Source organism: Streptosporangium sp. NPDC051022 (assembly GCF_040683035.1).
GTDB lineage: Bacteria > Actinomycetota > Actinomycetes > Streptosporangiales > Streptosporangiaceae > Streptosporangium.
Genome location: NZ_JBFBCF010000005.1, coordinates 323,933 through 381,603 on the forward strand (window position 1 = coordinate 323,933; position 57,671 = coordinate 381,603).

A 57,671-nucleotide genomic window follows, 5' to 3' on the forward strand; every position below is an offset into this window, starting at 1 on the left:
CTCGAAGCCGACCGCGAGGCCCAGCACGGACGCGTGCGCCGGTCAGGGCACCGGGCAGAATTCCGGACAGAACGGCAGCCGGGGGAACTCGCAGACCACGCAGGGCACCCAGAGCGCGCAGGGCACGCAGAGCGCGAGGACCGCGCAGCAGGGCACGAGCCGGACGGCGGGACAGCAGGGCGGCGCGGGGAGCGGCCAGGGAGCGCTCACCGTGGAGCAGGCCGAGGCCCAGGTGAAGCGGGCGCGGGCGGACCTCACCGACGCCAGACAGGAGCTGGCCGGAGTACGGATCGTCGCTCCCACGAGCGGGACCGTGATGTCCGTGGCGGGAGCCGTCGGCGACACCGTGGGCACCGGCGCGTTCCTCACCCTCGGAGATCTCGACGAGCTCCAGGTCGAGGCGCTGTTCACCGAGTCGGACATCGGCAGCCTGAAGCTCGGCCAGCGAGCCACGATCACCCTGGCCACCCGGGAGGGGAAGAAGTACACCGGCACGGTGACCCACATCGCGCCGACCGCCACCACCACCGGCCAGCTGGTGAGGTACGGGGTCACGATCGCGTTCGACAAGGCGCCGGACGACCTCATGGTCGGCCAGACCGCCACGGTCACGGTGACCGTGGACGAGTCCCAGGAGGCGCTCTACCTGCCCGTGCAGGCCATACGGTCCAAGGACGGCACCTCGCGGGTCACCCTGCGCGGCGGCGGCGAGCGCGTCGTGACGACGGGAGTCCGCGGCGACCGGTACGTCGAGGTCACCTCGGGGCTCACCGAGAACGACCGGGTGGTGCTCCCCGGCGGCACCGCGACCGGGGGGTTCCCGGACGGCAGCTGGCCCGGAGGCGCCTCAAGCGCCCCCTGACCGACCCGCCGCGGGACGGCGTCACCGGGGTGCCCGCCGCGCATCCGCGCCGGTCATGTCCACACCACGATTCGCCGTACCGGCGCCGGAGGGGGCGGCCGGGGACACGTGGGCGGTGGTCAGAGGCCGGCGGACTCGGGGGTCAGAGGCCGGCGGACTCAGGGGCCAGGGGGCGGCGGACTCGGGGGCCAGAGGTCGGCGGACTCAGGGGCCAGGGGGAGGGTGACGCGGAACGTCGAGCCCTTGCCCAGGTCGGAGTCCACGGCGACGGCGCCGCCGTGGGCCTCGACCATGGCGGCGACGATGGCCAGGCCGAGGCCGCTGCCGCCGTCCTCGGGGGTGCGGCGGCCCCGTGAGGAGTCGACGCGGTAGAACCGCTCGAAGACGCGCTCGCACTGCTCGGCGCTGAGGCCGGGGCCCTCGTCCGCCACCTCGACGACGGCCATGCCGTCCTGGCCCGCGAGCGTCACCCGCACGGGCGTGCCGTCGGGGGTGTGGGTGAGCGCGTTGGTCATCAGGTTGCCGACGACCTGGCGGAGCCGTACCTCGTCGCCGTAGACAATAAGGGCGGCGCCGTCGACCGAGAGCGTCACCTCCCGGGCGGGGGCGAGGATGCGGGCGTCGTGGACGGCGTCGGCGGCGATGGCGAGCAGGTCGACCGGGCGCATGGCCATCGGCCGCTGCTGGTCCATCCGGGCGAGCATCAGCAGGTCGTCGACCAGCAGGCCCATCCGGACGGCCTCGGACTCGACCCGGCGCATCAGCGGCGCGGGATCGACGTCGGGCGCCTGGCGGTAGAACTCGGCGAAGCCCCGGATCGAGGTCAGCGGCGTCCGGAGCTCGTGGGAGGCGTCGGCGACGAACCGGCGCATGCGCTCCTCGGAACGGCGGGCCGAGGCCTCGGAGTCCGACCTGGCCTGGAAGGCGGCCTCGATCTGGGCGAGCATGCCGTTCAGCGACTGGCCGAGACGGCCCACCTCGGTGCCCGGATCGGCGTCGGGGACGCGACGGCCCAGGTCTCCGGCGGCGATGGCCTGGGCGGTGCGCTCGATCTCCTCCAGCGGGCGCATGCTCTGCCTGATGATCACCACTCCGACCCCGGCGAGCACCAGCATGAGCCCGCCGCCGCCGAGCAGCTCGACCAGCGCGAGCTGACCGATGATCTGCCTGACCTCCGCCATGTCCACGGCCAGCACGAGGCTTCCGCCGTCTTCCAGGAGGATCTGGTGAACCCGCCACTCCCCGCTCTCGAACGGCTCGGACTCCTGGCGCGGGGGCGCGGGGAGATCGCGCGGCCCTGCCTTGTTCTCGACGTCGGTGCCGGTGAGCAGGAGGGTGATCCCGCCCTGCGGATCGCGGACCTCGACCCTGGTGTCGGCGGGCACCGGCCTGCCGACCAGCGCGACGGTGCCCCGGTGCAGGCGGCGCATCACGCCGTCGGCGGTCAGGTCGCTCTGGCTGTCGAGCCGGTCGATCAGATAGCTGCGCATGATCGAGACGCTGCCGACGCCGATGAGGGCCAGTGCGATGGTCAGCAGGATCAGAACGACCGCGATCAGCTTGACCCTGAGCGGAGTGCCTCCGGGCATCACTGGCCGGGAGGGAGCCGCAGCACGTAGCCGACTCCTCGAAGGGTGTGGATCAGCCGGGGATCGGAGTTGTCGATCTTCCGGCGGAGCACCGAGACGTAGGACTCCACGATCCCGACGTCACCGCGGAAGTCGTAGTCCCACACGTGGTCGAGGATCTGGGCCTTGGACAGCACCCGCCCGGCGTTCGCCATGAAGTAGCGCAGGAGTTTGAACTCCGTCGGCGACAGCGGTACGGGCTTGCCCCCGCGCCACACCTCGTGGCTCTCCTCGTCGAGCTCGATGTCGGCGAAGGTGAGCCGGGGCGGCCTGGCGAACAGGTCCCCCGCCCCGGTACGGCGCAGCACCGCCCGGATCCGCGCGACGACCTCCTCAAGGCTGAACGGCTTGGTCACGTAGTCGTCCCCGCCGACCGTCAGCCCCCGGATCTTGTCCTCGACGGCGTCACGCGCGGTGAGGAAGACGACGGGCGTGTCGGTGCCGCCGCCTCTCAGCCGCCGCACGACGTCGAAGCCGTCCATGTCGGGGAGCATCACGTCGAGCACGATCAGATCGGGGCGGTAGCGCTGAACCGCGGCGACGGCGTCCGTCCCGTTGCCCGCCGTGTTCACCCCGAACCCGGCGAACCGCAGGCTGGCCGCCAGCAGTTCGAGGATGTTGGGCTCGTCCTCAACGATCAGGAGGCGGGCTTCGGGAGAGTCTGTCACAGATTTATCTTCACTTGCCCACATGAAAAAGCAGTTAACTGGTCAACACTGAGGTTAATCCCACAATGTGTCTGGCTATCGCCAGGCTCGACGTCGCCGCCGGTGAGGGGGCGTTCCTGACCAGGACCACCCTGCCCTGCACGTCGATCGCGAAGTCGTCCAGCAGGCTCCCGTCGCCCGCGACCGCCTGGGCGCGCACTCCGCCCGTCGTCCTGACCAGGTCGGCTCTGGTGAGCTCGGGCACGTAGCGGCGCGCGGCCGCCAGGAACGCCCCCTTGGACATCGAGCCGAGCACCTCCCGCACCCCGGTCCGCCAGTGCTGGGCGGCCATCCGCCGGGTGCCCTTCCAGGTCAGGATCCTCCGCAGGTCGGCGAGGCTGACGTCGCCCCAGGAGTAGCCCTCGAACGCCAGGGCCATGACCGCGTTCGGGCCGACCAGCACCTCGCCGTCGATCCTGCGGGTCAGGTGCACGCCGAGGAAGGGGTAGCGGGGATCGGGCACCGGGTAGATCAGCCCGCGGACCAGGTCCTTCGACGCTCCGGCCAGCGCGTAGTACTCACCGCGGAAGGGGACGATCCGCACGTCTCCGGCGGCTCCCACCATCCGGGCCACAGTGTCCGTGCCGAGCCCGGCGCAGACGATCAGCCGGTCGAAGGTGAGCCTGCTCTGCCCCGCCAGCACCTCCACCCCGCTCGCGGTCTCCCGCAGCGCGCGGACCTGGTGCGACAGCAGTACCGAGCCGCCCATCTCCGTCACGTCCTGGGCCAGGCGGCGGGCGACGGCGGGGAAGTCGGCGATGGCGGTGTGCGGGGAGTGCACCGCGGCCACCCCGACGGTGTGCGGCTCGATCTCGCGCAGCCCCAGCGCGTCCAGCTCGACGATGCCGGGAACCCCGTTGGCGCGGGCCCGTTCGGCGATCCTGCGCAGCCCGGGGCGCTCGGCCGCGTTCGAGGCGACGACGAGCTTGCCGACCTCGTCGTAGGGGATGGCGTGCTCGGCGCAGTACTGCCTGATCAGGGCCGCGCCCTCCCGGCAGAGCGTGGCCTTGAGCGACCCCGGCTGGTAGTAGATCCCCGCGTGGACGACACCGCTGTTGTGCCCGGTCTGGTGGGCGCCTACGTGGTCTTCCTTGTCGAGGACGGTCACCGTGGCCCCGGAGGTACGCGCCACCTCCCTTGCGACGGCCAGGCCCAGGATCCCCGCACCGACGACGCCGACGTTCACTTCGCTACCTCCCCGATCGCCGCCACATCGATCGCACACGCATGCTCGCAAGCTAGCGGTACCCCTCCTCAGAGGAGAAGAGGCTTGTACCACCCTGTTGGGGATCGTAACCGTATGCCCGCGCCTCCCGGCCACAATGGCGTGATCCGGCCACCCCCACGGGCACAGAGGCGCCACGGAGGCGCCACAGAGGCGCCACGGAGGCGCTAACGCATCCGTCCAACGGCCGCCCGTAGACGGCGAACGTCACGCAGCCGCGCCTCGTAGGTCGCGCCGACCACGACGAGCAGCAGGCCACCGAACGCCATCGGTACCCAGCGCGGGACCTCCATCACGACCCTCGTGATCCACGGCGCCAGCTCGTGCAGGGCGACGGCGGCCAGGACGAGGCCGCCGAGCAGTGCCGGGGCCTGGAGCCGGAAACGCGCCCCGGCCAGCAGTACGGCCAGGCACACGCCGCCGAGCAGCAGCGGCCGGAGCCAGCCCTCGCCGGTGAGCATCGCGATCATGCTGGGCAGCAGGCTGGAGGCGAGCCCGGAGCCGTAGGCGGCCCAGGAGGACATCGCCGCGCGGCGCGCCCGCCACCAGCCGAACGCCAGCAGGACCAGCGAGAACGGCACCGTGTACGCCTCGACCACGGTGATGTCCGAGGCGAGCAGCCTCAGCCACGAGGCCATCAGCAGCAGGCCGGTCGCGACATATCCCGCCCGTCGGCGGTCGGGGCGCAGGGCGGTACCGGCCATCAGCACACCGGCCACCGCGCAGCCCACGGCGGCCATCGACAGGCTGCCGGCGGTGAGCGCCAGGCCCACGGCGGCGAGGACGTACCCTGCCGTCTCCACACCGATCGCGAACGACGAGCGCCTGAATCCGCCCGCCACGGCAGCCGCCGCACAGGCGACGGCGAGCACGCCGAAGGCCGCGTACCGTACCGGCCACTCCAGGGCCAGTCCCACGGCCAGCGCCTCCCCGCCTGCGAGCAACGCCGCCAGCCCGGCGCCACCGACCCGCACCGCCCGCTCCCGCCCGCGGAACGCGGTCGCCGCCGCGATCACCGCCACCGCGGGCAGCGCGGCCAGCGTCGCGGGCTCGGCGGCGAGCGCCCAGGAGAGCGCCAGCGAGGCCGTCGCCAGCCCGGCCGCCGCACCGAACCTCCAGTTCGTACGGCTCCGCGCGGCCGTCCACGCCGCCGGGCCGACACCCGCGACGAACAGGCCCACCTCAAGCCCGTACGGCAGGCGGACCGAGACCGGCAGGGCTGCCAGCGCCACCGGCCACGCCACCAGCCCGGCCCTGAGCGCCCCCTTGCGCCCGGCGACCTGCCGGCAGCCCGTCACCGCCGCGAGCGCGAGCAGGACCACGACCACGACGAGGATCGGGAAACGCTCCGTGGAAGCACCCTGTGCCGTCCAGGGGTGGACGAGCGGGCGGTAGAAACCGAGGATCCGGGCGAGGGGCACGGCCATCGGCGGCAGCGCGAACGCGGCGAGCACCGCGCCCGCCACCAGCCCGGCGGTCCACCGGGGGTCGGCGGCCCCACCGGCTCCCCCCGTACGCCCCGGTTCCGAGCCGTCCTCTACGGCGTCTCCCCCGCTGCTTCCCTCGGAATCGCCCCCGGCATCGCCCGTGGCACCGTCCACGGCATCCACCGCGGCGGTTCCAGCAGCGACGTCCTCCTTGGAGGCATCGCCCACGGGGGTGTCTCCCGCGACCTCCCCCTCGGCGGTGACGCGACGGCGGTACCCGAGTGCGAGGAGCGTGGCCGACAGCGCGCCGAGCGCCGACGCCAGCGACAGCCCGTCGCCCACCGGCTGCCACCGCGTCCCCACGGTCACCGCCCAGACCAGGCCGGCTCCCGACGACACCGCCATGACCAGAGCCGCGGCGCCCGCCCTCGGCACCCGGGCGGCGAACGTCGCCACTCCCCACACGGCGAGCAACACGCCGAGCGCGACGTATGTCCCGCTCCGCGTGGCGAGCGCGGTGACCACCGCGACCGCGGACACCGCCACGGCCGCGAACGTCAGGGGCGCCTCCCACCGGGGTGTCCTGGCCGGAACCAGCAAGGCGACGAGCACGAGGGCCAGGACCAGCAGGACCGCGAGCTCCACCTGGTACCCCCAGGCGAAGGCGTCCGGGGCGACGGCCACCGCGGTCGTGCCCACGGCCAGGGCGAGGGGCCCCATCGTCAGGGCACGGGGACCCGTCAGCGGGGTACGGAGGCCCTTGGCCGGCCGCCCTCGCCGGGCTGCCACCGCCGAGGCGAGCGCGAGCAGTCCCAGCACGACCGGGGCCGAGGCGGCCGGGACCGTCCGCCACTCCTCGGCGACGTTGGGAACCCCCGTCCACACACCGTCCAGCCGGGCGAACGGCACCAGCAGCGTGGTGACCACCGACGGCAGGAACGGGACCGCGGTCAGCCCGGCCAGGGACGCGGCGGAGACGGCACCGGCCGAGCGGACCCGCGGGTCGTTCAGGCCCGGCAGGTACAGCGCGACCGCCACGGCCGCCAGCGCGCCCACGGTGTACGGCACCCCCCACCAGCCGGACGACACCAGCGGTGAGAACGGCTTCGCCAGGCCGGTGGCCAGCGCGAACATCGATCCCGCCGTGAGGATCCTGAGCCTGCTCTCCTCGATGCGCGGGGCGACGACCAGTCCGATCGCCGCCAGCGCGACGAGCAGGGCTCCCTTGACCAGGCCGCCCGCCAGGTCCTCGACGTGCGGACCGTCCATCGACCTCCCCAGGGAGTCCAAGAACCCGGTGAGCACGCCCATCATCCACGTCACACCGAAACAGACCCCGGCGATCATCACGTCCCAGGGCACACGCCCCGCGACACGGCCGCCCCCCGGAACCGGAACCCCGGCCCCCTTGGGCGCCTCCCTCGGATCCTCCCCGGCCCCCGGATCTCCGGGAGTACCCGGAGTACCCGGAGTCGCCGCCCCGTCGGTCGCCTCTTCCGAGACCTCCGCCCCGTCGGCCGGATTCCGGATGGCCGTGCCCAGTCCTCCGGCGCGGGTGACGAAGGCCAGGAAGGCGACGTCGGCGGCGGCCGTCACCGTGAAGGCGGCGGTCGTCCAGGAGATCGCCTCGTCCACCGCGAGCAGCGGGAGCGGGAACTGCGCGAGCACGATCGCCACCGGCAGCGGCAGCCTCAGCGGCAGCGTCCGCGAGTATCCCGCCACGAGGAGCGCGGACAGGCCGAACAGCAGAGCGGCGTAGTGGAACCCCTCGACGCCGTCGGCACCGGCCAGGCCGACCCTCCGGGCCGCGTAACCGTCCAGGAAGAGCAGGGCGACGCCGAGCATCGCGATCGTCTCGGCGGTGGCGCCGAGTCCCCGCCTCACCAGGAACTTCGGCGTGGCGAAGGCGAGCGCGGTGACCCCGGCGAGGATCGCCGCCCGCCCGCCGATGCCGATGTGTCCCCAGCTGACCACCGTGAACACCACGGCCGCCACGACCAGCAGCAGACCGCCGAGCGTCAGCAGCAGGTTCTGCACGGCCTTGGGAGAGAAGTCCCTGCGCGGCGGGGACGGCGGGAGCCCCGCGCCCCCCGGTCCCGCACCCCCCGGCCCGGCGCCCCCCGGCCCGGCGATCCCCGGCCTGGCGATCCCCTGTCCGGCCACCGCCGGACCCGCTCCGGCCATCGCGGGCCGTACCCCCGCAACCCGCTGCCCCGCACCGGCCGCCTGACCGGTTCCGCTCTCCCGATCCCCGTGGGCTCCCCCGGCGCCCCAGCCCGCCCGGTCTCCGGGAACGCCCTCGGCGCGGAGCCGTCGGAGCATGTGACCGCGGCGGACCAGCAGATCAGCCTCCCTGATCCGCAGTCCGGCCAGTTCCCCGTCGAGCCGCCACAGCGCGGCCGCCACCGGTCCCCGGAGCGGAAGCTCGCAGCGTGGGCAGCGGTCGGGCATCCCCGCGACGGGCGCGCCGCACTCCGGGCACTCCACCCCCGGCCGGGGATCACGCGGTCCGGGCACCGGACTCTGATCATGCATGAGACGAAGGATGCCGGGTACCGGTTGACGTTCGCTTGCGACGAGATACTCAATCTCAGCTGAGTACCCGTTATCGGGCACACACCACGAACCCCAACGGTCCGCCCAGAACAATGAACCTCACGCGGCGACCACCTGCCTTCCCCCTGCCCCTGCCCCTGCCCCTGCCCGTCCAGGTTGTCCTCACCGGGTCCGCGCCCGCCCAAGCCACCTTCACCGAGCCCACGCCCACGCCCGAGCCCGCCTAACCGTCTCCACCGGGTTCGTACCCGTCCGAGCGCCGGTACGGTGGGCGGTGAAGCGGAGCGGATCGGCGCTGATGAGCAGTGCTCAACCCGGTGAACGTTCTCGGTCACAGCACCGGCGGAAAGCGGCGCCCCACCGGAGTACGGCGAGCCGGGCAGGAACGGACGCCCCGCCGGCCGACGCGGATCGCACGAAACGAACGGCGACCGACCAAGTAGGGCGGAGCCGACCGAACATGGCAATGGCCGACCTGAAGCGGCAGCCGCCCACCAGGTGAAACGACAGACCGAGCAGGACGACGGCCGATCGGACTCGGCGGACGCCGACCGGAAGGCGACGGGCACCCACCGGGGACGAACGACCACCGACCTGGGGCAGCGGCTGCCTACCGGGTGCGGCGGGCGATGAAGGTGATGATGCCCGTGGCGCCGACGGCGGCCGCCAGCCAGAGGGCCACCGCCGAACCGGGCACCCCGCCCCCGGTCCCGGCGTCCTCCCTGGCGTCCGAGACCAGCGTGGTCCCGCCTCCCTGGTCGCCGTCCCGGGCCGCCCCCTTGCCGGTACCGCCCGTCGGCGTGGGAGCGGAGGACGGAGCCGTCTCCCGCAGCACGTCGTCCGGCAGCGGCACCCGGTAGACGGGACTGTTCTTGCCCTCGGTGCCGGTCAGCAGCGCCTTGCCGTCAAGCGTGTAGGCGATGGACTCGGCCTGTTCCAGCTGCGGCATCGACACCCGGGCGATCTGCTCCCCCGGCGCGCGGTAGACCGTGGCGGAGAAGTAGGTGCGGATCACGAAACTCGATCCGTCCGGGGCGTAGGCGGCGTCGGTCGCCATGAGGGGCGCGGGGCCGACCTTGCGGAGCACGTTGGTCCTGTCGGTGCGCAACTGCTTCGGGGCGGCGTACACCGAGCCGGAGAACTCCTTGCTCACGACGTAGAGCCGTCCGGTGCGGGGGTTGACCATGATCCCCTCGGCGTTGCGTCCGCCGTCCTCGTAGCGGAACCGGTAGCGCGTCGCGGGAACGACGGCGTCGCGCAGCGTGGTGGGTTCGGGCACCCGGTAGATCGAGACGTCGGGCCAGGCTCCGTCGAAGTTGTCGCCGATGTCGGCGAACCAGAGCACCCCCTGCCCCGTCTTCGGGTCCTTGGTCGCGGCCATCGCCTCCCAGTCACGGGCCGACGCCCCCCGCAGGGTGAACTTCGCCCGGGTCCGCCCGTCGGCGCCGACCGCGAAGAAGAACGGCCCGTCGGAGCTGTCGTTGTGGGTGTAGTAGATGTCCTTGTGCGTCGGTGAGACGCCCAGACCGCTCGACTCGGTGATCCGGCTGTCCTTGAAGGTGAACAGGGGCTTCTCCCCGTCGTCCTGGTCCCCGTCCGCCCAGGCCCCCTGCCCCGGTGACAGCGCCACCCCGGCCAGCGCGGCCACCACGAGCACGCGAATCACGACATACCCCGGTCTACTCGCCATCCAGCCATCATGCCCTGCGGGGCGGCGTACCTGCGGGAGCCACCACGATCATCGGACGTCGCTCCCGGTGGGAACGAGGGCTCGCCTGGAGTGCACTCCAGGTGCTTAGGGTGGATCACATGGACTACACGCAGCTTGGCCGTACCGGCCTGAAGGTCAGCCGCCTCTGCCTGGGCACCATGAACTTCGGTCCCTCGACCACGGAGGAGGACGCCTTCGCGATCATGGACCACGCCCACGAGCTGGGCGTCAACTTCTTCGACACGGCCAACACCTACGGCTGGAAGCACGGCGAGGGCCTCACCGAGCAGATCATCGGACGGTGGTTCGCCCAGGGGGGCGGGCGCCGTGAGAAGACCGTCATCGCCACCAAGCTCTACGGTTCGATGGGCCACTGGCCCAACGAGAACCTGTTGTCCGCGCTGAACATCCGCCGCGCCGCCGAAGCGTCGCTGAGGCGGCTGCAGACCGACTACATCGACATCTACCAGGCGCACCACATCGACCGGAACACGCCGTTCGAGGAGTTCTGGGAGGCGATGGACGTCCTCAAGCAGCAGGGCAAGATCCTGTATGTCGGGTCGTCCAACTTCGCGGGCTGGCACATCGCCAAGGCCCAGGAGGCCGCCGCCCGCCGCAACACCCTCGGCCTGGTCTCCGAGCAGTCGCACTACAACCTGCTCGTCCGGCTCCCCGAGCTCGAAGTCATCCCGGCGTGCGAGGACTACGGGCTCGGCGTGATCCCGTGGAGCCCGCTGGCGGGCGGCCTGCTCGGCGGCATCCTCCGGAAGATCGACAAGGGGCGCTCCGCGTCGGAGGTGATCACCAACCAGTTGGACAAGCACCGCGACAAGGTCGAGCGGTACGAGGCGTTCTGCGACGAGCTCGGCGAGGACCCGGCCAACGTCGGCCTGGCCTGGCTGCTCCACCAGAGGGCCGTCACCGCGCCTATCATCGGCCCGCGTACGCTCGGCCAGCTCGACGGCGCCACCAAGGCCCTGGAGATCAAGCTGGACGACAAGGCCCTCGCCCGGCTCGACGAGATCTTCCCGGCCTACAAGACCGCCCCGGAGGAATACGCCTGGTAACCCGGCCCACCGCGCACCTGTTTCTCCCCGGCTTGCTCTTCGGCCCTGGACGTCTCTCCGGGCCGGAGAGTCCCGCCGCTCTCCTTGCCGCTCCCGGGTTCTGTGACGCGATCCGCGCCTCTTGCGTGTCCTGGCAACGGTGCGGTCGACGAACAGACGTCGGCACCGATCGCATCGCTGGTCCTTCTCCAGCCGGCGCCGTCTTCGCTCACCGTCAGTGCGACATTCAGTGCGACATTCAGTGCGACGTGGAGAGGTTACGAACTCCAGTCGATGGAAGGTCAAGGGCCCGCGACCGGACTCACGCCGAGTTCTCCGCACGGCTCGGCACGCCGTACGAGACTGACGTTCCCCCCACCCCGCCGTGAGCCGGCCGACGCGGTCGGCTCCGAGGGTTGGCGCGAAGGGGCGGGTATGGCGGCGGGCTCGGGCACCGGGCCTGATCGGCCGGGTGTGAGGCCCTCAGGTGATGAGGGCGCCGATCACCACGAGGAGCACGAGCAGTACGAGAACCGTGGGCAGGAGCCAGCGACGGGGACGATCCACGCCTTGGAGCTTAGCTCCGCCCATCGGGTGCCGGTGCCGCCAGGGCGTACTCCGCGATCGTCTCGTACCGGACCACGGGCCCGAGATGGCTTCTCACCAGGTGCACGGTGTCCGTCTCCCAGGAGGTCCCGGCGAACGCCTCGAAGGCCTCGACCAGGTCGCTCATGTCGGTCTCCGCGCGGGCTCTGGCCAGGGTCAGATGGGGCCGGAACCGCCGCCGGTCGAGCTGCGCGACTCCCGCCCGCCGGGCTCCGGCTCCCAGGGAGTCGGCCAGGCGGGCGAGGGGGAGGCGGGCGCCGTACAGGCCGGTCCAGAAGACCCGGGCCCGGTGGGGCGAGGGGAACGCGCCCGCCCCGGCCAGCGACAGCGTCATCGAGGCGTGGCGGGACGCGGCGCGGGCGAGCCTCGTCTCCAGCTCGGACATGATCTCCTCGGGCACCTCGCCCAGGAACGACAACGTCACATGCCAGTTCGCCCGGTCGACCCAGCGGAGCCCGGGCCACGCCCCCAGGTGGGGGCGCAGCGCGCGGGCCAGTTCGTCACACGCTCGCCACGGCGGCAGCACTCCCACGAACAGCCGCATGCGACCTCCTGCCGATCGCCTTGGTCAGCATTATCGCCGCACCGACGCCGAGCAGGGTGAGCACCCCGCCGACCACCACTCCGGTGCGCGGGCCGCCCATCTCGGAGACCCAGCCGAGCAGCGGCGCGCCGATCGGGGCACCGCCGGTGAACACCAGCACGTAGATGCCCATCACGCGGCCGCGCATCTCCGGGGAGGCGGCGAGCTGCACGCTGGTGTTGGCGGCCGTGTTGACCGAGATCAACGCGACACCGGCGGGAATCAGCAGGAACAGGTAGACCGGGTACCAGGGGGCCAGACCCGTCAGGATCTGGAACAGACCGAACGACACCGCGCCGCCGATCAGCAGCCTACGGCTGGGCCGTACGCGCCGGGCCGCCATGAGCGCGCCGCCCAGCGCGCCCACCGCGAACATGCTGGAGGCCAGGCCGAAGGAGGACGCGCCCGCGCCGAAGGTCCCTCGGGCCATCAGCGCGATGGACATCGAGAAGGACTGGGCGCACAGCGAGACGAAGGCGACCAGCAGTATGGGCATCAGCAGGTCGGGCCGGACCAGCACGTAGCGCAGCCCCTCGCGCAGCTGCCCCTTGGCCCGGGGCACCGGGTCGGGGGTGGTCAGCTCCGAGGCGCGCATCAGCGCCAGGCCGCCGAGCACGGCGAGGAACGACAGCGCGTTGATCACGAAGATCGGGCCGGTACCGCCGAGCGCGTAGATCAGCACACCGGCGAGGGCCGGGCCGACCACGCGGGCCAGGTTGAAGCTGGAGGCGTTCAGCGCGATGGCGTTGGACAGGTCCTGGCGGCCGACCATCTCGACCACGAACGACTGCCTGGTCGGCACCTCGACGCACAGGACGAGACCGAGCGCGAAGGCCATCAGGTAGACATGCCAGACCTGCGCGTGACCGGTGAGGGTCAGCACGCCCAGGGTGAGCGCCAGCAGGCCCATGATCGACTGAGCGACGATGAGCAGCGGCCGCTTCGGGTAACGGTCGGCGAGCATGCCGCCCCAGAGCCCGAACAGCAGCTGCGGCAGGAACTGCAGCGCGGTGGTCACGCCCAGCGCGGCGGCGCTGCCGTGCGTCAGTTCCAGCACCAGCCAGTCCTGCGCGGTGCGCTGCATCCATCCGCCGACGTTGGAGACCACTCCACCCGCGGCGAAGAGCCGGTAGTTGTAGTTGCGCAGGGAGCGGAACATGCCGCCGTGCGTCTCGGGCACCGCCTGCGCGGCACCGGTCTCGACGGCCTGCAGCTCACCGGCGGCGGCGATCTCCGCGGCCCGCCGGCGACGCGCCCTCGCACGCCGTCCCAGCCTCCTGCCGGGTGCGACGGCGAGCCTGCCGGGTACGGCGAGCACCCTGGCCAGGCGCCCCCGGCTCCCGGCCGGACGCCCTTCTTCGGCGTCCACGGTCCCCGCGAGAGCCGCGGATGCCCCAGAACCCACGGATGTCCGGGCGACCTCAAAGTCGCTGACAGGCGCCTCGGCGTCCCTCTGAACCGCCGAGGCGCAGGGTTCCTCAGGGTCGGCTAGTTCCGGCTGAGTTTCTCCAGAATCGGGGCCGCCTGCCTGAGCACCGTTCTCTCCTCGGCGGACAGCTCCTTCAACTGCTGCGTCAGCCACGCCTCCTTGAGACGGCGCTCCTCCTTCAGCAGCGCCGACCCCTGCTCGGTCACCCTCACGGTCACCTGACGCCGGTCGGAGGGGTGCGGTGTACGGGACACCAGCCCCCGCTCTTCCAGCACGGCGATCACGCGGGTCATCGAGGGCGGTTGCACCTTCTCGTGCTCGGCCAATTCGCCGGGGGTTATCCCGGAATGCCGTTCCACCGCGACGAGCGTCGCGACCTGGGTGGGGGTCAGTGAGTGTCCCCCTGCCTGCCTGCGCAGGCGTCTGTTCAGTCGCGCCAGCGAGACGCGCAGTGCCGAAGCCAGACCGGCGTCGCTTCGCAGGTTCGCGACGGGGTCCTTCCGTGACGTGTTCATTAGCATCGCTCATTACCTTTGCTAACTATATACCTGCGCACATGATTCCCTCCACCCGGGGTTTTCTCGGCGTGAGCCGTACAGCGTGTCAGACCCGGCCCCGATCCCCAACCCGGACACGGCAACACCCGCCCCCCGGCCGACCACCTCCCGAGAAGGTGGGACCGCCCGCGACGGCCGTACCGCGAAGAGAAGGTCCCGCCGAAGCCGAGAGCGGCGAGGTCACCGACGAGGACGGAGCGCGAAACCCGCCAAAGGCACGGCTTCATACGGTAAGCCGATCAAATTGATCTACCGGCACACAGTTGATCAGCGGTCGCCGTACTGTGGCGACGGGCGCGCTCGAAGACGCCCAGAGCGGTGGAAGCAGGAAGAGGTGCGCGCAGCGCTTCCGGAACCCGGAAGTGCGGCCTGCGGCACGCGTGTGAGCCCGACGCTTTGGAGACCGAGATGAACGATCTGGCCGGGGACCCGCAGGTGGACGCGCGCGGCGGGACCCGCCGGAGAACGTACGCGATCACTCTTGCCGCACTCCTGGCCGTCTTCCTGGCCGCCACCGGACTCGTGTGGAAACGCGAGCACGACAGTGCTTCGGCCCAGGAGCGCATCGCGCTGGCGCGCGGCCTCGCACTCCACGCCGCGGAACTACGCGGTGTCGACCCTCCCATGGCCTGGGATCTCGGCGTGGCCGCAGTAAAGATCCACTCCGACGAGCAGACCCGGGCAGGGCTGACCGACACGCTGCTCTGGGGACGCGGCGACAGCCTCACGTCAGGTGTGTCCAACCCGGTGGCGCTGAGCGGCGATGGGCGGATCGCCCTGACCGGTGACGGCGACGATGAGGACAAGGAGAGCGTGTGGGACCTCAAGTCCTGGCTCGACCCCAAGATCGTCGAAAAATCCGATCGGCTCGCCGTATTGAAGAGCCGTAAGGGATTCGTGGGCTCGGTGGCGCTGTCCTTCGACGGGCGGACCGCGCTGGCCGCCGGAGGCAACGACGACGCCACGATCGTGTGGGATCTCGCCGACCCGGCCAAGCCCTCCCGGCTGGCCACGTTGGCGGTCGAGAGGACGGGCAAAAGGAACAGTGACGATATCAACCGCGTGGAGGCGGTGACGTTGTCACGCGACGGCCGTACGGCGGTGATCGTCGGCACGAACGGCGACATGACCGTGTGGGACCTGAGCGTCCGCTCTCATCCGGTGCGCCTGTCGATGACAAGAGCACATACCTCCCCCATGCACGACCTCGATCTCAGCGCGGACGGCCGGACCGCCGTCACCCTGGACATCGACGGGGTGGTGACGGTCTGGGATCTCGCCGACCCCTCGCACCCGGTCAGGTCGGTGGATCTGGACCAGCCCGCGAAAGCCGCGAGGGAGACGGCGATGAGCGCGGACGGGCGTGTCGTCCTTGTCGGGAGCGCGCATCAGGTCGAGATCTGGAACCTCGGTGACCGGCGGCATCCGGTTCGCATCGCTGTGTTCGACATACCCCTCGGTGACATGTACGACATGGCCTTGACCCCTGACGGGAAGCGAGCCCTGTTCGCCGGAGCGAGCGGTTCGGGGCTCCTGTGGGACCTCTCCAACCCGTCCAGGCCGACCCGGCTGGCTGCGTTGCACGGATACGGACAGGAGATCGATTCCGTGGCTCTCAGCGCCGACGGTGGCGTCGCCCTGACAGCCGGCTCCAACGGCGCTTCCCTCTGGAACCTCAAGAAACTCGCCGAGATCGTCGCCGACCCGGGGCGGGTGGCCTGTCACGGTGACCAGGGCACGAAGATCAGCGAGGAGGACTGGGCCCGCTACGCGAACGGCGCGGACTGGTCGGATTACCAGCAGGAGAGCTCGGATCACCTTTACATCTGCGACATCAGGCCGGACTCCCCGTGACGACCCGCCCAGGAACGTATGACAGCGGTCACACATCACTTCCGCGCGACCTCGGCCTCAGCCTCGCCGGGGCGGTCAGGCCGGGCGGGGGCTCGTGACGGCGGCGCCGAGCCGGACGACGGTGACGTCCACCTGGCCGTGACCGTCCTCCCAGCCCGCGACCGCCGAGCAGCCGCTGTCGCCGAGGAGGGAGCCGAGGGGAACGTCGGCTCCCAGGTAGGTGAGGCCTTCGGCCTCGGCCGCGTCACAGCAGCCGAGGCTGAGGTGGGCGCGCAGGCGCGGGTCGGCGATCGCGGCGAGCGCGGGCGCCCACTCCTCGTCGGCGTTCCCCTCGAAGGGGATCAGGCTGCCGGGGCCGCGACCGATGCCGGTCGCGACCCGCATCGCGTCGAGGAGCGTTCCGTTCGAGGCGATCCTGGCGTAGCAGACGTGCCAGTTCTCCGCCAGGACCGGGTCCGCGAGGTCGAGGTCGTGGCGCCACAGCACCGGCGCCAGGTCGGCGCCCCGCACGATGTCGGGCGCGAAACACGCCCGCGCCAGATCCGCGGCGAAGGCGTCGGAGAGGCCGTGGCTGGAGAACTGGAAGAGCGAACGGCTCGCGTCGAACCGCAGGGGCGGCTCCCCCATGTCGTACAGGTAGAGATCCCCTACCTCGATCGGCTCGCCTCCGGACAGGACCGCCGGGTTCAGCCAGGTCGGGTCCCTGTCGTTCCTCGTCTCGTGGAAGAAGTTGCCGTGGTAGTAGGCGGCGTACTCGGCGCCGGGGTCGTAACCGGCGGGCGGACGGCCGAGAAGGGCCTCGAAGGCGTCGGCCAGTAACGCCTGCCAGCCGACGTCGCTGGTGGTGACGGGGGTGTAGCGAGTCATGCCGGAAACTCCTGGGAAACTACGCCGGCCGGGGTCAGGCGGCGGCAAAGCGCCGTGTTTGGAGGCGTCGGATGGGGAATCGGCCGCCGGACGACCGGGAACCGGCGGTTCTCAGCTCTTGTACGGCAGACCGCATGGTCTCACGTGGCGGGCCGCCGTACGACATGAGAATTCACCGCATGTTCCCGCGCGCGATCCGGTGTGGACAGTATCCGTGTCCCTGACCCGGTTCCGGCCTGGACGGCGATCCGCCTGTCCCGGCTCCGGTGAACGATACCGTGCCCCCGGCCGGTTCCGGTCTGAGCGGCACGCGTTTTGCCAGGGGGGAGGCCGCGTCGCCTACGCTGGAGCACGTGAACCAGCCTCGCCTGCCGGATCTTCAACCGTTGAGGACCAACAACTCGGCCACGATCCTCGCGGGCACCGGCCTGTGGGTGGTCGCCCTGGTCGTTCTGCTGATCGTGCGGCCGGGTCCGGACCACCAGTGGTGGATCTGGACCTGCGTGTCCGGCATATGCGGCGGCCTGTTCGGGCTCTGGTTCGTCCGCCGCCTCGACCGCGGGAAGGCGCCCGATGAGCGGGAGCCGTCCCCGGACACACCGTCCTCGGCGGAATCGACCGGGCCCGCGACGGCGACCTCGCCCATCCTCCCCGCACCCCCCGTGCCGCCCACCGCCCCCTGACGACGGACGGCGGCGGACGGCGGGCTACGGAAGAGGGAGCGTCGCGTCAGCCGGTTGAGGCGGTCCAGCTGTCGAGGTCGGCCTCGGCCAGCAGCAGGGGCACCGCCGCCGGGTCACGGAGCAGGGCGGCGACCGCGAGCCGGTCGCCCCACTGGCCGGACGCCCACGCGAGCCCGCGCGCCAGCCCCTCGACGCCCGTGGCGTGCACCGTGCCCTCGAAGAACCGCCAGGTGGCGGGAACCCCGTCCACCAGCAGTTTCTCGTGCTCCACATAGGTCGCGGGCGCCGTCGGCAGCAGCGACCGCACCGCCGCCGGGACCTCGCGGACCGTACCCTCCGAGGTCACCTCACCGGTGGCCTCCTCCCCGGCCAGCGGCAGGTCGAGCAGCTCCGACAGCGCCTCGGCCAGGTCGAACGGGGCCAGGATCAGCGGCCGGCCCGCGACCAGGGGAAGCAGGTCGGGCGCCTCGACGACCACCGGCTCACCCGCGCCGCCCCCGGCCTCGCCGGACGGCGACGTCCCGCCGGACAGCAGGTGGCCGTCCTCGGCGTCGGCGACGACGATCTCGCCGTCGAGGATGGCGCGCACCGCCCGGGGAGGGGCGACACGGACGGGGGCGACCCCGGCCAGGGCGACCCACAGGGCGCGGAGCTGGGCCCGGTCGACCTCGATGGACGGGTCGCCCAGCAGCTCCAGAAGCTCGTCGGGGCCGCCGTGCGAGGCGAGCAGGTCGGTCAGGGTGCTCCGGACGCCGATCATCGCCAGAACGGCCTCGTCGACGACGGCCGGGGCGTCGCCGTACAGGCCGAACAGCAGGGGGTCGGCGGCCGGGAGCCGCAGCTGCGTGGGACGCCGCCCGCCGAGCACCGGGTGGGTGGACAGCCACCACGCGGTGTAGGAGGGCACCTCCACGACCTCACCGGCGACGAGGACCCGCAGCGGGTGCAGGACCGAGCGCAGCGGCGGGCGCGACAGCAGGGCGAGGGCCGAGGGCCAGTCCGCGACGTACTCCAGGTCGCGCACGGCGGAGAACTCCCTGGCGACCGGCGGCACGTCCATCTCGGGCAGCAGGTCGAGCACGGCCTCCAGCCACTCTTCCTCGCGGTCCAGGTCGTGGTCGCAGTCGTCGGGGTCGATCATCACGTCGGTGTCGTTGACCACGGCGAACCCGTCGAGCACCCCGGCGGCGGCCAGCACCCGCGAGCCGTACCTGTCGACCAGCTCGGGGGCGGCCGTGCCGAAGTGCGTCTCCTCGTCCAGCAGACCGGCCAGCGCGCCGTCGGCCAGGAGCAGCTCACCGGCGGGGTACAGCTCGCCGTCGGCGCCGCGCAGCGCCAGCTCCGACAGCCACGGGGCCTCGCCCGCGACCAGCCCGGCGGCGTCCACCAGCGCGAGCACCGCCTGGGCCACCGGCTCGGAGTCGGGGCTCTCCAGCGACTCGGCGACGGCGGCGCGGGTCACCGGGTCCTCCAGGACGGTCCTGGGCGTCGCCTCCGCCGCGCCGAGACGCAGCAGCAGCGGGTGGGCGGCCTCCCGGTGCACGACGCGCAGCCCCAGCGGGGCCAGCACGGCCAGGTCGAGCGAGGAGCCGTCGGACAGCAGCAGCGTGCCGCGCGGACCCCGCACCAGGCGGCCGTCGGCGAGCGGCACCGGCAGCGCGCCGAGCGCCTCGGGGTCGTCGGCGGGCAGGACCTCGTACAGCGACCGCCACCAGGACGGCTCCCGGTCCGCGACGGCGTCACCGGAGAGCATGTCCACGATGTCGGCGAGCTCGATCCGCTTCACTCCGAGACCGGTGATCGCCGGGTGCCTGGACGGCCATCCGGCGGGCAGCAGCCCGGGGACCATGGCGGCGACCTTCTCCAGCAGCTCGCCGGGGGCCGCCAACACGGACGCCTGCCGACCGGCCACGACCAGGTCCGCACCGTCGGCCGGGGGCTCCTCGGCGTCGGCGGGCGGGGAGAGCGCGGGCAGCAGCGGGGCGTCGGGAAGCCTGCGCAGGATGGCCCTGCGGATCTGCGCGTCGAGCTCCGCCTTGCCCATCAGGCCAGGGACGAGGTCCAGCAGCCTGGGCGTGCGGGCCAGCCCGGCGAGCAGTTCGACGTAGGCGTCGGCGGCGCGCTCGACCAGGAAGTCGGTCAGCGGGCCCATGGCCACGTGGCGCCGGTCGGTGGCCATCGGGAAGGAGGCGATCAGCAGCACTGGCAGGTCGAGCGGCTCGTCGCTGGGCGTCGGCGCGTGCACCACCGGCGGCACCCGCGCGGGCAACGGCCGGGGCTCCCCGCCGGGGGAGGCGGCCTCGTCGACGGGCACGGCCCAGCGGACCGACCAGTACGGCCGGCCCCGCTCCTCGGTCGGCCGGTCGGCGAACAGCTCGGTGACCTCCTCGGGGGTGAACCGCCCCGAGGCCGAGACCACCCGCCAGCCGTCCAGCCGGACCGTACGCTCCTCGCCCTCCAGGTCGATCTCGATCGACTCCAGCGCGGGCAGGCCGAGCAGCAGCGCCGGACCGGTCTCCCGGAGCATCTGCCGGACGGCCTCCACGGCGGCCCTGTCGCGCAGCGGCAGCCGTACGAGCGTGTCGAAGCCGCCGGGCACCTCGACCGGTCCCGCGGGGAACGGCAGGCGCAGCAGCGGCACGTGGCCGCCGCGCTCGGCGAACTCCTTGGACAGCGTGGGCTCGGCGGCCACCAGGACGGCGGTCTGGTCACGGGACCAGCGGACGACGCCGGAGCCGAGCGAGCCGATCACCGGCTCGTCGCAGACGGAGACCACGGCCGCGAAGCCGACGCCGAAGCGCCCGGCCGCGCCGGACTCGCCACGCTTGCCGGAGACGCGCAGCGTGGACAGGCCCTCGATCCCCGCCGCGTCGATCGGCGCGCCGGTGTTCGCAGCCGACAGCACCCCCTCGCGCAGCGAAAGGCGCAGCCGCCCCGGCACTCCGGCGCGGAGCGCGGCGTCGGCGGCGTTCTGGGCGAGCTCGACGATCAGCCGGTCGCGGTAACCGCCGAGCGCGAAGTCCTCCTCCGCGTTGGCGTCCTCGCGGAACCGGGCGGGCGAAGCGGTCCAGGCCGCGAGCACGGCGGAACGCAGTCGGTCGGTGCCGAAGATGTCAGTCACAGCGATGAGTCCAAAGGTCGGGGGCCCCACAGGTCACGTCGCGTCCCGTCGCGTCACCGCCGCCAGGGCCCGATCGGCCCGGCGGCCTGTGAGAACGGCGTCGGCTCAGGAGTGACCCAGCGGCTCGGCGGTGGTGTCGTCGACGGAGCCTGCCAGGTCCGTCTCCGCGGATTCCTCTGCGATGTCGTAGGCGAGGTCGTCCAGGATCGGCGAGGTGGGCTCGACCTGGTGCGGCAGCACGGCGGCCTCGGAGTGCGCGCCGCAACCGTGGTCGGCGGCGACCACACGGCCGTCGTCGGGGGCGTACTCGTTCGTGCAGACCCCGAAGCCGGTGCCCAGCGCGCCCGCGAGCGGCCAGTAGAAACCGCAGGTGGAGCACTGGGCGGGGGCGGCGTGCGCGAGCGGGGTGTGCGGTCCCGACTCGCCCGAATGCCAGCGCCGCACGGCACGGTCCCTGCCGATCGGGGAGAGCACCCTCGCCCGGCCCAGGCCGTACTCGAAGAACATCTGGCGGTCGGAGTCGTCTTCGGTCTGGGTGTAACCGGGCGCGAGCCGCGCGTCGTCGGCGGGGGTGGGCAGCAGGTCGCCGACGCCGAGGTCGCCTGGACGCAGCCGCTCGCTCCACGGCACCCACTCGGGCGGCAGCAGCGCGCCCGCGCCGGGCAGGAGCACCACCTCGCTGACCGTCACGTTGCGCGCCCGGGAGGCCCTGGCGACGGTGACGGCCCAGCGCCAGCCACGGTAGGCACGGTCGAGGCAGGTGAAGTAATGGGTGACGACCCGCTCGCCCTCGGCCTCGACACCGAGGTGCTCGCCCACCTCGTCCGGCCTGACGTTCTCCTCGATCGCGGAACGGGCCAGGTCGACGGCGGCGGCGCAGGCCGGATCGACGACGGCGGCGCGGGTCCGGGGGCGGCTCACGAGTCCACCTCCGCCGGCCTCGCGACCCGACGGCCGCCTTCCTTACTGCCTAGCTCGCTGCGCTGACTCACAGTTCATTCTCACCCATGCCCGGAGCGAACGGCACCGCTCCCCGCCCGTCCCCTGGGTCCCGCCCGGGCGATCCCGCGTCCAGCCCCGGCGGGAACGGCGCTCCCGGGTTTCGGCGGCGCCGTCAGGACCGTAGCCCGACATCGCGAGACCGGCAACCCATTCCCCTCCGGACGGGGAAACTCCCGGGGAAACGTCACCTTCGAAACCAGGAGGCGGTCTCCTCCAGGTCAGAGCGGGATCGGACGTCGAGTGTCATACCGCATCGGACATCCCATCTGTCATTTGGGTAAGACTGGATGCGTGGCAGGTGGGTGGGAGCGAGCACGGAAGACGGTCGGCGACGCCTCCCGTCTGGTCGGCCGGTCGGCGGCCGGGGCGGGACGGGCGACCGTACGCGCCGGGCGAGGCGCGGGACAGGCGACGGTGCGCGCCGGGCGAGGCGCGGCGCGCGGGACCCGGCGTGTCGGCGCGGCCTCCCGGCGGCTGACCCACGCGCAGGGCGCCGGCCGTACGGGGCTGGGTCAGCTGATCGAGCTGACCGCGTTGGAGAGCGCGGGCGACGCGCTGGTCACCGCGGCCCTGGCCGGGACGCTGTTCAAGCTTCCGGTCAACGAGGCCAGGGGGCAGGTCGCGCTCTACCTGCTGATCACGATGATCCCCTTCGTGGTGGTCGCGCCGTTCGTCGGGCCGGTCCTCGACCGGTTCCGCTCCGGCAGGCGCTTCGTGATGGCGGGCACCCTGTTCGGCCGCGGGCTGCTCTGTTTCGCCATGGCGGCGGCGATCGTGCCCGGTGACGTGTTCACCATCTTCCCCGCGGCGCTGGCGGTGCTGGTGCTGTCCAAGGCCTACAGCGTCTCCCGCGCGGCGATCATGCCGAACGTGCTGCCCGCCGACATCGCGCTGGTCACCGCCAACGCGAGGGTCGCCCTGTTCGCCCTGGTCACCGCGGGTGTGGCGGTGCCGGTCGGGGCCGGCGTCAGCGCCTGGCTCGGCGCCGAGTGGACGTTGCGCGGCGCGTTGGCGATCTTCCTGCTCCTGGGCGTGCTGGCCGTACGGCTCCCGCGTCACGTCGACTCCCCCGACCTCGACGTGCTGCTGGAGGAGAACGAGGAGCGGCCGGCCCGCTGGCGCACCCTGCTGAACGTGGGCCCGGTGGTCACCGAGGCGATGGCCGCCAACGCGGCCGTCCGCCTCTACTCCGGGTTCCTGCTGTTCTACCTGCTCTTCCTCGTACAGGACAGGCACCTGCCCGGCCTCGCCCCCACGGTCACGATCGGCGTGCTGGCCGTGGCGGCCGGGGCCGGCGGCCTGGCGGGGACGGCCGTGGCCTCGTGGACGCGCGGCCGTTCCCCGCAGGTCATCGTGCTGGCCACGCTCGGGCTCGCGACCGTGACCACGGCGGTGGCGGCGTTCGCGTTCACCCTGTGGACGGCGGTGGCCGTCGCGCTGGTCGCCGCGTTCGCCCAGGGGCTCGGAAAACTCGCGCTGGACGCGATCGTGCAGCGCGAGATCGGCGAGGAGGTGCGCTCGTCGACCTTCGGCGTGGTGGAGGCGCTCCTTCAGGTCGCGTGGGTGGGCGGCGGCCTGGTCGGGCTGCTGTTCTCGCTGTTCACCGGCGGGGGCGCCGGGCTGACGGTGATGGCCGTGATGCTCGGCGTCTCGCTCGGCTGGCTGCTGGTACGGCGCCGCAGGCGGGTGGACGCGAGAGACGCCAGGGTCGAGGCCGCGCGGGCCGAGGCGGCGCCCTCACCGGCGGACTCCCCTGCCGTTCCCCGTGCCGACGCCGGAGACCGAAGCGGAGACGGAAGCGGAAGCGGAAGCGGGCCGGTGCCCGCGGCGCCTCCCGTACTCCCCTCGCTCGACTCCCCGGCCGCCCCCGCGCTCGGCTCTCCCGGCGTTCCCACAGACGTCTCCACAGACGTTTCCACGGACGTTCCCACGGACGTCTCCACCGGTGACGCCTCGCGGCCCGCCACTCCCGGCGAAACCCCGCGCCCGGCCCCCTGGGAGAGGCTCCTGCCCGGGACGGGGGTCACGACGACCGCGATCGTACGGCGGAGCGATCCCCCCGCCGACAAGCGGACCAAACCGCTGACCAACCCCCACGGCTGACCCCCACGGCTGACCCCGCCGCCGGCCCTCGCGACCGCCCCCACGCTCTCCCCGCGCCCTCCCCTCGCCCTTCCCGGGACCGGTCGCCGTGGCCGAGCCGCGGCGACCGGCGGAGGAGACCTCCGCTCATGAGAAACCGCCTGCCCCCACGAGGACCTGCGGATACCTCGGGAGACAGGCGGAACCCGCGGGGATCGCGGGATCGAGCGGAGATCGAGCGGGGGGTGAGGGCCACCGGGAGCCGCGAAGGACCGCCGGGGCCGGGAGAAAGGTCAGTCGTCCAGATCGTCCGCCACGGCGCGGAGCACCGCGGCGATCTTCTTCGCGTGCACGGCCTCGGGGTGCTTGCCCTTCTGGTAGGACATGGAGACCGTGTCCAACAGCTTGATCAGATCTTCCACGATGACCACCATCTCGTCGGGCTTCTTGCGTTTGCCCTTCGGCTTGGCGGCCTTGGTGAGCGTCGGGGGCTGGTCGATCACGCGCACCGACAGCGCCTGTTGCCCGCGACGCCCTTCGGCCACGCCGAACTCGACCTTCTGGCCCGGCTTGAGGGAGTCCACGCCACCGGGCAGCGCGGAAGAATGCACGAAGACCTCACCGCCGTCGTCGCGGGTGAGGAAGCCGAATCCCTTGTCGGCGTCGTACCACTTGACCTTGCCACTCGGCACAGGGGTGACCTCGTTCAGACTGTCGTGAAAAGGAATGGATGTAGGTTATGCCCAGCGAGCGCCCGGGGCGACCGTGTATTCACGCCTGAATTACACGAGTGCGGCGGGTGTCCTCCAGCCGTCGAACCATTCGGCGAACTCCGTCAGATCACCGAACACCACGTCGGCTCCGTGATCACGCAGTTCCCCCGCCGGATAGTGGCCGGTCGCCACCGCCACGCTCACGACGCCCCCGGCCCGGGCCGCCTCGATGTCGGCGACGTGGTCTCCGACGTAGGCGGCCGCGCCGAACTCGGCGAGGGCGGGCCCCTTCTCGGTGCCGAACACCGAGCCCGCGACCATGTCCACCTCCAGGCCGAGGAAGTCGACCGTCCTGCGCGCGTCCGGGGTGTTCTTGCCGGTCACCACGATGACCCTGCCCCCGGCCCGCCGTACGGCCTCGACGGCCTGGCGCGCGCCGGGCATCAGGGTGGTGGCCGGGACGGCGATCGAGGGGTACAGCGACCTGTAGACGGCGACGGCCTCGGGGATGTCCTCGGCGGGGAGCCAGTTGGTCAGCTCCCACTCCAGGGGCGGCCCGAGCCTGGCGACCACGGCGGCGCTGTCGATGAACACGCCCAGGCGCAGCGCCAGCTCGTCGTAGACGGCCGCGATGCCGGCCCGCGTGTCGGCCAGCGTCATGTCCAGGTCGAACCCCACCGAGTTCATTCGCTCTCCAGCTCCCATCCGCCCGGCGGAGGACTCGAGCTTCGCAGGACCTTCGCAGGATGCCAAATCTTCGGGGGGCGGGGGTAATCCCAGCCACTGTACGGGACGACATCCGTTACGGAACCCTTCGGGAAAGTCCCACATCAGGAAAAATCCCCTCATCGGCCAGGAAGCGGCCGTGTCCGAGCAGCCGGAGAACCCCCCTTCGCCGCCTCGTGCGCCATACCGGCCGCGCTTTTCGCGCTTCCCCCGCCCTCCACACTTTTCGCGCAGTCCGCGCCGAACATGTCTTTCGCGCATCATGCGCTGATCGCGTTGAACGAACCGTTCGCGTCTTTCGTGTTCTCCTGTGACGGCCGCGCCGCCGTACCGCCCATGCCGCCGTGCGCGGCGGGTCCCGCTGCCCGCCACGCCCACGGCCCGGCGAGCCTCGGCCCGGCGGATTGGCCACTGGATATGGTCATGGTGGAGGTATCGGTAGCAAAATGACCAGATCAACGCGCGAACGGATCATCGACGAAGCCCTGCGCCTGTTCGCGGAGCGGGGCTACTCGGCGACCTCGGTGGCCGAGATCGAGGCCGCCTCCGGCCTGTCCCCCGGCGCCGGAGGGCTCTACCGGCACTTCAGATCCAAGTACGAGGTGCTCGCGGCGGCCATGGGCGAGCACGCCGCCAGGACCCGGGCACAGGTCGCCGAGACGCTGGCCGAGATGAACGCCCTCGACTCCTCGATCGCCCTCGAGGAACGTCTGGCCCACCTGTGCGAGGCCGGGCTGGCCAAGGTCCGCGAGGAGAACGAGCTGACCCGGGTCTTCTTCCGCGACCTGAGCCAGTTTCCCGAACTGGTCGCGATCGTGCGCGAGGGGCTCCTGCAGCCCATGTTCGACGCGATCACCACGTGGTTCCGCGCCCAGCCGGAGTACGCCGACGCCGAGCTCGACTGGCCCGCGATCGGCGCCGTGCTCGGCGGCGCGGTGGTCCACTACAGGCTTTTCGAGGAGACCGTCGGCGAACCTCCCGGGCGCGCGGAGCTCGACCGTTTCGTCGCCTCCTGGGTACGCCTCGCACTCGGTCTGCTGCCCCACCCCGCGGTCCACGCGATCGGCTGAGCACCGGGCGTCCCCGGACCGCCGGGAGCCGGTTCACACTCCGATTCACCGTTGTTCACATGAACGCGAACTTTCCCAAACCTAGCTTTGTCGGTCAGGACTCCTACCATTGACGGAATGAGCACGGAGTTCATCGAGTGGCTGCGCAGCCGGAGCGACGACCAGTTGCGGGCTCTGGTCACCGTGCGACCCGAACTCATCACCCCGGTCCCGGCCCATGTGGAGGGGCTGGCCGGGCGGGCGAGCAGCCCGTCCGCCGTCGGCCGCGTGCTCGACCGGCTCGACCGGTTCACGCTCTCGGTGCTGGAGACGCTGGTCGTGCTCCCCGCACCGGTCGACTACCGCGCGCTGCGCGCCCAGATGGCCCGCGCGCTGCCCGAGGGGGTCGCGGCCCCCGTGCTGCGGGCCGCGCTCAAGGAGACCGTCGAGCGGCTGCGGACCCTCGCCCTGGCCTACGGACCGCAGAGCGCCCTGGTTCCCTCCCCCGGGGTGCGGGAGGTCCTGGAGGCGCCCGCGGGGCTGGGCCAGCCCGCGGTCGAGGTCTTCAGACACCATCCCGCCGAGCGACTGGCCGAGCTCATCCAGGACATCGACGGTGAGAACGGCGACACCAAGGAGGACCTCGCCCGGCTGCTGGGCACCCCGGAGGTCGTCGGGCGGCTGGTCGAGGACGTCTCACCACAGGCCAGGTCGGCGCTCAACGAGCTGACCTGGGGACCGGCCAGCGGCCGGGTGCCCAACGCCCGCCGGGAGGTGCGGGCCGCCACAGCCCAGTCGCCGATCGAGCAGTTGCTCTCCCGCGCTCTGCTCTGCGCCACCGGCGAGGACACCGTGGTGCTGCCCCGCGAGGTCGGCCTGTTCCTGCGCGGCGGCCGGATCCACCATGACCTCTCCCCCGTCCCTCCCCCGCTCGACGGCGCGGCCCGCGACCGGGGGATGGCCGACCGCACCGCCGCGGGGCAGGCGTTCACGTTCGTCCGCGCGGTCGAGGAGCTGTGCGAACGCTGGAGCGTCGACCCACCCGGGGTGCTGCGCAGCGGCGGCCTGGCCGTACGCGATCTGAAGCGGACCGCCGCCATGCTCGACGTGCCCGAGTGGGTGACGGGGCTGATCGTCGAGGTGGCCCACGCCGCCGGGCTGATCGCCGCGAGCGGGTCGGTCGACGGCGACTGGCTGCCGACCCCGGCCTACGACGGCTGGCGGGTGAAGAGCACCGAGGACCGCTGGGTGGTGCTGGCCACGACCTGGCTGACCATGGACCGGGTGCCGGGGATGATCGGCGAGCGCGACGAGCGCGACAGGCTGCTCAACGCCCTCCATCCCGACCTGCGGCGCTCGGCCGCCGCCGAGGTCCGGGCGACCGCCCTGAGCATGCTCTCCGCCGCAGGTTCCGGTGTGGCGCCCTCCCTGGAGTCGGTGCGCGAGCGCCTGTCCTGGGAGCAGCCCCGCAGGCGCGGCGGCCGGCGCGACCAGCTCGTGGAGTTCACGCTGCGCGAGGCGGAGCAGATCGGGGTGACCGGCCTGGGGGCGATCGCCGGTCACGGCCTGGCCCTGATCCCCTGCGGCGGCGGCCGCGCCGAGGCCGCGGCCCTGGCACTGGCCCCGCTGCTGCCCGAGCCGCTCGACCATGTGCTCCTGCAGGCCGACCTGACGGCCGTGGCCCCCGGCCCCCTCACCGGCGAGCTGAGGCGCTGGCTGGCGCTGGCGGCCGACGTGGAGTCCACCGGCGGCGCGACGGTCTACCGGTTCTGTGAGCGGTCCATCCGGCGGGCGCTGGACGCCGGGCAGGGCGCCGACGAGATGCTGGCGATGCTGGAGCGCCACTCGGCCACGCCCGTCCCGCAGCCGCTCGGCTATCTCGTCACGGACGTGGCCCGCCGTCACGGCCGCATGCGCGTCGGTACGGCCAGCGCCTACATCCGGTGCGACGACTCCTCCCTGCTGGACGAGGTGATGGCCGACCGGCGCGCCCTCCCGCTGCGGCTGCGCAGGCTCGCCCCCACCGTGATCGCCTCCAAGACGTCGAGGTCGACGCTCGTCGACTCGTTGCGCGCGATGGGATACGCCCCGGCGGCCGAGTCGCTGGACGGTGACGTGATCATCACGCAGCTCGACGTCCGCAGGACCGAGGGCCAGCCCTCCCCCCGCCAGCCCGTCACGTTCAACGGTCCCGAGGCCGACGTCGTCGCGGCGGCCATACGGGCGGTGCGCGCCGGTGACGCGGCCCACCAGGCCCGCCGGGCCCCCGTGGACGCCCCCGGAGGCCAGGTCCCCCGCTCTCCGGCGACCGCCACGATCAACGCGCTGCGCGAGGCCATCCGGCAGGGCTCCCAGGTGTGGATCGGCTACCTCGACTCCCAGGGCAACGCGACGAGCCGGATCCTCGAACCCGCACGGATGGAGGGGGGATACCTCACGGCCTACGATGAGACCCGCGCGGCGGTGCACCGCTTCGCCCTGCACCGCATCACCGGGATCGCCGACATCAACTGATCGTCAGGCGCGCGGTCGCGCACACCCGTGGCGCCGGTTGCCCAACGGCGCCGACTCGATCCCCATATCGCGATGTTCGTTGGTGTTCGGCATCCGACAGAAACGAGACGAATCACAGTGAGCAGCGGTCACCCCGAAGGCCCCAGCACGAACCCGGACGACTGGAAGAGTCCCTACAGCACGGGACCGGGCCAGAACCCCGGACACGGCGCACCGAACCACATCCACCAGAGCCCCACCATGGAGAGCGGCCTTTCAGGCTACGGCTCACAGGACCACGGCTCGCAGGGATATGGCTCACAGGGGTATGGCTCACAGGGGTACGGCCAGCCCGGCTACGGACAGGCCCCCGAACAGCAGGCCTACGGGCAGCAGGGCTACGGGCAGCAGGGCTACGAGCAGGCCTACGGGCAACCGGACTACGGCCAGGGATACGGCCAGGCGGGCTACGGGCAGGACTACGGGCAGCCGGGCTACGGGCAGTACTCCCCGCAGTACGGCTACGGCCCCACCCCCCACCAGAACAACGACGGCGTCAGGACCCACGCGATCGTCGCGCTGGTCATCAGCATCGTGTGCGCCATGACCTGCTACGTCAGCCTCGGCGGCCTCGCCGGGGCCATCATGTCCGGCGTCGCGCTCAGCAAGGTCGAGAGCGACCCCCGAGGGGCCAGGAACCTGCTCAAGTGGGTCTGGATCAGCATCGGCGTCAACGTCGCCCTGGTCGCCCTGGGCATCGGGGCCGTCGTCGTGGCGGGGGTGAACGGCGCCTTCGACTGAGCGCTCCGGCAAATGTGACGAACGGCGCCTTCCGCCACCGAGCGTTCCGGGACTGTCCGGCGGCCCATATCCGTTGGACATACGGAAGCGGGGTGACGAACGGACGAGTCTCCCACGCGAGTGCGACCATGGGCTCGCCGACCGCGCCTGCCGTACGGTGACGGGTGCGACCATGGACCGCTGACCGTATGACAAGGGAGAAGTCTGTGACTGACGGACCGCTGATCGTCCAATCGGACAAGACCCTGCTGCTCGAAGTCGACCACGAGCGAGCCGACGAGTGCCGCAAGGCGATCGCGCCGTTCGCCGAACTGGAACGTGCCCCCGAGCACGTGCACACCTACCGGGTGACCCCGCTGGCCCTGTGGAACGCGCGGGCGGCCGGGCACGACGCGGAGCAGGTGGTCGACGCGCTGATCGGCTACAGCCGCTATCCGGTGCCGCACGCGCTGCTGGTCGACGTGGCCGAGACCATGGCCCGTTACGGCAGGCTCAGGCTGGACAAGCACCCCGTCCACGGACTCGTCCTGACCAGCACCGACCGGGCCGTGCTGGAGGAGGTACTGCGCTCGAAGAAGATCCAGCCGCTGCTGGGCGAGCGGATCGAGACCGACGCCGTGGTGGTGCACCCGAGCGAGCGCGGCAACATCAAGCAGCATCTGCTCAAACTGGGCTGGCCCGCCGAGGACCTCGCCGGATACGTCGACGGTGAACATCACCCGATCACGCTGAACGAGGACGGCTGGCAGCTGCGCACCTACCAGCGGGAGGCCGCCGAGGCGTTCTGGCACGGCGGCTCGGGCGTGGTCGTGCTCCCCTGCGGCGCCGGAAAGACGATCGTGGGCGCGGCGGCGATGGCCCACGCCAAGGCGACGACGCTGATCCTGGTGACCAACACGGTCTCGGCGCACCAGTGGAAGCAGGAGCTGATCAAGCGGACCTCGCTGACCGAGGACGAGATCGGCGAGTACACCGGCACCAAGAAGGAGATCCGCCCGGTCACCATCGCCACCTACCAGGTGATGACGACCCGCAAGCAGGGCGTCTACCGTCATCTGGAGCTGTTCGACGCCCGCGACTGGGGCCTGGTCGTCTACGACGAGGTCCACCTGCTGCCCGCGCCGATCTTCCGGATGACCGCCGACCTGCAGGCCCGGCGGCGGGTCGGGCTGACCGCGACGCTCGTGCGCGAGGACGGCCGGGAGGGCGACGTGTTCTCCCTGATCGGCCCGAAGCGCTACGACGCGCCGTGGAAGGAGATGGAGAACCAGGGCTGGATCGCCCCCGCCGACTGTGTCGAGGTGCGGGTGACGCTGACCGACGAGGAGCGGCTCGCGTACGCGATGGCCGACTCCGAGGAGCGTTACCGCTTCTGCGCGACGACGCCGTCCAAGACCCGGGTGACCGAGGCGCTGGTCAGGCGGCACCTGGACGAGCAGGTGCTGGTCATCGGGCAGTACATCGACCAGCTCGACGAGCTCGGCGAGCACCTGAACGCGCCGGTGATCAAGGGGGAGACCAAGGTCAAGGAGCGGGAGCGGCTGTTCCAGGCGTTCCGCGACAAGGAGATCCAGGTGCTGGTCGTCTCCAAGGTGGCGAACTTCTCCATCGACCTGCCCGAGGCCTCGGTGGCCATCCAGGTCTCGGGCACCTTCGGGTCGCGCCAGGAGGAGGCCCAGCGACTCGGCCGGGTGCTACGCCCCAAGTCCGACGGCGGCGGGGCGCGATTCTACTCGGTGGTCAGCCGCGACACGGTCGACCAGGAGTTCGCCGCGCACCGGCAGCGCTTCCTGGCCGAGCAGGGATACGCCTATCAGATCATCGACGCGGACGACGTGCTCGCCGGCGATTAGCGTCACGTGGCGAACACGTCGTCGTCCGTTGTCAGGTCCACGAGATACCGCAGGCTTTCGACAAAGCATCCACCCCCTCGCTAGGCCTCGACGGCCACTGGCGACATACCCCCATGATCTGTGCGAGTCACTGGATTTGCCCGGCTTTTTAGCGATTTTGGCGCACAAACACGGACGGTGTTAGGGCGCTCACCAAGCGGTCGACCCGCCGCCGGAGAGCGCTCTCCCGGTGACGCTCACGTGATCGTCCGCGTGCGCTGAGTGAGCGTCGCGTGGGCGTCGTCCGCGCGTCGAGTGAGTGTTTCGCGGGCGCCGGGCGGCGGCCGTACCGGCCCGGCGCCCGGTTAATCGCTTTGAGCCGTGCGGAGACCGTCGGTAGGCTTGTCGATTCGCTGCCTGACGATCACCACCTCCGTTTGTCGAATGGGAGGCGCTTACGCGTGTCCGCACATCAACTGTCACCAGACATAACCCGTGATTCCCCCGGGAGTCCCAGCGCGGATCCCACCGATCCCGCCGAGATCCTCATCGCCGAGCGCGAGCACCTGGCCGTCTCCAGGGCCGCGCTGCGCGCGATGCGCGAGCACGCCCAGTCCCTCTCCTCGGACGCCGCCGGGGACTGGGTCTCCCAGCAGATCCTGCAGGCGCTGCTGGACCAGCGGGTGGCGGCGCTGGCCGACCACTCGGGCACTCCGCTGTTCTTCGGCCGCCTGGACCGCGCGGCGGACGACGACCTCCCCGGAACCGTCCACGTCGGACGCAGGCACGTCCACGACGACCGCAGCCGCCCCCTGGTGATCGACTGGCGGGCGCCAGTCTCCCGGGCGTTCTACCAGGCCAGCCCGTCCGACCCGATGGGCGTCACGCGCCGCCGCAGGTTCGGCTACCACGGCGGCGACCTGACCGCCTACGAGGACGAGCCGCTCGACCAGGGCGGCGCCCCCACGCACAGCAGGATCCTCACCGAGGAGATCGAACGTCCCCGCTCGGGCCCGATGCGCGACATCGTCGCGACCATCCAGCCCGACCAGGACGAGATCGTCCGCTCCGAGCTCGGCCGTACCGTGTGCGTGCAGGGGGCGCCCGGAACCGGCAAGACCGCCGTCGGCCTGCACCGGGCCGCCTACCTGCTCTTCACCCACCGGGAGAAGCTCGCCCGGTCGGGAGTGATGATCGTCGGCCCGAACCGGGCCTTCCTGTCCTACATCTCCTCGGTGCTCCCGGCGCTGGGCGAGGTCAAGGTCGACCAGACCACGGTCGGCGCGATCCTGGGCGACCACGCGGCGCCCGAGGATCCCGCGGTCAGCGCGATCAAGGGAGACGCGCGGATCGTACCGGTGCTCAGGCGCGCGCTGTGGATGCACGTCGTCAAGCCCACCGAGGGCGTGCTGTTCACCAAGGGGGTCAACCGCTACCGGGTGGCCGACCACGAGGTCCGCGAGATCGTCGCCTCGCTGCGCGGCACCACCCGCTACGGTCCCGGCCGCGCGACCCTCGCCCAGCGGCTGGCCCACATGGTGCTCGTGCGAATGGAGCAGCGCGGCGAGTCCCCCGACGACCGGGTGCAGGACGCCGTCGCCCGCTCCAAGCCGGTCAAACAGCTGGTGGACGCGGTATGGCCCAAGCTGACCCCGCAGCAGGTGCTCCACCGGCTCCTCAGCGACCCCGAGTTCCTCGCCGCCGCCGCCAAGGACGACCTGACCGCCTCGGAGCAGGCCCTGCTGCTGTGGGCCAAACCGGCCAAGTCGTTCCGCTCGGCGAAGTGGTCGGCCGCGGACGGCGCGTTGATGGACGAGCTGGGCGACCTGATCGAGCGGACCGCCCCGCTGGGGCATCTGGTCGTGGACGAGGCCCAGGACCTGTCGGCGATGCAGCTGCGGGCGCTGGGGCGGCGCTGCCGTACGGGGTCGGCCACCGTCCTGGGCGACCTCGCGCAGGGCACGACCCCCTGGTCCGCGCGCTCCTGGGAGGAGGTGCTCACGCACCTGGGCTTCGAGGAGGGCGCGGTCACCGAGCTCACCCTCGGCTTCCGCGTCCCCCGGGAGGTCCTCGACTACGCCGCCCGCCTGCTGCCCTCCGTCGCCCCCGGCCTGGCCCCGCCCCGATCGCTGCGGCCCGGCGCAGGCTCCCTGTCGGTACGGCGCACGCCCGGCCACGCCGCGTCCCTGACGGAGGCGGTGCGGGAGGCGGCGTGGGAGGTGCTGTCCCGTGAGGGGTCGATCGGGGTCATCGTCCCGGACGCCTCGGTCGCCGCGGTCTCCGCGGCCTTGGCCGCCCTGGACCACCGGGTACTGAGCCAGGACTCGGCCGAGGAGCACCGCCTGCTGATCGTCCCGGCGACCCTGGCGAAGGGTCTGGAGTACGACCACGTCATCGTGGTCGAGCCCGCCGACATCGTCAGCGCCGAGCCGCGCGGCCTGGCCCGCCTCTACGTGGTCCTGACCAGGGCGGTCACCTCCCTGACCGTCCTGCACACCGCCGACCTGCCCGTCGAGCTACGCTGAGGCGCGTTTCCTGGATCAGCCGGTTGTCCTGGCGCTTGTAGTGCTTGGGGTGTTTACGGCGGTTTTTATGGTGATTCAGTAGGTCACCGGTGTGATGTTTAGCGGTTCTGTGGGTTTTGTGGGTTCTGTGGGTTCGCGCTGCGGTGGGTGGGTGGTCCGGCCGGCCGTTGTTGGTTTCGGTCTGGTGGGGTCAGGCCTGCGGCCTGGCGGGCGCGGTGGCGCGTGTCCTTTTATACGCCGGCCGGACCACCCACCCACCTCCGCGCACGACTTGCTCCGCCGTACGGCGCGCAGGCCGTAGTTGGTCCCTCTCCGGCCGCCCATCGGACTCGGGGCGGCTGAAGCAACCCGTGCGGGGCCGCTTCAGAGCCCGTCACCGTAGCTGAAGCCTCACTTTCGAAAGGAGCGCATGGCTGAGGTGGGAGGCTGCGCACACTGAGGAAGCCTCACCCACCCGTGGGGCGGCCGCTTCGGTGAGGCGCCTGATGCCCACCCCTCATCCTTGTCCAGAGCGCCCCACTTCATCCTGAGCCGTTCGCTCGCTGCCAACCTCCTCCAGCCCCGATGGCTTCCTTCTTCCCTCGGCCAACTGGATATGGCGAGGATGTGTCCATGAGCCGGGCAGAGAAGAGATAAGCCCTCTCGACCCCGAAGTGCGACTTGGGTGACCATGGGCGGTAACGGTTGCCCGTGCCCGCCCGCTCCGGGGCCGTTGGAGGGGTACGCGGCCGGGTTCGATGACCTGCTTTCGGCGCTGGGCGGCGGCGCGGGTTTCGCGAGTATCCGACCGGGCTGCTGGCCCCACGCGAGCGTAACAAGACGCTCACCTGCCTGTCCGGGGCCGAGCCGGTGGCCGGGGCACAGCATGCCGCGGTGCGGCGGCTCCAGTTCCTACTGTCGGAGTCGGTGTGGATCCCGAGCTGGTCAACGCGCGGCGCCCGGAGATGCTGCGGAGGACGATCCGGCGACCGCACCGCACGGCTGGGGCATGCTGGTGATCGATGACAGCGGCGATCGTAAGGGCGGCACCGCGACCGCCTGTATCGGGCATCGATGAAGTGGGGCGCTCTGGACAAGGATGAGGGGTGGGCATCAGGCGCCTCACCGAAGCGGCCGCCCCACGGGTGGGTGAGGCTTCCTCAGTGTGCGCAGCCTCCCACCTCAGCCATGCGCTCCTTTCGAAAGTGAGGCTTCAGCTACGGTGACGGGCTCTGAAGCGGCCCCGCACGGGTTGCTTCAGCCGCCCCGAGTCCGATGGGCGGCCGGAGAGGGACCAACTACGGCCTGCGCGCCGTACGGCGGAGCAAGTCGTGCGCGGAGGTGGGTGGGTGGTCCGGCCGGCGTATAAAAGGACACACGCCACCGCGCCCGCCAGGCCGCAGGCCTGACCCCACCAGACCGAAACCAACAACGGCCGGCCGGACCACCCACCCACCGCAGCGCGAACCCACAAAACCCACAAAACCCCAGCACGAACCCACCCCAGCACGAACCCACCGAACCCCAGCACGAACCCGCCCCAGCACGAACCCACAGAACCCAACCCACCCGCCGCCAGGGAATCGCGACCCCCCTCCTCCGAGCCGCCGAGGAGCGTTTCAGGAGGTTCGACGCGTTCCGGGCCGACGCGATGGTGCTGCACGGCAACGCCCTGGTACACCACGCCTGGAACGCAGCCGACTATGCCCCGCAACCCAAATGCTCCAGACAGGCGAAGCTTCTGCCGTCTTCCCGGCAAAGATGAGGCTTCTCGGGGAAAACGAGCCGTCCCGATCTCACCGATGTTCGAAACCGTCGTGAAACGAACGGTAATTGGCTCCACACCTATCCGCCACGGAACATCAATCCCACTTTCGGAACACCGGGCCCGGAACAACGGCCGGAAAGAATCCGGTCCCCCGGAAAACCAAAGAGGCGACCCCGGTACCCCGGGGTCGCCTCTTTGGGAAAGCGCCTGGACTTAGAAGTCCATGTCGCCGCCGCCGGGCATGGCGGGAGCGGCACCGGCCTTCTCGGGCTTCTCGGCGATGACAGCCTCAGTGGTGAGGAACAGCGCCGCGATGGAGGCGGCGTTCTGCAGCGCCGAGCGGGTCACCTTGGCCGGGTCGATGATGCCCGACTCGAACAGGTTGACGTACTCGCCGGTGGCGGCGTTCAGGCCCTCACCCGGGGTGAGGTTGCGCACCTTCTCCACCACGACGCCGCCCTCGAGGCCGGCGTTGACGGCGATCTGCTTCAGCGGCTCCTCCAGAGCCTTCTTCACGATCGCGGCACCGGTGGCCTCGTCGTTCGACAGCTCGAGCTTGTCGAACGCCTTGGCGCCGGCCTGCAGCAGCGCGACACCACCGCCGGGGACGATGCCCTCCTCGACGGCCGCCTTGGCGTTGCGGACGGCGTCCTCGATGCGGTGCTTGCGCTCCTTGAGCTCGACCTCGGTCGCGGCGCCGGCCTTGATGACGGCCACGCCACCGGCCAGCTTGGCCAGGCGCTCCTGCAGCTTCTCGCGGTCGTAGTCGGAGTCGGTGTTCTCGATCTCGGCGCGGATCTGGTTGACCCGGCCCGCGATCTGCTCGGCGTCACCGGCGCCGTCGACGATGGTGGTCTCGTCCTTGGTGACGATGACCTGGCGGGCCCGGCCGAGCTGGTCCAGCGTGGTGGACTCCAGCTTCAGGCCCAGGTCCTCGCTGATGACCTGGGCACCGGTCAGGATGCCGATGTCGCCCAGCATGGCCTTGCGGCGGTCGCCGAAGCCCGGAGCCTTGACGGCGACCGAGCGGAACAGGCCACGGATCTTGTTGACGACCAGGGTGGCCAGGGCCTCGCCCTCGATGTCCTCGGCGATGATCAGCAGCGGCTTGCCGGCCTGCACGACCTTGTCGAGGACCGGGAGCAGGTCCTTGTTGGCGGAGATCTTGGAGTTGACGACGAGGATGTACGGGTCGTCGAGGACGGCCTCCATACGCTCCGGGTCGGTGACGAAGTAGGGCGAGATGTAGCCCTTGTCGAAGCGCATGCCCTCGGTGAGCTCAAGCTCCAGGCCGAAGGTGTTGCTCTCCTCGACGGTGATGACGCCTTCCTTGCCGACCTTGTCCATCGCCTCGGCGATCATCTCGCCGATCTGCGGGTCGCCCGCGGAGATGGAGGCGGTGGAGGCGATCTGCGCCTTCGTCTCCACGTCCTTGGCCAGCTTGGACAGCTCCTCGGAGACGCGCTCGACGGCGGCCTCGATGCCCTTCTTCAGGGACATCGGGTTGGCGCCGGCGGCGACGTTGCGGAGACCCTCACGCACCAGAGCCTGGGCGAGCACGGTGGCGGTGGTGGTGCCGTCACCCGCGACGTCGTCGGTCTTCTTGGCGACCTCCTTGACGAGCTCGGCCCCGATCTTCTCCCACGGGTCCTCGAGCTCGATCTCCTTGGCGATGGAGACACCGTCGTTGGTGATCGTGGGGGCGCCCCACTTCTTCTCCAGAACGACGTTACGGCCCTTGGGGCCGAGGGTCACCTTGACGGCGTCCGCGAGCTGGTTCATACCACGCTCGAGACCGCGCCGGGCGTCCTCGTCAAACGCGATCATCTTGGCTGCCATACGGCTAGACCTCCCAAACACAGGGTGGCTTGCACCAGATCGAGCCGACGCCCGCGACGGCATGTGGGTCCGCGACTCCGTTCGGCGGACCCCATCGTCTCGATCCAGGTTTGGCACTCACCGGCAGGGAGTGCTAAGCAACTGTTTAGCACTCTCCCCTGTCGAGTGCAAGCCAGGGTCCGTTTGACCTGGTCACAGCTTAGGCGAAGGCCCGGCCCGCCGATCGAAACGACGAGCCGGGCCTACGAGCCGGAGGGGATCCTCGCGGACTGCGCTGCCACGTGACCCTCCGGCAGTTCCCGACGAGCTGACGGAGAGGCCGGGTCAGACTGCTCGAACGGATTCCGCCTGAGGTCCCTTCTGTCCCTGCGTGATCTCGAACTCGACCCGCTGGCCCTGTTCGAGCGCACGATAGCCATCCATCATGATCGCGGAGTAATGGACGAAAACATCCTTACCACCGTCTACCGCGATGAAGCCGTAGCCCTTGTCCGCGTTGAACCATTTGACGGTGCCTTGCGCCACTTCCGACTCCTCTTACTGGACTTGAGGACGCCGCCCATTCCTTCGCGAGGTCCTCAATCTCCGAGGCGGAGACATCGCCTACGTCGATCGTCCTCGACCATACCTGTGGGAGACCGTAGGGCAACAGAGTCAACCAGCAAACTACCGCTTTACGGACGCATTCAACACGCAGACATAGTTTTGCTATCACGATTAGTTAGTTAAATATTACATTATATCTCGATGCCACAAATATGAGCTTGCATCACAAAACACGACACCCGCACACGGCCAGGCCGGTGCGGGTGCGGAAATGTGTCCTATGAGTGCCGTTTCGGTGCAGTGAGCGCCTCGGGCCGTCGCCGGCGATCACCCCTCGGTGACCACCGGGAGATCGGGGCTCAGCCTCCGGCGACCGCGGGGATGATGGAGATCTGGACACCTGCCGGCGTGGCGGTGTCGAGGTTGTCGGCGAAACGGACGTCCTCATCACCGACGTAGACGTTCACGAAACGACGGATCTTGCCCGTTTCATCGAGGATACGGGCACCGATCCCCGGGAAGTCGGCGTCGAGCTTCTGGAGAACGTCCCGCAGGGTCTCGCCCTCGCCGTTCACCTCGGCCTCGCCACCGGTGTACGTACGGAGAATCGTCGGAATCCGCACAGAAACACTCATAATTCAGTACCTTTCAGGAGTTCAGGCGACGACCGCGCGGAACGCGTCGAGAGAAGGCCGGATGACGGCGGTGGGACGCGCCTGGCCCGCCACCGCGTCAAGGGTCTTCAGGCCGTCGCCGGTGTTGAGCACCACCGTTTCGCCGTCGGGGTCGATCCGCCCCGACTCCACCAGCTTGCGCAGCACGCCGACGGTGACACCGCCCGCGGTCTCGGCGAAGATGCCCTCCGTCCTGGCCAGCAGGTGGATCGCCTCGACGATCTCGGGGTCGGTGACGTCCTCGACCGCGCCGCCGGTACGCCGGGCGATGTCGAGCACGTAGGGGCCGTCCGCGGGGTTGCCGATGGCCAGCGACTTGGCGATCGTGTCGGGCTTGACCGGCCGGATCACGTCGTGACCCGCCTTGTAGGCGGCGGAGACCGGGGAGCATCCCTCCGCCTGCGCGGCGAAGATCTTGTACGGCCTGTCCTCGACGAGACCGAGCGCGATCAGCTCCTTGAACGCCTTGTCGATCTTCGTCAGCTGGGAGCCGGACGCGACCGGGATGACGATCTGGTCGGGGATCCGCCAGCCGAGCTGCTCGGCGATCTCGTAGGCCAGGGTCTTGGAGCCCTCGGCGTAGTAGGGCCTGAGGTTGACGTTGACGAAGCCCCACTTGTCGCCCAGCTCGTCGCCGATGAGCTCGGAGCAGAAGCGGTTCACGTCGTCGTAGGTGCCCTCGATGCCGACGAGCTTGCCACCGTAGACCGAGGCCATGACGATCTTGGCCTGCTCCAGGTCGGAGGGGATGAACACGCAGGCGTCGAGACCCGCCCGCGCGGCGGCCGCGGTCACCGCGCCCGCCAGGTTGCCGGTCGAGGAGCAGGAGAGGGTGTGGAAGCCGAAGTTCCTGGCCGCCTCGACCGCGATGGCGACCACGCGGTCCTTGAAGGAGTGGGTGGGGTTGCCGGAGTCGTCCTTGACGTGCAGCGAGCGCAGGCCCAGCTCACGCGCGAGGTTGTCGGCCTTGACGAGCTTGGTCCAGCCGGGCGCCATGTTGGGCTTGGCGGCCACGTCGGCCGGGACCGGCAGCAGGGAACGGTAGCGCCAGATGCTGGTCGGCCCCTCGGAGATCTGCTCGCGGGTCACGCGCCCGAAGTCGTAGGCGATCTCAAGGGGCCCGAAACACTCGATACAGGCGAAGCTCGGACCGAGCTCGTAGCGGGCACCGCACTCCCGACAGGACAGCGCGACGGCGGGACCGAAGTCGAGCGAGGTGGTGGATTCAGTGTTCGCGAGCGCCATGAAGCGAGGCCTTTCCCTCATCTTCGTCTGCGACCACCCTGGCCACAGACCGGAATTGGCACCTGTCCCGGTCGACCTCGCCCGATCGCGAGTCATGAACCGGGAGGGTTGCCGGGGCTTCGCAGGGCCGGTCCCTCCACCCCTCTGGATGAGCAATGTTCAGTTGTAAACCTGACACGCAGGTCTCAAGCACTCTACCCCGACCTACCGCGATCCTGACCAGTCGTCTCGCCAGATAAGACAAAGTGTGTCATTTTTCGGACAAGCTTGCCGTCGCAGGTCGGCGCGGAGCGCCGGAACAGGCCCGCGTCCCCGTCGGTCACTGCGGCCGGTCTTGACCGGCCGCCACGACGAGGTCAGAAACCGTAGGCGTCGCCCAGCGCCCCCTGCACATACTTGCGTGCCTGGTGGATGCGGGACTTGGCCGTACCCAGCGGGATGCCGAGCTGCTCGGCCACCTCGTTGTAGTCGAGCTGGCAGATGTCGCGCAGCACCAGCGCCTGGGCCAGATCGGGCTTGTCCGCCTCCAGCGCCTCCATCGCGTCGAGCAGGTCGAGCCGGGAACCGGCGATCACGCTCACCCGGGCGACGTCGGGCTTGTTGAGCAGCGGCAGTTCCTCCGAGCTCTGCTCCGCCGAGCGCCGCTTCAGCGAACGGTAGGTGGTGCGGGCGCAGTTGGCGGTCACGATGTGCAGCCATGTGCTGAACCGCGCCCGTCCCTCGAAGCGGCCGATGTTGCGGGCCACCGCCAGCAGGGTGTCCTGGGAGGCCTCCTCGGCGTCCTGCCGGTAGGGCAGGATCCGCCCGCAGTGCCGCAGCACCTCGGGCTCGATCCGCCGCAGCAGCTCGCCCAGCGCGCGGTGGTCGCCTCCTGCGGCTGCGCGCGCCAGTTCCTCGGTCGTCTCGTCCAGCGCCATCACGAGCCCCCATCAGCGGTCACAGTCGCTCGACATCCTACGGTCGCCGGTTATGTTTGGTTAACCTTCGGGACAAGCCAGTCCTAGGCGAGGGGATCAAAATGAGCGCGACTTTGGTGGCCTCGAACCGCGGCCCCGTCTCCTTCACCCTGTCCGAGGACGGCTCGCTGACCATGCGCAGGGGCGGCGGCGGACTGGTCTCCGGACTGTCCGGGGTGGCCAAGGACCTCGACTTCCTGTGGGTCTGCGCCGCGCTGTCCGACGGGGACCGCAGCGCCGTACGGCTGGCCCCCGGCGGCCGCCTGGACCGGACGGGCTACGACACCGGCGCGCTGCGGATGCTCGACATCCCCGCGGCCACCTTCCACCGCGCCTACAACGCGGTCGCCAACTCCACGCTCTGGTTCGTCCACCATCTCCTCTACGACACCCCCAACCGGCCGCAGTTCGACGCCAGGTTCCGCCGGGAGTGGGAGTCGTACCAGACCTACAACGAGGCGTTCGCGATGGCGCTGGCCGAGGAGGCCTCACACGGCGCCAGGGTGATGGTGCAGGACTACCACCTGGGCCTGGTCCCCGCCATGCTCAGGGTCGAGCGGCCCGACCTGCGGATCGCCCACTTCTCCCACACCCCCTGGGCGCCGCCGGAATACTTCAGCCTGCTGCCCGACGAGGTCGCGGCCGAGCTCCTCGAGGGCGTCCTGGGCTCCGACCACGCGGGCTTCCTCACCGCCCGCTGGGCCGGGGCGTTCATGGACTGCTGCGAGACCGTGCTCGGCGCGCAGGCCGACCGCGTGGGCCGTACGGTGACCCACGGCGGCAGGATCACCCGGATCGGCGTGCACGGCCTCGGCGTGGACGGTGAGGCGCTGTGGGCGCGGGCGTCGGAGCCCGACGTGGAGTCCCACATGGCCGCCCTGCGGGAGATGGTCGGCGACCGCAAGCTGATCGTGCGGATCGACCGGACCGAGCTGTCCAAGAACATCGTCAGGGGCCTGATCGCCTACCGGGAGTTCCTCGCGGCCCACCCCGAGTGGCACGGCAGGGTCGTGCACCTCGCCTTCGCCTACCCCTCCCGGCACGACCTGCCCGAGTACCGGGAGTACACCGCGGCGGTGCAGCGCTGCGCCCTGGAGATCGAGGACGAGTACGCCACCGAGGACTGGGACCCGCTGATCCTCAACGTCCAGGACGACTACCCCCGGTCGCTGGCCGCCTACCGGCTGGCCGACGTGATGCTGGTCAATCCGATCCGCGACGGGATGAACCTGGTGGCCAAGGAGGGCCCTGTCCTGTCGCCGAACAGCGCGCTGATCCTGTCCCGCGAGGCGGGCGCCGCCGCCGAGCTGGGCGAGCACGCGCTGCTGGTCAACCCCTACGACGTCTCGGCCACGGCCCGCGCCATCCACGAGGGCCTCGTCATGCCCGAGGACGAGCGCGCCCGCAGGGGGAGCGAACTGGCCGGGGCGGCGACCGCGCTGCCCCCGCAGCGCTGGTTCTCCGACCAGCTCGCCGCGCTCAGCTGAGGCCTTGACCTGCCGTGAGATAGTTTTGGTGGAATTTTCGTCTGATCCACCAGAACTGCACGGCGGGAGAGGCATTGACCACGATCGTCCCCGTCCGACTCGTTCGTGATCACGCGACCTGGCTTCTCTACCTGCAGCTCGGCGTCTTCACCACCTACCTGTACGGCCTCAGCGCCGCCCTCCCGCTGCTCCGCATCGAGCAGGGCGTCTCCCAGACGGTCGCCGGCCTGCACGGCACCATGATGGCGGTCGGCGGCGTCCTGACCGGCCTGATGCTGCCCTGGCTGACCCGGAGGGTGGGGCGCCGCGCCGCCACCTGGACGGGTCTGGCGGGAATGAACGTCGGAGTGCTGCTGGTGGTCCTCGGCGACGCGCTGCCGGTCACCCTCCTCGGGTACGGCATCGCCAGCGGGATGGGCTCCGTCAGCCTCTACACGGGCATGTCGGTGCTCAGCGACCACCACGGCCCGGCGGGTCCCGCGGCGATCAGCGAGGCCAACGCGGTCGGGGGGACCATCGGCCTGGGCGCGCCGTTCGTCGTCAGCCTCGCGGCGCAGAGCGCGCTCGGCTGGCGGGCGGCGCTGCTGGTGACCCCGGTGCTGACCGTACTGCTGGCGCTGCTCCTGGGCCGCACGTGGGTCCCCGAGCGCGGGACCACCGCACCCGGCCTCGACCGGCACGGCACCGACCGGCGCGACGACCGACCTGACGTCGACCGGCAGGGCGACGCCGCGTCCGACCGCGCAGGCAACGGCGCGGGCGACGGTGTGGGCGACGGTGTGGGCGACCGCGAGGGCGACCGCGAGGGCGACGGTGCGAACGGCAGCGCGGGCGGTCGTATGGACGGTCATACGGACGGCCGTGCGGGCGGCGGGGTAGGCGACGGGGCCGCTGCCGGGACCGGGACCGGGCTCGGCCGGCGGTTCTACCTGGCGGGGGCGGTGCTGTTCTGCTGCGTCGCCCTGGAGTTCTCCTTCAACCTCTGGGCGGCGAAGCTGGTGACCGACCGGACGGGGCTGTCCGCCGCGGTCGCGGCGACCGCGCTGACCGCCTTCACCGCGGGACTGGCCGTCGGGCGCTTCGGAGGCGCCAGGCTGGCCCTGCGGATCCCGCCCTCCCCCCTGCTCGTCGGCGCGCTCGGGCTCACCGCGGCCGGGTGGCTGCTCTTCTGGACGAGCACGACCCCCGTCCTGTCCTACGCGGGGCTGGTCCTGTCGGGAGTGGGCGTCTCGCTGCACTTCCCGCTGGCGCTCTCGCGTGTGCTGACGTCCGCGAGCGTCCGTCCCGAGCGGGCCACGGCCGCCTCCTCGCTCTTCTCCAGCACGGCGGTGGGCGCCGGGCCGTTCGCGCTGGGCGCGCTGGCCGACCTGTTCGGCACCTGGCAGGCCTTCCTCATGGCCCCCGTCCTGATCGGGCTGGCCGTCTGCGGGATCCTCATCAGCCCCAGGTAGCCGACCGGAGCACGTCCACCAGCCACGCGTTGTCCCACACGTCCACGATGAGGATCTTCGACGTGGGCAGGAACCACTCGCGCTGGTAGAAGGTCGCGGTCTGCTTGCCGTTGCCGGTCTTGACGCACCGGCCGAGCCACCCCCGGAACTCGGCCTTGTGCCCGCGGCCGACCTGGCGCAGGCCACTGGCGTAGGCCTTGCCGAGGACCTGGCCGTACTTGCCGTTGAACGGGCAGGGCTCCACGTCGCTGGCGGGGTAGAAGGGCTGATCCGGCGTGTAGGCCGAGAAGCCCTCGTGCCCGTACTTGATCACCTTCGGACCGAAGATCCAGAAGGCCTCGCACTTCGGGGTGAAGTATCCCGCCGACGGCTTGGAGCACGCCCCCGTTATCACCTTGACCCGATCGGTGTCGCGGTAGACCTCCCAGCTGGAGGGGATCCTGAGGTGCATCCCGCGAAAGGACAGGGTCTGCGTGGCCGAGGCGGAGGTGGACGAGGCCGGGGCGGCGGCGGTGGAGGCGGAGGCGGTCAGGGGAGCGACGATCATGGCGGCGCCGGCCAGCGCGGCGAGGGCGAGGGAGCTCTTTCTCATGCGGGGGAAGCTATCGACCCCCACTTGCCGATGACTTAACTCTCAATGGCATCGGCGCCCTCGACGGCGTCGGCGATCGAGGCGAGCAGTTCCATCACCCCGTCGGGGCCGTCGACGACGATGTCGGCCTCCACGGTGATCTCGGAGGAGCCGCTGAACACCGTGACGCCGGGCAGCCCGGACGCCCGCACCGCCGCGAAGGCCGCCAGGTCTCCCAGGTCGTCGCCGGCGAACAGCACCGAGCGCGCGGCGCGCTCGGCGAGGAAGGCGCTCAGCGCGACCCCCTTGTCCATGCCGGGCGGCCGCAGCTCCAGCACGAACTTGCCCGGCTCGACCGTGAGCCCCGCCTCCGCCGCCAGCGTGGCGACCGGGCCGCGGAGCGCGTCGAGCTCGGCCTGCGGGTTCGCCGTCTGCCGCGTGTGCACGGCGACCGCCCGCTCCTTGTCCTCGAACCTGGCGCCCTCGATCGCCGAGATCAGCGGGGGCAGCTCGGCCCTGACCCTGGCCAGGCCCGGGTGCGGGGGCGGCGCGGTGAGCCTGCCCGCCTCCCAGCGTTCGAGGCCGTAGTGGCCGAGCACGACCAGCCCGGGGACCCCGGCCAGCGAGCCGTACTCGACGGCCGTCGCGGCCGGGCGGCCCGTCACGACCACGACGGCGCGCACCAGCTCGCCGAGCCTGGCCAGCACCGCCGGGCCGTCAGGGTGGATCCTGGCCGCGTCGGGGTCGGGCACGATCGGGGAGAGCGTGCCGTCGAAGTCGAGGCCGATCACCGCTCCCGCGGGGTCGGCCAGAATGGCGCGCAGTCCTTCGAGGGTGTCCATGGCGATGCTCTCTCCCGGTCCGTCGTCGGCGTGGCGGTCTGTCCGGATCGCGCGGCGCGTTCCGGTGCCGGGACCGGCCGCGCGCATCACCGGCCGCCCCCGCGTGGTGCCCCGTACCCCGGAGATCAGGGACGCAAGCCCATCCTTCTGGCGGCACGGTCGCGCCTGCGCGCCTCGCGGAGCCTGCGCAGGCGCTTGACCAGCATCGGGTCGTGGGCGAGCGCCTCGGGCCTGTCGACGAGCTCGGCGAGCAGCTGGTAGTAGCGGGTGGCCGAAATGTCGAAGGTCTCGCGGATCGCCTGTTCCTTGGCGCCGGGATAGCGCCACCACTGGCGCTCGAAGGCCAGCAGCTCCCGCTCCCTGTCCGTGAGGGGCCGGGGAGCCGGCTCGGGAGCGGCGCCGTCACCGGGGATCGGTGCGCTGTCCATTGCCGTCCTCCTCGGTCGAGCACGTGGCGGCCAGGCCACGTCCACGGGCCCGATTGCCAGGATAGTCGGGAATTTCGTGCTGTTCATGACCGATGTCGAGACGTACAGTCACCAGATGTGACCTCAGTCATCACCCTTCTCACCGATTACGGCCTGGCGGACGGCTACGTCGCCGCCTGCCACGGCGTGATCGCCGGAATCGCACCGGAGTCCCGGATCATCGACGTGTGCCACCTGGTCCCCTCGGGGGACGTACGGCGCGCCGCCGCGATCCTCGCGCAGACGGTTCCCCACCTCCCGCCCGGCGTCCACATCGCTGCGGTGAACCCCGTGGGCGGCTCGCGCAGGGCGGTCGCGATCGAGGCGGGCGAGCACGTGTTCCTCGGCCCGGACAACGGAGTGCTGTCGTGGGCGGTCCAGGCCGTCGGCGGCGCGCGGGCGGCCCGCGAGCTCACCAACGAGGAGCTCTTCAGGAGACCCGTCTCGCCGACCTTCCACGGCCGCGACGTCTTCGCCCCCGTGGCGGCGCGTCTGGCGACCGGGCAGGAGATGGCCGGCCTGGGACCGGAGTACCCGCTGGACCGGCTGGTCTCCCTGCGCGCGCCGACCTCGCTGGTGCGCGAGGGCGCGGCCGAGGGCGAGGTGCTGTCGATCGACGCCCACGGCAACACCCAGCTGTCGATCAGCGCCGACGACCTGGCGGTCCTGGGGGTGCGGCCCGGGGAGACCCTGGTGGTCTGGCTGGGCAGGAGGCATGTCTCGGTGCCGTTCCGCGAGACGTTCGCCGCGGTGCCGCCCGGCGAGCTGGTCGCGTTCACCGACTCGGCGGGCCTGGTCGCGCTGGCGGTCAACTCCGGCGACGCCTCCCAGCGGCTCGCGCTGCCGCCGGGGGCGCACGTGCGGCTGTCCCCTGTCTCCTGAGGCCGGCGGGGCACGGGGGTGTTCCCGCCGCTCCCCTGGGACCCGGCGGGGCGGAGGTGTCCCGCGGTCCCCTGAGACTCGATGGGGCGTGCGGGGCGTTTCCGGGGCGAACCTCCGAAACCTAAGCGGATTTGCCGCGGACGGGGTTCGCCCACCGGGGTTCCGTCGTCATCGCCGTCGCTTGACGCAGTCGGGGCCCGGCGATGCTGGACCGCCGCTCCGACGCCCGGAATACTTCTGGCGACAGTACGTAATCGCCCGGAAGCGGAGAGCTTCGCCGAAGCGCGTCCACTCCGGGGTGTTCAGGGGAACCACCATGATCCGTCACATTCTCGTCGCCTCCGCCGTCGTCGGCCTCGCCGTGACGGGTTCGGCCACCGTCGCCTCCGCCGACACGCCCGACGGCACCTGGCCGCCCGTCGAATTCGTCCGCAACGCGCTCGGCGTCCGCGACACGGGCCCGGGCCTGCTCCCCGCCGTCATCGGCGACAAGTACCCGAGCGACTCGGTGACCACGGAGACGTCCTTCGAGAGCCTCGGCGACTGAGTCCACCGGCATCCCGGCCCGGCCCCTCGCGAACGTGCGGGGGGCCTCGCCGTGTCACGCCGTGTCACGCCGTGGGCTCGGCGAAGTGGCAGGCGCTGGCGTGCGCGAGGCCGGGCCGTACCCGCAGCGGCGGTTCCTGCTCGGCGCAGACGTCCCGCGCCTTCCAGCACCGCGTGCGGAACCCGCAGCCGGAGGGCGGGGCGGCCGGTGACGGCGGGTCGCCCCGCAGGACGATCCGCCGGCGCCGCTCGCGCCCGTCCGGGTCGGGCACCGGCACCGCCGACAGCAGCGCCTGGGTATAGGGATGGGCCGGCCGCTCGTAGATCTCGGCGTCCTCGCCCAGCTCGACCACCTTGCCCAGATACATCACCCCCACCCTGTCGGAGATGTGACGCACCACGGACAGGTCGTGGGCGATGAAGACGTAGGCGAGGCCGAACTCGCCCTGCAGCCGCTTCAGCAGGTTGACGACCTGGGCCTGGATCGACACGTCGAGCGCGGAGACCGGCTCGTCGCAGATGATGATCTCCGGCCTGAGCGCCAGGCCGCGGGCGATGCCGATGCGCTGACGCTGGCCGCCGGAGAACTGGTGCGGGTAGCGGTCGACGTGGTCGGGGTTGAGGCCGACGACCTCCAGCAGTTCCCGGACCACGCGGCGGCGGTCGCCCCTGGGCACGACCTCCGGGTGGATCTCGTACGGCTCGCCGACGATGTCGCCCACGGTCATCCGGGGGTTCAGCGAGGTGTACGGGTCCTGCATGACCATCTGGATGTCGCGGCGGATCCGCTTGAGCTCGGCGCCCCTGGTCTGGGCGATCTCCCTGCCCTTGATCCTCACCGAGCCCGAGGTCGGCCGCTCCAGCGCCATCAGGAGCTTGGCCAGCGTGGACTTGCCGCAGCCCGACTCGCCGACGATGCCGAGCGTCTCGCCGCGCCTGAGGTCGAAGGAGACCCCGTCCACGGCCCTGATCGCGCCGATCCGCTTCCTGATGACGGCGCCCTGGCTCAGCGGGAAGTGCTTGACCAGGTCCCTGACCTCGAGGATCGGCTCACCCGTGGCTGCCATCGAGGACCTCCCTCCAGTAGTGGCAGGCACTGCCGCGCGTCGGCCCGATCCGGTAGAGCGGCGGCACGTCGGTGAGGCAGTTGTCCTGCCGGAAGGAACAGCGGGGGGTGAAGGCGCAGCCCGGGGGCAGGGCCAGCGGATCCGGCGGCATGCCCTCGATGGCGGGCAGTTCCCGGCCCTTGCGGTCGATCCTGGGCACGGACTCCAGCAGGCCCTTGGAGTACGGGTGGGCCGGGGTCCGGTAGATATCGTGCACGGGGGCGTTCTCCACGACGCGGCCGCCGTACATGACGACGATCTTGTCGGCCACATCGGCCACCACGCCGAGGTCGTGGGTGATCAGGATCAGCCCCATGCCGCTCTCGCGCCGCAGCTCCGCCAGCAGCTCCATGATCTGGGCCTGGACCGTCACGTCGAGCGCGGTGGTCGGCTCGTCGGCGATCAGCACCTCGGGGCCGAGCGCGATCGCCATCGCGATCATGATGCGCTGGCGCATGCCCCCGGAGAACTGGTGGGGGTAGTCGTGCGCCCGCTGTCTGGCGCCGGGGATGCGGACCCGGTCCATCAGCTCGATCGCCTTGCGCCGGGCGTCGCGCCTGGAGTCCCCCAGGTGCACCTGGAACATCTCCCCGATCTGCGAGCCCACGGTGAACACCGGGTTCAGCGCGGAGAGCGCGTCCTGGAAGACCATCGCGATCCGCCGCCCCCGGACCCGGGAGCGGGCGTCCTCGCGCAGGGCCAGCAGGTTCGTGCCCCGCAGACGGATCTCACCCCCGCGGACGCGTGCGGACGGCGTGTCGAGGATGCCCATGATCGCCTGCGCGGTCACCGACTTGCCCGAGCCCGACTCCCCGAGCACGGCGAGCGTCTCGCCGGGTTCCAGCGAGTAGCTGACCCCGTTGACCGCCTTGACGACCCCCCTCCTGGTGGCGAACTCCACGTGCAGGTCGTCGATGACCAGCAGCGGCTCGCGGGCCCCGGCAGGTCCGTCGGGCCGGCCCCGCGTCGAGGACATCTTCACGGTTCTCCCCTACCGCAGCTTCGGGTCGAGGGCGTCGCGTACGGCGTCGCCCAGCATGATGAAGGCCAGCACCGTCAGGCTCAGGAACAGCGCCGGGAAGAGCAACGGCTCCGGGGCCTCCAGGAAGCGCCGCCGGGCGTCGGAGATCATGAGTCCCCACGAGATGTCGGGCGAGCTCAGCCCGACGCCGAGGAACGACAGCCCGGCCTCGGCCGCGACGAACGTGCCGAGGTTGATCGTGGCGACCACGATCACGGGTGCGACCGCGTTGGGCAGGATGTGCCGGAACATGATCCGGCCGGCCGAGGCGCCCAGCGCCCTGGCCGCGATCACGTAGTCCTGCCCCTTGGCGGTGATGACCGCGGCCCTCGTGATGCGGAAGGTCATCGGCCACGCCAGTACGGCCAGCGCCAGCACGACGGTCCAGACGTTGCCCGTGCGGAAGACCGACAGGATGAGCAGGGCGCCGAGGATCGCCGGGATCGCGAAGAAGATCTCCGTGACCCGGGAGAACAGCGTGTCGGTCACCCCGCCCCTGAATCCGGCGACGAGGCCGAGCAGGCCGCCGACCAGCGCGGTGACGACCGTGGTCGCCACGCCGACCAGGATCGAGTCGCGGGCGCCGTAGACGGCGCGGGCGTAGACGTCGCAGCCGAGGTTGTCGGTGCCGAACCAGTGCAGGACGCTCATGCCCTTCCTGGCCTCGGCGAGCCGGCAGGTGGCCGCGTCGAACGGGTCCACCGACGTGAAGAGCCGGGGGAAGGCCGCCATGGCCAGGAAGACGCCGATGAGGCAGGCGGCGCCGACGAACATCGGGCGCCGGCGCAGGTCCTGCCAGGCGTCGCTCCACAGGCTCGCGGGCCTGGCCCGCACGAGCCGCCGCGTGCCCCGGGACCGGCCGGAGCCCCCGGTGCCGCCCGGTGGCCCTCCGTACCCGGCGTGCCTGGCCTGCCTGGCGCGTCCGGTGGCCCCGGCAAGGGTGTCACTCATAGCGGATCCTCGGGTCGAGAACGGCGTAGAGCAGGTCGACGACCAGGTTCGCCAGGATGTAGACCAGCACCAGGACGGTGACGGCGCCCACGACCACCGGCTGTTCGCGCAGGTAGATCGACGTGAACAGCTGCTGTCCCACCCCGGGCAGGTTGAAGATCGTCTCGGTGATCACCGCGCCGCCCATCAGCGTGCCGAGGTCGGCGCCGAGGTAGGTGACCATCGGGATCAGCGCGTTGCGCAGGGCGTGCCGTCCGACGACCCTGCGCCTGGGCAGGCCCTTGGCCACGGCGGTGCGGATGTAGTCGGCGCGCAGCGTCTCCATCAGGCTGGTCCGGGTGAGCCTGGTGAGGTAGGCGATCGACGTCCCGGCGAGCACGAAGCCGGGCAGGAGATAGCCCCGCCAGTCCCCCGTGAGGCCCGCGACGGGGAAGAGGTCGATCCCGGCCTGCCTGAGCCTGACCCCGAGCAGCAGCTGGAGCACGAAGCCGGTGACCAGCGCGGGGATGGAGACCAGCACCAGCGTGGCGGCGAGGATCAGCGAGTCCTGGGCCCGGCCGTGGCGCAGCGCCGCGTACACGCCCAGGCCGATGCCGGCCACCGCCTCCATGGCCAGGGCCGTCACCGCCAGGTTGACGGTCACCTGGAACTTTCCCGCCATGATCTCCGTCACCGGGACCCCGGCGGCGGTGACCCCGAAGTTCCCGTGGAACAGCCCGGCGAGGTAGTGCCAGTACTGGACCAGGAAGGGGTCGTTCAGGTGGTACCGCGCCCGCAGGACGTCGACGATGTGGGAGTCGATCCGCCTGTCGCCCGCCAGCGCCGTGACCGGGTCGCCGGGCAGTGCGAAGACGATGGCGTAGATGAGCAGGGTCGTGCCCAGCACGATAGGTATCGCCTGGATCAGACGCCTGATGACGTAACGACCCAATTCACGCCTCCCGTACGTACCGTCGAACGCGCCCTTCGGGCCGGAGGGTCACGCGGCGCCGAGGGGCTTGGCGGGACCGTTCCCGGCGGCCCGCGGGCCGCCGGGCCCTACCCGGCCCCCGGCCGCCGGTCAGCCGATTTTCTCGATCTTGTCCCACTCGACCAGGTTGATCAGGTTGATCTTCAGGCCCCGGATGCGCTGGGAGTAGGCGGCGTTGGTCCGGTAGTAGAAGACCGGGATGTAGGGCAGCTCCTTGATCAGGATGTCGTCGGCCTGCTGGTAGTACTTCAGGCCGTCCTGCAGCGTGGGGGCGGCGTCGCCCTGGGCGAGGACCGCGTCGAAGTCCTTGTTGGACCAGCCCGCGTAGTTGGAGCCGGTCTTGATGGCGACCGTGGAGAAGACCGGGGTCAGGTAGTTCTCGACCGACGGGTAGTCGATGAACCAGCCCATCCGGAACATGCCGCCGTATTCCTTCTTGACCAGGCCGTCGAGGAGGATGGCGAACTTCTCGAACGGCTTGACCGTGACCTCGACGCCGAGGTTGGCGCGGAGGTTGTTGGCGATGGCCTCGATCCACTCCTTGTGCGCGCCGTCGGAGTTGTAGCCCAGCTCCACCTTCTTGGGGCCGTTGTTCTCCTCGTACTGCTTCTTGGCCCCGGCCGGGTCGTAGGTGCAGACCGTGCAGATGTTGGGCCGGTAGCCGTCGAGGAGCGGGTTGATGAAGTCGTCGGCGGGGGCTCGGGTCCCGGCGAAGACCGTCTCGGTGATCGTCTTACGGTCGATGGCCATCGAGATGGCCTCGCGGACCTTGACGTTGGAGTAGGTGTCGTTGTACTGCAGCGGGAAGCCGATGTAGCCGACACCCGCGTCCGCCTGGTCGATGTAGCGCTCACCGAACTCGGCCTTCGCGCTGGCGATCGTCGCCGGCGGCAGCGCGTCGTGGATGTCCAGTTCGCCCGCGCGCAGGTCGTTGAACGCCGTCTCGGAGTCGGCGTAAATCTTGAACTGGAGTTTGTCGAACTTGGGCTTCGGGCCGGGGAAGTCGTCGTACCGGGTCAGGTCGATCGTCTGGTCGGTGCCCTTGTTGTAGGGCCTGTCCATCTTGAAGGGCCCCTGGCCGATGGGCTGCTTGGCGTACGCCTCGGTGACCTTGCCGTCGGGACCGAAGGCCACCTCGGGCAGCGGATAGAAGGCCACGTAGCCGAGCATCGTCTTGAACTGCGAGAACGGCTTGCTCAGGGTGACCTGGAAGGTGCTCTCGTTGAGCGCCTTGAGGCCCTTCATCTTGGTGACCTTGACCGGCTGGCCCTCCGGAGGGTTCAGGTCCTCCCAGCCCTCGATGCGGCTGAAGAAGCTGTTGGCGCCCTGGGCGTTGTCCCGGTTGGCGGCGAAGTTCCACGCGTCGACGTAGTTCTGCGCGACCAGCTTCGATTTGTTGTGCCAGGTGTAGCCGGACTTGAGTTTGATCGTCCAGACCCTGCTGTCGGTGGTCTTGATCGACTCGGCGACGTTGTCGACGACCTGCTTGTCGTCGCTGTACTTCACCAGCGGGGCGAAGACCGCGTTCAGGACCTCGGCGCCCTCGGTCTCGATGGTGTCGCCGGGGTAGAAGAGCTTCTGCGGCTCGGCGACCCTCATACGGATGGGCGGGTCACCCGCCGCCTTGTCCGTGGCGGCCTGACCGCCGCACGCGGCCAGGCCCAGGGCGAGCAGCGCGATACCAGCGATGACCTGTGCGCCCTTAGTAACGCGCATTACGGTGTTTCCTCCCTTTGCAGGCGGACGTCGCCATGAATTCCCGAGGGCCGGACGGCCGGCTGAGGGTCTCGCGCTCCCGCGTCTCCGCCGTACCGGCCGACGCACCGACGCCACACCAGTCGGACGCGACTATCCCGTACCGCTCCACACCGAGTTGTCTCTGTGATGTTGCAGTTCGGTCACGCCGGAGCGGCCGGGCATCACACGACCACCGGCCCGGCCCGTCCAAACCCACAGGAAGCTACGAAAACGACATAGAGGTATATGTGGGACAGGATGGGTCACGCAAAAATACCCCCGCCTCTCGGATGCTCGCGTCCATTGCTCACGAGCGACCTGCGGCTGGGCTAACGTTGACGAGGTCCAAAGGGCCGGAGGCTCGACGGCGAACCGCACAATTGCCCTGGAACCTCTTTCCCGGAGATCCCGTCCAATGTGTGCGGCGGAACACCGCCGCAGGCACTCCATCCACTCACATCCAATAGAGTCCTTGCCATGAGCCAGCCGGAATCCGCGGTCGCGGACGCCCAGGCGGGCGGCCCGAGTGACGGTACCCCTGCCAATCAGCAGGAGCCGCTGGCCAAGCTCGCCGAGCGTTACGGACTTCGGCGTGCCATCGCACGCCCCAGCCTGCCCGTCTACCTGCGTCAGTTGTGGGAGCGACGGCACTTCGTCATGACGTACGCCACGTCGCGTAACGTCTCGAAGTACAGCACTTCAGCCCTGGGCCAGCTCTGGCAGGTCCTGACGCCGCTGCTCAACGCGGCGATCTACTGGCTGATGTTCGGCCTGATCCTCGGCGCGAGCAAGAAGGTCGAGAACTATCCCGCCTTCCTCATGACCGGGATGTTCGTCTTCACCTACACCCAGCGCTCGGTGAGCGGCGGCGCCAAGTCGATCTCCGGCAACCTGTCGCTGATCCGCGCCCTGCACTTCCCCCGCGCGGCGCTCCCGCTCGCGTACACGATCCAGGAGTTCCAGCAGCTGCTGATCTCCATGGGCGTGCTGTTCGTGCTGGTGCTGATCACCGGCGAGCCGCTGACCGTGCTGTGGCTGCTGATCCCGGTGGCCCTGCTGCTGCAGACGATGTTCAACATCGGCGCCAGCCTGGTCCTGGCCAGGATCGGCTCGACCGCCCGCGACCTGAACCAGTTGCTGCCCTTCATCATGCGCACCTGGCTCTACGCCTCGGGCGTGTTCTTCTACATTCAGGACAAGGTCGTTGAAAGCGCCCACCTTCCCCAGTGGGTCGCCGATCTCATGTACTTCAATCCGGCCGCCGCGTACATCGAGCTGATGCGGGACCTGCTCATCGAGAGCCACCCCGTTAGATCCTGGGTGTGGTTCACCTGCGTATTCTGGGCGGTGTTCGCCCTGATAGGTGGCTTCTGGTACTTCTGGCGAGCCGAGGAGAAGTACGGCCGTGGCTGAGTTGACCGAGGAGCTGCCCCAAGTGAAGGCCGACAAGCCCGGCGTCCCGAGCACGGACGTCAGGGTGCACCCCGACCCGGAGCCTCCCCGTCATCCCCGCGCGGGCACCCCGACGGTCATCGTGGACGACCTGCACATCATCTACCGGGTGTACGGCGCGGCCTCGGAAACACAGAAGGGCAACGCGGCCAACGCCCTCATGCGCCTGGTCAAGCGCCAGGGCAGGCCGGAGATGAAGGAGGTGCACGCGGTCCGCGGCGTGTCCTTCGTCTCCCACCACGGCGACGCCATCGGCATCATCGGCCGCAACGGCTCCGGCAAGTCGACGCTGCTGCGCGCCATCGCCGGGCTGCTGCCGCCGCACTCGGGCGCGGTCTACACCGACGGCCAGCCCTCCCTGCTCGGCGTCAACGCCGCGCTGATGCGCGAGCTGACCGGTGAGCGCAACATCGTGCTCGGCTGCTACGCGATGGGCATGAACCCCACGCAGGTGAAGGAGAAGTACGACGAGATCGTCGACTTCTCCGGCATCGGCGAGTTCGTGCAGTTCCCCATGTCCACCTACTCCTCGGGCATGGGCGCCCGGCTCCGCTTCGCCATCGCCTCGGCCAAGGCGCACGACGTGCTGCTCATCGACGAGGCCCTGGCGACCGGCGACCGCGAGTTCAAGCGCAAGAGCCAGGAGCGCATCATGCAGATGCGCGAGGAGGCCGGAACCGTCTTCCTGGTCGCCCACAACCTCGACGTGATCGAGGAGACCTGCAACCGGGTCATCTGGCTGCACAAGGGCAAGATCAAGATGGACGGCGACCCGAAGGCGGTCCTCGCCGCCTACAACGCCTGAGGCGGAGGGAGACCGCCCGGCGGCGGAGTGGAATCCGCCAACGGCACCTGGCGACAGGGCAGGATGTGGAGCGACCGAAACGACGCTTCCACCGGAGGTGAATCCGTGTCCTCACGGCCACCGATTCCGTATGACTTCCTGCCCCAGGTCCCCGCGCTGACCGTCGAGAGCGACGACGTCCGCGACGGCGAGACCATGTCCCTGGCCCAGGTGTTCGACGACTGGGGATCGAACGGGCAGAACATCTCCCCGAACCTGCGCTGGTCGGGTGCCCCCGAGGGCACCCTCAGCTACGCGGTGACGTGCTTCGACCCCGACGCCCCCACCGGCAGCGGGTTCTGGCACTGGCTGCTGTTCGACATCTCCGCCGACGTGACGGAGCTGCCCGCGGGCGCCGGGACCCCGGGCACCTCCTTCGGTGTGCACGGCCGCAACGACTACGGCATCAACGCCTACGGCGGCGCCGCGCCGCCGCCCGGCTGGCCGCACCGCTACCTGTTCGCGGTGCACGCCCTCGACGTGGACAAGCTCGACGTGGGGCCGGACTCCCCGGCGGCCGTGGTGGGCTTCAACATCACCGCCCACACCCTGGCCCGTGGATACATCGCCCCGGTCTACGAAACCTGAGTCTTCTCGATCGCGACCTGAGCGCTCCCGCGATCGCGACGCCGGCGGGCCGTACCCGGCCCCCGGCGTGTCGCGCCTCTCGGCGTGTCGCGCCCCACCTCTTCGCGGGCCCGGCGTTCTCCCAGGTCGTGGACCCACCTCACTCCCTTCCCCCGACGGCGAAAAGCGGAGGAAGCGCACCGGCGGCCAATCAACTGACACCGCGATCGGCGTTCCGCTATGATTCGAACGTTGTTTCGATCCTAGGAAGCCGTCATGGAGTGGGGGCGCGCGATGCAAGAGTTGTCGACCGCGATCGACCACCTGGCCACAGAGGACCCGTCCGAGATTCCGCGTCTCCAGCTGACCGAGCAGCTCATCGAGCTGCACTGGCAGATGGCCAGACTTCAAGCCCAGATCGCCCGCCGCACCTCCGTGCGTCCCCCGAACCCCCAGAACTCCTGACCCACCGACTCCCTCCCGTCACGGTTCCCTCCCCCGGCCGAGACACCCACCTCCGCACCACACCGACGAGGTCCGCCGGGCCCCTTCAGCCCCGGCAGGCCCCTGAAGGCTCCAGGACCCCCGAAGAGAGCCCGGGGCTCGCGGGGGCCTCCGGTGGGCGGACAAGCCCGTACGGCGTCCACCAGGCCGTTCGAGGCACCTCTCAGCCCTCCGCCGGGGTCTCCTCTGGCGGAACTCCCGGGCGTCTCCCCGCGGCGGTCATGCCGTACGACCCGGGAACGGTCCTGGAGCACACGCGGACGGCCGCCGAACACACGGCTCTCAGACGTACAGGCTCCAGGCGGCGGTCACCGGTTCGAACGGGAACCGGTCGGCGAACGCGGGCCGCAGGTCGGTGAGCCACACGGCCGCCGGATCGTAACGCGCGAAGAAGGGGCGTCCGACCAGCCGCGGGTCGCGCGCCTGGATGAAGTGGAGCACGAAGACCCGCTGACCTGCGATCTCCGCAACGCCGTCCACGCAGACCTTGCCCGGCGTGGCCGACATGGAGGGGCCCCGCACCGTACGGCACAGCCCGGAGACACGCGAGTAGGCGTCCCTGAAGATCTCGTACGCCCTGACCAGTGGCACGGCGAAGTAGTCCTGTGGCCCCGTGTCACGCTCGACGAACATGTAGTAGGGCACCATGCCCATCGCGACCTGCCCGCGCCACATCGAGGACCACGTCTCCGGGCGGTCGTTGATCGACCTGATCAGCGGCGCCTGCGTCCGGATCACCGCGCCGGTGTCGCCGATCCGGGTCACCGCCTCCCGCACGATGGACGGTTCCATCTCCCGCGGATGCGAGAAGTGCGCCATGAGGGCCAGGTGCTTGCCCGCCTCGACCACGGAGGCGAACAGCCGCAGCGTGTCGCCGGCGTCGGGATCGGAGACGAAGCGCTGCGGCCAGTAGGCCAGCGACTTGGTGCCGATGCGGACGGACTCCAACTGCTCCAGTTCGAGCAGGGGCTCCACGTAGCGGCGGAGCACCGACTCCCCCATGATCATGGGATCGCCGCCGGTGAGCAGCACTCCGGTCACCTGAGGATGGTTCTTCAGGTAGCCGACCAGGTTCGCGACGTCGTCGGAGGCGAACTTCAGTTCGGGCTCGCCGACGAACTGCGCCCACCGGAAGCAGTAGGTGCAGTAGGCGTGACAGGTCTGCCCCTGCCTGGGGAAGA

At 70.8% G+C, this 57,671-nt stretch carries 45 protein-coding genes and 1 riboswitch (2 of these 46 running past the window's edge); of the genes, 18 read left to right on the top strand and 27 right to left on the bottom strand.

Features of this window, described 5'->3' with window-relative positions; genetic code table 11:
- Positions 1–862, top strand: the 3' end of a protein-coding gene (locus AB0N02_RS12640; RefSeq protein ID WP_363945327.1) for an efflux RND transporter periplasmic adaptor subunit. It extends 1,139 nt beyond the left edge of the window; 862 of the gene's 2,001 nt are visible here — the last part of the coding sequence; its start codon lies off the left edge, out of view; the stop codon is at positions 860–862.
- A 158-nt stretch (positions 863–1,020) separates the two neighbouring features.
- Here AB0N02_RS12640 and AB0N02_RS12645 read toward each other — a convergent pair whose 3' ends face one another.
- The 5 genes from AB0N02_RS12645 to AB0N02_RS12665 form a co-directional block, all read right to left on the bottom strand.
- Positions 1,021–2,451 (bottom strand): ATP-binding protein, encoded by a 1,431-nt coding sequence (locus AB0N02_RS12645; protein ID WP_363945329.1) that lies wholly within the window; start codon positions 2,449–2,451, stop codon positions 1,021–1,023.
- Positions 2,451–3,182, bottom strand: a complete 732-nt coding sequence (locus AB0N02_RS12650) for a response regulator transcription factor (protein ID WP_363945331.1) — start codon at positions 3,180–3,182, stop codon at positions 2,451–2,453. Before AB0N02_RS12650 ends, AB0N02_RS12645 begins: the two co-directional genes overlap by 1 nt.
- Positions 3,183–3,192: 10 nt before the next feature.
- Entirely contained in the window at positions 3,193–4,383 is a 1,191-nt protein-coding gene (gene lhgO / locus AB0N02_RS12655) for an L-2-hydroxyglutarate oxidase (protein WP_363945333.1), read from the bottom strand.
- Between the two features lie 206 nt (positions 4,384–4,589).
- Positions 4,590–8,384 (bottom strand): hypothetical protein, encoded by a 3,795-nt coding sequence (locus AB0N02_RS12660; protein ID WP_363945334.1) that lies wholly within the window; start codon positions 8,382–8,384, stop codon positions 4,590–4,592.
- A 631-nt stretch (positions 8,385–9,015) separates the two neighbouring features.
- Positions 9,016–10,095, bottom strand: a complete 1,080-nt coding sequence (locus tag AB0N02_RS12665) for a hypothetical protein (protein WP_363945336.1) — start codon at positions 10,093–10,095, stop codon at positions 9,016–9,018.
- A 119-nt stretch (positions 10,096–10,214) separates the two neighbouring features.
- Between AB0N02_RS12665 and AB0N02_RS12670 the strand changes: the two genes are divergently transcribed.
- A complete protein-coding gene (locus AB0N02_RS12670; protein WP_363945338.1) occupies positions 10,215–11,183 on the top strand; it encodes an aldo/keto reductase in 969 nt (322 codons plus the stop codon).
- Positions 11,184–11,739: 556 nt separating this feature from the next.
- On the opposite strand, the gene thpR is transcribed toward AB0N02_RS12670, so the two are convergent.
- From thpR to AB0N02_RS12685, 3 genes are all read right to left on the bottom strand, one after another.
- The gene (gene thpR, locus AB0N02_RS12675; protein ID WP_363945340.1) at positions 11,740–12,312 is read right to left on the bottom strand and encodes an RNA 2',3'-cyclic phosphodiesterase; all 573 of its coding nucleotides are present in this window, start codon (positions 12,310–12,312) and stop codon (positions 11,740–11,742) included.
- Positions 12,269–13,720, bottom strand: coding sequence for an MFS transporter (locus AB0N02_RS12680; RefSeq protein WP_363945342.1), 1,452 nt, complete (start codon positions 13,718–13,720; stop codon positions 12,269–12,271). Before AB0N02_RS12680 ends, thpR begins: the two co-directional genes overlap by 44 nt.
- A gap of 119 nt (positions 13,721–13,839) precedes the next feature.
- Entirely contained in the window at positions 13,840–14,301 is a 462-nt protein-coding gene (locus AB0N02_RS12685) for a MarR family transcriptional regulator (RefSeq protein WP_363945344.1), read from the bottom strand.
- Positions 14,302–14,745: 444 nt separating this feature from the next.
- Between AB0N02_RS12685 and AB0N02_RS12690 the strand changes: the two genes are divergently transcribed.
- The gene (locus AB0N02_RS12690) at positions 14,746–16,191 is read left to right on the top strand and encodes a WD40 repeat domain-containing protein (RefSeq protein WP_363945346.1); all 1,446 of its coding nucleotides are present in this window, start codon (positions 14,746–14,748) and stop codon (positions 16,189–16,191) included.
- Positions 16,192–16,266: 75 nt separating this feature from the next.
- Here the strand turns inward: AB0N02_RS12690 and AB0N02_RS12695 are convergent, their stop codons facing one another.
- Positions 16,267–17,058, bottom strand: a complete 792-nt coding sequence (locus tag AB0N02_RS12695; RefSeq protein WP_363945348.1) for a hypothetical protein — start codon at positions 17,056–17,058, stop codon at positions 16,267–16,269.
- 353 nt (positions 17,059–17,411) lie between these two features.
- On the opposite strand from AB0N02_RS12695, the gene AB0N02_RS12700 reads away from it, so the two are divergent.
- Positions 17,412–17,741, top strand: coding sequence for a DUF2530 domain-containing protein (locus AB0N02_RS12700; protein ID WP_363945350.1), 330 nt, complete (start codon positions 17,412–17,414; stop codon positions 17,739–17,741).
- Positions 17,742–17,787: 46 nt separating this feature from the next.
- Here the strand turns inward: AB0N02_RS12700 and AB0N02_RS12705 are convergent, their stop codons facing one another.
- Both AB0N02_RS12705 and AB0N02_RS12710 read right to left on the bottom strand, forming a co-directional pair.
- Positions 17,788–20,862, bottom strand: a complete 3,075-nt coding sequence (locus tag AB0N02_RS12705) for a hypothetical protein (RefSeq protein WP_363945351.1) — start codon at positions 20,860–20,862, stop codon at positions 17,788–17,790.
- 105 nt (positions 20,863–20,967) lie between these two features.
- Positions 20,968–21,783: a DUF3027 domain-containing protein gene (locus AB0N02_RS12710; RefSeq protein WP_363945353.1), complete on the bottom strand. Its 816-nt coding sequence runs from the start codon at positions 21,781–21,783 to the stop codon at positions 20,968–20,970.
- Positions 21,784–22,155: 372 nt separating this feature from the next.
- Here AB0N02_RS12710 and AB0N02_RS12715 point away from each other — a divergent pair, with 372 nt between their 5' ends.
- Entirely contained in the window at positions 22,156–23,967 is a 1,812-nt protein-coding gene (locus AB0N02_RS12715; protein ID WP_363945355.1) for an MFS transporter, read from the top strand.
- A gap of 272 nt (positions 23,968–24,239) precedes the next feature.
- Here the strand turns inward: AB0N02_RS12715 and AB0N02_RS12720 are convergent, their stop codons facing one another.
- Entirely contained in the window at positions 24,240–24,638 is a 399-nt protein-coding gene (locus AB0N02_RS12720; protein ID WP_363945357.1) for a cold-shock protein, read from the bottom strand.
- Positions 24,639–24,728: 90 nt separating this feature from the next.
- Positions 24,729–25,346 (bottom strand): HAD family hydrolase, encoded by a 618-nt coding sequence (locus AB0N02_RS12725; protein ID WP_363945358.1) that lies wholly within the window; start codon positions 25,344–25,346, stop codon positions 24,729–24,731.
- A 485-nt stretch (positions 25,347–25,831) separates the two neighbouring features.
- Here AB0N02_RS12725 and AB0N02_RS12730 point away from each other — a divergent pair, with 485 nt between their 5' ends.
- The 5 genes from AB0N02_RS12730 to AB0N02_RS12750 all read left to right on the top strand — a co-directional run bounded on the left by AB0N02_RS12730 (position 25,832) and on the right by AB0N02_RS12750 (position 34,085).
- Entirely contained in the window at positions 25,832–26,455 is a 624-nt protein-coding gene (locus AB0N02_RS12730) for a helix-turn-helix domain-containing protein (protein WP_363945359.1), read from the top strand.
- 117 nt (positions 26,456–26,572) lie between these two features.
- Positions 26,573–28,948: a helicase-associated domain-containing protein gene (locus AB0N02_RS12735; RefSeq protein WP_363945361.1), complete on the top strand. Its 2,376-nt coding sequence runs from the start codon at positions 26,573–26,575 to the stop codon at positions 28,946–28,948.
- A gap of 117 nt (positions 28,949–29,065) precedes the next feature.
- Positions 29,066–29,728: a hypothetical protein gene (locus AB0N02_RS12740; RefSeq protein WP_363945363.1), complete on the top strand. Its 663-nt coding sequence runs from the start codon at positions 29,066–29,068 to the stop codon at positions 29,726–29,728.
- A gap of 188 nt (positions 29,729–29,916) precedes the next feature.
- Positions 29,917–31,581, top strand: coding sequence for a DNA repair helicase XPB (locus AB0N02_RS12745; RefSeq protein ID WP_363945364.1), 1,665 nt, complete (start codon positions 29,917–29,919; stop codon positions 31,579–31,581).
- 467 nt (positions 31,582–32,048) lie between these two features.
- Positions 32,049–34,085 (top strand): AAA family ATPase, encoded by a 2,037-nt coding sequence (locus tag AB0N02_RS12750; RefSeq protein ID WP_363945423.1) that lies wholly within the window; start codon positions 32,049–32,051, stop codon positions 34,083–34,085.
- 1,960 nt (positions 34,086–36,045) lie between these two features.
- Here AB0N02_RS12750 and groL read toward each other — a convergent pair.
- From groL to AB0N02_RS12775, 5 genes are all read right to left on the bottom strand, one after another.
- Positions 36,046–37,671 (bottom strand): chaperonin GroEL, encoded by a 1,626-nt coding sequence (gene groL, locus AB0N02_RS12755; RefSeq protein ID WP_363945365.1) that lies wholly within the window; start codon positions 37,669–37,671, stop codon positions 36,046–36,048.
- Between the two features lie 324 nt (positions 37,672–37,995).
- Positions 37,996–38,196 carry a cold-shock protein gene (locus AB0N02_RS12760; protein WP_012895270.1) on the bottom strand — a complete coding sequence of 67 codons (201 nt, stop codon included), beginning with the start codon at positions 38,194–38,196 and terminating at the stop codon, positions 37,996–37,998.
- 380 nt (positions 38,197–38,576) lie between these two features.
- Entirely contained in the window at positions 38,577–38,852 is a 276-nt protein-coding gene (locus AB0N02_RS12765) for a MoaD/ThiS family protein (RefSeq protein ID WP_363945366.1), read from the bottom strand.
- Positions 38,853–38,873: 21 nt separating this feature from the next.
- Positions 38,874–40,136 carry a threonine synthase gene (thrC, locus tag AB0N02_RS12770; RefSeq protein ID WP_363945367.1) on the bottom strand — a complete coding sequence of 421 codons (1,263 nt, stop codon included), beginning with the start codon at positions 40,134–40,136 and terminating at the stop codon, positions 38,874–38,876.
- A 14-nt stretch (positions 40,137–40,150) separates the two neighbouring features.
- Positions 40,151–40,291, bottom strand: a riboswitch (SAM riboswitch).
- Between the two features lie 201 nt (positions 40,292–40,492).
- Complete coding sequence (locus tag AB0N02_RS12775; RefSeq protein ID WP_363945368.1) at positions 40,493–41,053, bottom strand: RNA polymerase sigma factor; 561 nt, start codon at positions 41,051–41,053, stop codon at positions 40,493–40,495.
- A 101-nt stretch (positions 41,054–41,154) separates the two neighbouring features.
- Between AB0N02_RS12775 and AB0N02_RS12780 the strand changes: the two genes are divergently transcribed.
- Together AB0N02_RS12780 and AB0N02_RS12785 are read left to right on the top strand one after the other, a co-directional pair.
- Positions 41,155–42,579, top strand: coding sequence for a trehalose-6-phosphate synthase (locus AB0N02_RS12780; RefSeq protein WP_363945369.1), 1,425 nt, complete (start codon positions 41,155–41,157; stop codon positions 42,577–42,579).
- 74 nt (positions 42,580–42,653) lie between these two features.
- Complete coding sequence (locus tag AB0N02_RS12785) at positions 42,654–44,030, top strand: MFS transporter (protein WP_363945370.1); 1,377 nt, start codon at positions 42,654–42,656, stop codon at positions 44,028–44,030.
- On the opposite strand, the gene AB0N02_RS12790 is transcribed toward AB0N02_RS12785, so the two are convergent.
- The 3 genes from AB0N02_RS12790 to AB0N02_RS12800 form a co-directional block, all read right to left on the bottom strand.
- Complete coding sequence (locus tag AB0N02_RS12790; RefSeq protein WP_363945371.1) at positions 44,017–44,622, bottom strand: hypothetical protein; 606 nt, start codon at positions 44,620–44,622, stop codon at positions 44,017–44,019. The two genes, AB0N02_RS12785 and AB0N02_RS12790, sit on opposite strands and share 14 nt — an antisense overlap.
- A 35-nt stretch (positions 44,623–44,657) precedes the next feature.
- Positions 44,658–45,443, bottom strand: a complete 786-nt coding sequence (gene otsB / locus AB0N02_RS12795; protein WP_363945372.1) for a trehalose-phosphatase — start codon at positions 45,441–45,443, stop codon at positions 44,658–44,660.
- A 125-nt stretch (positions 45,444–45,568) separates the two neighbouring features.
- Positions 45,569–45,871 carry a DUF3263 domain-containing protein gene (locus AB0N02_RS12800; RefSeq protein WP_363945373.1) on the bottom strand — a complete coding sequence of 101 codons (303 nt, stop codon included), beginning with the start codon at positions 45,869–45,871 and terminating at the stop codon, positions 45,569–45,571.
- Between the two features lie 117 nt (positions 45,872–45,988).
- Here AB0N02_RS12800 and AB0N02_RS12805 point away from each other — a divergent pair, with 117 nt between their 5' ends.
- Both AB0N02_RS12805 and AB0N02_RS12810 read left to right on the top strand, forming a co-directional pair.
- Positions 45,989–46,792 (top strand): SAM-dependent chlorinase/fluorinase, encoded by an 804-nt coding sequence (locus tag AB0N02_RS12805; protein ID WP_363945374.1) that lies wholly within the window; start codon positions 45,989–45,991, stop codon positions 46,790–46,792.
- Between the two features lie 316 nt (positions 46,793–47,108).
- Positions 47,109–47,339, top strand: a complete 231-nt coding sequence (locus AB0N02_RS12810; RefSeq protein ID WP_363945375.1) for a hypothetical protein — start codon at positions 47,109–47,111, stop codon at positions 47,337–47,339.
- Between the two features lie 64 nt (positions 47,340–47,403).
- Here the strand turns inward: AB0N02_RS12810 and AB0N02_RS12815 are convergent, their stop codons facing one another.
- The 5 genes from AB0N02_RS12815 to AB0N02_RS12835 form a co-directional block, all read right to left on the bottom strand.
- Positions 47,404–48,405 (bottom strand): dipeptide ABC transporter ATP-binding protein, encoded by a 1,002-nt coding sequence (locus tag AB0N02_RS12815; RefSeq protein WP_363945376.1) that lies wholly within the window; start codon positions 48,403–48,405, stop codon positions 47,404–47,406.
- On the bottom strand, positions 48,389–49,420 hold the full coding sequence (locus AB0N02_RS12820) for an ABC transporter ATP-binding protein (protein ID WP_363945377.1): 1,032 nt from the start codon (positions 49,418–49,420) through the stop codon (positions 48,389–48,391). The genes AB0N02_RS12815 and AB0N02_RS12820 overlap by 17 nt, the downstream gene beginning before the upstream one ends.
- A gap of 15 nt (positions 49,421–49,435) precedes the next feature.
- Positions 49,436–50,416 (bottom strand): ABC transporter permease, encoded by a 981-nt coding sequence (locus AB0N02_RS12825; RefSeq protein ID WP_363945379.1) that lies wholly within the window; start codon positions 50,414–50,416, stop codon positions 49,436–49,438.
- Complete coding sequence (locus AB0N02_RS12830; RefSeq protein ID WP_363945380.1) at positions 50,409–51,347, bottom strand: ABC transporter permease; 939 nt, start codon at positions 51,345–51,347, stop codon at positions 50,409–50,411. Before AB0N02_RS12830 ends, AB0N02_RS12825 begins: the two co-directional genes overlap by 8 nt.
- 129 nt (positions 51,348–51,476) lie before the next feature.
- On the bottom strand, positions 51,477–53,102 hold the full coding sequence (locus tag AB0N02_RS12835) for an ABC transporter substrate-binding protein (protein WP_363945382.1): 1,626 nt from the start codon (positions 53,100–53,102) through the stop codon (positions 51,477–51,479).
- A gap of 498 nt (positions 53,103–53,600) precedes the next feature.
- Between AB0N02_RS12835 and AB0N02_RS12840 the strand changes: the two genes are divergently transcribed.
- From AB0N02_RS12840 to AB0N02_RS12855, 4 genes are all read left to right on the top strand, one after another.
- Complete coding sequence (locus tag AB0N02_RS12840; RefSeq protein WP_363945383.1) at positions 53,601–54,536, top strand: ABC transporter permease; 936 nt, start codon at positions 53,601–53,603, stop codon at positions 54,534–54,536.
- Complete coding sequence (locus AB0N02_RS12845) at positions 54,529–55,380, top strand: ABC transporter ATP-binding protein (protein ID WP_363945385.1); 852 nt, start codon at positions 54,529–54,531, stop codon at positions 55,378–55,380. Before AB0N02_RS12840 ends, AB0N02_RS12845 begins: the two co-directional genes overlap by 8 nt.
- Positions 55,381–55,485: 105 nt before the next feature.
- Complete coding sequence (locus AB0N02_RS12850; protein ID WP_363945387.1) at positions 55,486–56,007, top strand: YbhB/YbcL family Raf kinase inhibitor-like protein; 522 nt, start codon at positions 55,486–55,488, stop codon at positions 56,005–56,007.
- 273 nt (positions 56,008–56,280) lie between these two features.
- Positions 56,281–56,451, top strand: a complete 171-nt coding sequence (locus AB0N02_RS12855) for a hypothetical protein (protein WP_363945389.1) — start codon at positions 56,281–56,283, stop codon at positions 56,449–56,451.
- A 321-nt stretch (positions 56,452–56,772) separates the two neighbouring features.
- Here the strand turns inward: AB0N02_RS12855 and AB0N02_RS12860 are convergent, their stop codons facing one another.
- Positions 56,773–57,671: the 3' portion of a lysine 2,3-aminomutase gene (locus tag AB0N02_RS12860; protein ID WP_363945391.1), read on the bottom strand. The gene runs 424 nt beyond the window's last position; 899 of the gene's 1,323 nt are visible here — the last part of the coding sequence; its start codon lies off the right edge, out of view; it ends in the stop codon at positions 56,773–56,775.

What these genes read in the sequence shown, in the direction of transcription:
- AB0N02_RS12645 (WP_363945329.1), bottom strand. Translation starts at nt 2,451, where the DNA reads ATGCCCGGAGGCACTCCGCTCAGGGTCAAGCTGATCGCGGTCGTTCTG.
- AB0N02_RS12650 (WP_363945331.1), bottom strand. Translation starts at nt 3,182, where the DNA reads ATGTGGGCAAGTGAAGATAAATCTGTGACAGACTCTCCCGAAGCCCGC.
- AB0N02_RS12660 (WP_363945334.1), bottom strand. Translation starts at nt 8,384, where the DNA reads ATGCATGATCAGAGTCCGGTGCCCGGACCGCGTGATCCCCGGCCGGGG.
- AB0N02_RS12665 (WP_363945336.1), bottom strand. Translation starts at nt 10,095, where the DNA reads ATGGCGAGTAGACCGGGGTATGTCGTGATTCGCGTGCTCGTGGTGGCC.
- AB0N02_RS12670 (WP_363945338.1), top strand. Translation starts at nt 10,215, where the DNA reads ATGGACTACACGCAGCTTGGCCGTACCGGCCTGAAGGTCAGCCGCCTC.
- thpR (WP_363945340.1), bottom strand. Translation starts at nt 12,312, where the DNA reads ATGCGGCTGTTCGTGGGAGTGCTGCCGCCGTGGCGAGCGTGTGACGAA.
- AB0N02_RS12685 (WP_363945344.1), bottom strand. Translation starts at nt 14,301, where the DNA reads ATGCTAATGAACACGTCACGGAAGGACCCCGTCGCGAACCTGCGAAGC.
- AB0N02_RS12690 (WP_363945346.1), top strand. Translation starts at nt 14,746, where the DNA reads ATGAACGATCTGGCCGGGGACCCGCAGGTGGACGCGCGCGGCGGGACC.
- AB0N02_RS12695 (WP_363945348.1), bottom strand. Translation starts at nt 17,058, where the DNA reads ATGACTCGCTACACCCCCGTCACCACCAGCGACGTCGGCTGGCAGGCG.
- AB0N02_RS12725 (WP_363945358.1), bottom strand. Translation starts at nt 25,346, where the DNA reads ATGAACTCGGTGGGGTTCGACCTGGACATGACGCTGGCCGACACGCGG.
- AB0N02_RS12730 (WP_363945359.1), top strand. Translation starts at nt 25,832, where the DNA reads ATGACCAGATCAACGCGCGAACGGATCATCGACGAAGCCCTGCGCCTG.
- AB0N02_RS12735 (WP_363945361.1), top strand. Translation starts at nt 26,573, where the DNA reads ATGAGCACGGAGTTCATCGAGTGGCTGCGCAGCCGGAGCGACGACCAG.
- AB0N02_RS12745 (WP_363945364.1), top strand. Translation starts at nt 29,917, where the DNA reads ATGACAAGGGAGAAGTCTGTGACTGACGGACCGCTGATCGTCCAATCG.
- groL (WP_363945365.1), bottom strand. Translation starts at nt 37,671, where the DNA reads ATGGCAGCCAAGATGATCGCGTTTGACGAGGACGCCCGGCGCGGTCTC.
- AB0N02_RS12765 (WP_363945366.1), bottom strand. Translation starts at nt 38,852, where the DNA reads ATGAGTGTTTCTGTGCGGATTCCGACGATTCTCCGTACGTACACCGGT.
- thrC (WP_363945367.1), bottom strand. Translation starts at nt 40,136, where the DNA reads ATGGCGCTCGCGAACACTGAATCCACCACCTCGCTCGACTTCGGTCCC.
- AB0N02_RS12775 (WP_363945368.1), bottom strand. Translation starts at nt 41,053, where the DNA reads ATGGCGCTGGACGAGACGACCGAGGAACTGGCGCGCGCAGCCGCAGGA.
- AB0N02_RS12780 (WP_363945369.1), top strand. Translation starts at nt 41,155, where the DNA reads ATGAGCGCGACTTTGGTGGCCTCGAACCGCGGCCCCGTCTCCTTCACC.
- AB0N02_RS12790 (WP_363945371.1), bottom strand. Translation starts at nt 44,622, where the DNA reads ATGAGAAAGAGCTCCCTCGCCCTCGCCGCGCTGGCCGGCGCCGCCATG.
- otsB (WP_363945372.1), bottom strand. Translation starts at nt 45,443, where the DNA reads ATGGACACCCTCGAAGGACTGCGCGCCATTCTGGCCGACCCCGCGGGA.
- AB0N02_RS12800 (WP_363945373.1), bottom strand. Translation starts at nt 45,871, where the DNA reads ATGGACAGCGCACCGATCCCCGGTGACGGCGCCGCTCCCGAGCCGGCT.
- AB0N02_RS12810 (WP_363945375.1), top strand. Translation starts at nt 47,109, where the DNA reads ATGATCCGTCACATTCTCGTCGCCTCCGCCGTCGTCGGCCTCGCCGTG.
- AB0N02_RS12815 (WP_363945376.1), bottom strand. Translation starts at nt 48,405, where the DNA reads ATGGCAGCCACGGGTGAGCCGATCCTCGAGGTCAGGGACCTGGTCAAG.
- AB0N02_RS12820 (WP_363945377.1), bottom strand. Translation starts at nt 49,420, where the DNA reads ATGTCCTCGACGCGGGGCCGGCCCGACGGACCTGCCGGGGCCCGCGAG.
- AB0N02_RS12825 (WP_363945379.1), bottom strand. Translation starts at nt 50,416, where the DNA reads ATGAGTGACACCCTTGCCGGGGCCACCGGACGCGCCAGGCAGGCCAGG.
- AB0N02_RS12835 (WP_363945382.1), bottom strand. Translation starts at nt 53,102, where the DNA reads ATGCGCGTTACTAAGGGCGCACAGGTCATCGCTGGTATCGCGCTGCTC.
- AB0N02_RS12840 (WP_363945383.1), top strand. Translation starts at nt 53,601, where the DNA reads ATGAGCCAGCCGGAATCCGCGGTCGCGGACGCCCAGGCGGGCGGCCCG.
- AB0N02_RS12855 (WP_363945389.1), top strand. Translation starts at nt 56,281, where the DNA reads ATGCAAGAGTTGTCGACCGCGATCGACCACCTGGCCACAGAGGACCCG.